Source organism: Amycolatopsis vastitatis, assembly GCF_002234595.1.
In the GTDB taxonomy this organism is placed as follows: domain Bacteria; phylum Actinomycetota; class Actinomycetes; order Mycobacteriales; family Pseudonocardiaceae; genus Amycolatopsis; species Amycolatopsis vastitatis.
Map to the genome: position 1 here is coordinate 450,566 of NZ_NMUL01000007.1, position 56,610 is coordinate 507,175.

50 protein-coding genes (1 of these 50 running past the window's edge) are annotated in these 56,610 nt (G+C 71.6%); 22 read left to right on the forward strand and 28 right to left on the reverse strand.

What is annotated here, in order from left to right:
- The 3 genes from CF165_RS09345 to CF165_RS09355 all read right to left on the reverse strand — a co-directional run.
- A protein-coding gene (locus CF165_RS09345; protein ID WP_205660800.1) for an SCO1167/SCO6262 family helicase crosses the window boundary here: on the reverse strand, positions 1-275 show its beginning. The gene continues 2,200 nt to the left of window position 1, outside the view; the window shows 275 of its 2,475 coding nt (coding positions 1-275); its start codon is at positions 273-275; its stop codon lies off the left edge, out of view.
- A 71-nt stretch (positions 276-346) separates the two neighbouring features.
- The gene (locus CF165_RS09350; protein WP_093947027.1) at positions 347-1,129 is read right to left on the reverse strand and encodes an ABC transporter permease; all 783 of its coding nucleotides are present in this window, start codon (positions 1,127-1,129) and stop codon (positions 347-349) included.
- Positions 1,126-2,055, reverse strand: a complete 930-nt coding sequence (locus tag CF165_RS09355; protein ID WP_093947028.1) for an ATP-binding cassette domain-containing protein — start codon at positions 2,053-2,055, stop codon at positions 1,126-1,128. Before CF165_RS09355 ends, CF165_RS09350 begins: the two co-directional genes overlap by 4 nt.
- Before the next feature lie 79 nt (positions 2,056-2,134).
- Between CF165_RS09355 and CF165_RS09360 the strand changes: the two genes are divergently transcribed.
- Complete coding sequence (locus CF165_RS09360) at positions 2,135-2,911, forward strand: TetR/AcrR family transcriptional regulator (protein ID WP_093947029.1); 777 nt, start codon at positions 2,135-2,137, stop codon at positions 2,909-2,911.
- Here CF165_RS09360 and CF165_RS09365 read toward each other — a convergent pair.
- Positions 2,894-4,069 carry a cytochrome P450 family protein gene (locus CF165_RS09365; RefSeq protein WP_093947030.1) on the reverse strand — a complete coding sequence of 392 codons (1,176 nt, stop codon included), beginning with the start codon at positions 4,067-4,069 and terminating at the stop codon, positions 2,894-2,896. The genes CF165_RS09360 and CF165_RS09365 overlap by 18 nt on opposite strands.
- Before the next feature lie 86 nt (positions 4,070-4,155).
- Here CF165_RS09365 and CF165_RS09370 point away from each other — a divergent pair, with 86 nt between their 5' ends.
- From CF165_RS09370 to CF165_RS09390, 5 genes are all read left to right on the forward strand, one after another.
- Positions 4,156-5,226 (forward strand): TetR/AcrR family transcriptional regulator, encoded by a 1,071-nt coding sequence (locus tag CF165_RS09370; RefSeq protein WP_093947031.1) that lies wholly within the window; start codon positions 4,156-4,158, stop codon positions 5,224-5,226.
- 20 nt (positions 5,227-5,246) lie between these two features.
- On the forward strand, positions 5,247-6,518 hold the full coding sequence (locus CF165_RS09375; protein ID WP_439098494.1) for an RNA polymerase sigma factor: 1,272 nt from the start codon (positions 5,247-5,249) through the stop codon (positions 6,516-6,518).
- Between the two features lie 2 nt (positions 6,519-6,520).
- Positions 6,521-6,856 (forward strand): YciI family protein, encoded by a 336-nt coding sequence (locus tag CF165_RS09380; RefSeq protein WP_093947033.1) that lies wholly within the window; start codon positions 6,521-6,523, stop codon positions 6,854-6,856.
- Positions 6,856-7,341, forward strand: a complete 486-nt coding sequence (locus CF165_RS09385) for a GyrI-like domain-containing protein (protein ID WP_093947034.1) — start codon at positions 6,856-6,858, stop codon at positions 7,339-7,341. Before CF165_RS09380 ends, CF165_RS09385 begins: the two co-directional genes overlap by 1 nt.
- 262 nt (positions 7,342-7,603) lie before the next feature.
- The gene (locus tag CF165_RS09390) at positions 7,604-8,818 is read left to right on the forward strand and encodes an IS110 family RNA-guided transposase (protein WP_093947035.1); all 1,215 of its coding nucleotides are present in this window, start codon (positions 7,604-7,606) and stop codon (positions 8,816-8,818) included.
- A gap of 10 nt (positions 8,819-8,828) precedes the next feature.
- Here the strand turns inward: CF165_RS09390 and CF165_RS09395 are convergent, their stop codons facing one another.
- A complete protein-coding gene (locus CF165_RS09395) occupies positions 8,829-9,281 on the reverse strand; it encodes an anthrone oxygenase family protein (RefSeq protein WP_093947036.1) in 453 nt (150 codons plus the stop codon).
- Positions 9,282-9,387: 106 nt separating this feature from the next.
- Between CF165_RS09395 and CF165_RS09400 the strand changes: the two genes are divergently transcribed.
- Positions 9,388-10,320, forward strand: coding sequence for an AraC family transcriptional regulator (locus CF165_RS09400; RefSeq protein ID WP_093947037.1), 933 nt, complete (start codon positions 9,388-9,390; stop codon positions 10,318-10,320).
- Positions 10,321-10,562: 242 nt separating this feature from the next.
- Here the strand turns inward: CF165_RS09400 and CF165_RS09410 are convergent, their stop codons facing one another.
- Entirely contained in the window at positions 10,563-11,612 is a 1,050-nt protein-coding gene (locus CF165_RS09410; RefSeq protein WP_240521513.1) for a hypothetical protein, read from the reverse strand.
- A gap of 325 nt (positions 11,613-11,937) precedes the next feature.
- Between CF165_RS09410 and CF165_RS09415 the strand changes: the two genes are divergently transcribed.
- Entirely contained in the window at positions 11,938-12,981 is a 1,044-nt protein-coding gene (locus CF165_RS09415; protein WP_093947038.1) for a tyrosine-type recombinase/integrase, read from the forward strand.
- Between the two features lies 1 nt (position 12,982).
- Here the strand turns inward: CF165_RS09415 and CF165_RS09420 are convergent, their stop codons facing one another.
- Entirely contained in the window at positions 12,983-13,207 is a 225-nt protein-coding gene (locus CF165_RS09420; RefSeq protein WP_093947039.1) for a hypothetical protein, read from the reverse strand.
- 25 nt (positions 13,208-13,232) lie between these two features.
- Between CF165_RS09420 and CF165_RS09425 the strand changes: the two genes are divergently transcribed.
- Positions 13,233-13,742, forward strand: a complete 510-nt coding sequence (locus CF165_RS09425; RefSeq protein WP_093947040.1) for a CGNR zinc finger domain-containing protein — start codon at positions 13,233-13,235, stop codon at positions 13,740-13,742.
- Between the two features lie 220 nt (positions 13,743-13,962).
- Here CF165_RS09425 and CF165_RS09430 read toward each other — a convergent pair whose 3' ends face one another.
- The gene (locus CF165_RS09430) at positions 13,963-14,667 is read right to left on the reverse strand and encodes an SRPBCC family protein (RefSeq protein ID WP_093947041.1); all 705 of its coding nucleotides are present in this window, start codon (positions 14,665-14,667) and stop codon (positions 13,963-13,965) included.
- 477 nt (positions 14,668-15,144) lie between these two features.
- Between CF165_RS09430 and vanH the strand changes: the two genes are divergently transcribed.
- From vanH to CF165_RS09450, 4 genes are all read left to right on the forward strand, one after another.
- On the forward strand, positions 15,145-16,185 hold the full coding sequence (vanH, locus tag CF165_RS09435; RefSeq protein ID WP_093947042.1) for a D-lactate dehydrogenase VanH: 1,041 nt from the start codon (positions 15,145-15,147) through the stop codon (positions 16,183-16,185).
- On the forward strand, positions 16,178-17,221 hold the full coding sequence (gene vanA, locus CF165_RS09440) for a D-alanine--(R)-lactate ligase (RefSeq protein WP_093947043.1): 1,044 nt from the start codon (positions 16,178-16,180) through the stop codon (positions 17,219-17,221). Before vanH ends, vanA begins: the two co-directional genes overlap by 8 nt.
- Entirely contained in the window at positions 17,218-17,826 is a 609-nt protein-coding gene (vanX, locus tag CF165_RS09445; RefSeq protein ID WP_093947044.1) for a D-Ala-D-Ala dipeptidase VanX, read from the forward strand. Before vanA ends, vanX begins: the two co-directional genes overlap by 4 nt.
- A gap of 100 nt (positions 17,827-17,926) precedes the next feature.
- Positions 17,927-18,706: an SGNH/GDSL hydrolase family protein gene (locus CF165_RS09450; protein WP_093947045.1), complete on the forward strand. Its 780-nt coding sequence runs from the start codon at positions 17,927-17,929 to the stop codon at positions 18,704-18,706.
- On the opposite strand, the gene CF165_RS09455 is transcribed toward CF165_RS09450, so the two are convergent.
- The 5 genes from CF165_RS09455 to CF165_RS09475 form a co-directional block, all read right to left on the reverse strand.
- On the reverse strand, positions 18,686-19,297 hold the full coding sequence (locus CF165_RS09455; RefSeq protein ID WP_093947046.1) for a TetR/AcrR family transcriptional regulator: 612 nt from the start codon (positions 19,295-19,297) through the stop codon (positions 18,686-18,688). The genes CF165_RS09450 and CF165_RS09455 overlap by 21 nt on opposite strands.
- A 201-nt stretch (positions 19,298-19,498) precedes the next feature.
- The gene (locus CF165_RS09460) at positions 19,499-21,031 is read right to left on the reverse strand and encodes an FAD-dependent monooxygenase (RefSeq protein ID WP_093947047.1); all 1,533 of its coding nucleotides are present in this window, start codon (positions 21,029-21,031) and stop codon (positions 19,499-19,501) included.
- Positions 21,032-21,114: 83 nt separating this feature from the next.
- Positions 21,115-21,738, reverse strand: coding sequence for a TetR/AcrR family transcriptional regulator (locus CF165_RS09465; RefSeq protein WP_093947048.1), 624 nt, complete (start codon positions 21,736-21,738; stop codon positions 21,115-21,117).
- A gap of 68 nt (positions 21,739-21,806) precedes the next feature.
- Complete coding sequence (locus CF165_RS09470; protein ID WP_093947049.1) at positions 21,807-22,592, reverse strand: MerR family transcriptional regulator; 786 nt, start codon at positions 22,590-22,592, stop codon at positions 21,807-21,809.
- On the reverse strand, positions 22,589-23,710 hold the full coding sequence (locus tag CF165_RS09475) for a serine hydrolase domain-containing protein (RefSeq protein WP_093947050.1): 1,122 nt from the start codon (positions 23,708-23,710) through the stop codon (positions 22,589-22,591). Before CF165_RS09475 ends, CF165_RS09470 begins: the two co-directional genes overlap by 4 nt.
- A gap of 188 nt (positions 23,711-23,898) precedes the next feature.
- Here CF165_RS09475 and CF165_RS09480 point away from each other — a divergent pair, with 188 nt between their 5' ends.
- Positions 23,899-25,257 (forward strand): MFS transporter, encoded by a 1,359-nt coding sequence (locus tag CF165_RS09480; RefSeq protein WP_093947051.1) that lies wholly within the window; start codon positions 23,899-23,901, stop codon positions 25,255-25,257.
- A 54-nt stretch (positions 25,258-25,311) separates the two neighbouring features.
- Here the strand turns inward: CF165_RS09480 and CF165_RS09485 are convergent, their stop codons facing one another.
- The 7 genes from CF165_RS09485 to CF165_RS09515 all read right to left on the reverse strand — a co-directional run bounded on the left by CF165_RS09485 (position 25,312) and on the right by CF165_RS09515 (position 30,871).
- Positions 25,312-26,733 (reverse strand): SPFH domain-containing protein, encoded by a 1,422-nt coding sequence (locus CF165_RS09485; protein WP_093947052.1) that lies wholly within the window; start codon positions 26,731-26,733, stop codon positions 25,312-25,314.
- Positions 26,734-26,749: 16 nt separating this feature from the next.
- Positions 26,750-27,238 (reverse strand): SPFH domain-containing protein, encoded by a 489-nt coding sequence (locus tag CF165_RS09490; RefSeq protein WP_093947053.1) that lies wholly within the window; start codon positions 27,236-27,238, stop codon positions 26,750-26,752.
- Entirely contained in the window at positions 27,235-27,669 is a 435-nt protein-coding gene (locus CF165_RS09495; RefSeq protein ID WP_093947054.1) for an NfeD family protein, read from the reverse strand. Before CF165_RS09495 ends, CF165_RS09490 begins: the two co-directional genes overlap by 4 nt.
- Before the next feature lie 84 nt (positions 27,670-27,753).
- Entirely contained in the window at positions 27,754-28,569 is an 816-nt protein-coding gene (locus CF165_RS09500; RefSeq protein ID WP_093947055.1) for a DUF3097 domain-containing protein, read from the reverse strand.
- A 51-nt stretch (positions 28,570-28,620) separates the two neighbouring features.
- Complete coding sequence (locus tag CF165_RS09505; protein WP_093947056.1) at positions 28,621-29,505, reverse strand: aminoglycoside phosphotransferase family protein; 885 nt, start codon at positions 29,503-29,505, stop codon at positions 28,621-28,623.
- Positions 29,490-30,293, reverse strand: a complete 804-nt coding sequence (locus tag CF165_RS09510) for an SCO1664 family protein (RefSeq protein WP_093947057.1) — start codon at positions 30,291-30,293, stop codon at positions 29,490-29,492. The genes CF165_RS09505 and CF165_RS09510 overlap by 16 nt, the downstream gene beginning before the upstream one ends.
- Before the next feature lie 2 nt (positions 30,294-30,295).
- Positions 30,296-30,871 (reverse strand): DUF3090 family protein, encoded by a 576-nt coding sequence (locus CF165_RS09515; RefSeq protein WP_093947058.1) that lies wholly within the window; start codon positions 30,869-30,871, stop codon positions 30,296-30,298.
- Positions 30,872-30,949: 78 nt separating this feature from the next.
- Between CF165_RS09515 and CF165_RS09520 the strand changes: the two genes are divergently transcribed.
- Genes CF165_RS09520 through CF165_RS09530 form a run of 3 tightly spaced genes read left to right on the forward strand, consistent with a single transcriptional unit; the run spans position 30,950 to position 34,166 of the window.
- Positions 30,950-32,869: a prolyl oligopeptidase family serine peptidase gene (locus CF165_RS09520; protein WP_093947059.1), complete on the forward strand. Its 1,920-nt coding sequence runs from the start codon at positions 30,950-30,952 to the stop codon at positions 32,867-32,869.
- Positions 32,866-33,765, forward strand: a complete 900-nt coding sequence (locus tag CF165_RS09525) for a S66 peptidase family protein (protein WP_093947060.1) — start codon at positions 32,866-32,868, stop codon at positions 33,763-33,765. Before CF165_RS09520 ends, CF165_RS09525 begins: the two co-directional genes overlap by 4 nt.
- Positions 33,762-34,166, forward strand: coding sequence for a TIGR03668 family PPOX class F420-dependent oxidoreductase (locus CF165_RS09530; RefSeq protein WP_093947061.1), 405 nt, complete (start codon positions 33,762-33,764; stop codon positions 34,164-34,166). The genes CF165_RS09525 and CF165_RS09530 overlap by 4 nt, the downstream gene beginning before the upstream one ends.
- Here the strand turns inward: CF165_RS09530 and mptB are convergent.
- From mptB to CF165_RS09555, 5 genes are all read right to left on the reverse strand, one after another.
- Complete coding sequence (gene mptB, locus CF165_RS09535; RefSeq protein WP_093947062.1) at positions 34,163-35,698, reverse strand: polyprenol phosphomannose-dependent alpha 1,6 mannosyltransferase MptB; 1,536 nt, start codon at positions 35,696-35,698, stop codon at positions 34,163-34,165. The genes CF165_RS09530 and mptB overlap by 4 nt on opposite strands.
- 176 nt (positions 35,699-35,874) lie before the next feature.
- A complete protein-coding gene (nikE, locus tag CF165_RS09540) occupies positions 35,875-37,524 on the reverse strand; it encodes a nickel ABC transporter ATP-binding protein NikE (RefSeq protein WP_093947063.1) in 1,650 nt (549 codons plus the stop codon).
- On the reverse strand, positions 37,521-38,426 hold the full coding sequence (locus tag CF165_RS09545; protein WP_093947064.1) for an ABC transporter permease: 906 nt from the start codon (positions 38,424-38,426) through the stop codon (positions 37,521-37,523). The genes nikE and CF165_RS09545 overlap by 4 nt, the downstream gene beginning before the upstream one ends.
- Positions 38,423-39,445 carry an ABC transporter permease gene (locus CF165_RS09550; RefSeq protein WP_093947065.1) on the reverse strand — a complete coding sequence of 341 codons (1,023 nt, stop codon included), beginning with the start codon at positions 39,443-39,445 and terminating at the stop codon, positions 38,423-38,425. The genes CF165_RS09545 and CF165_RS09550 overlap by 4 nt, the downstream gene beginning before the upstream one ends.
- Before the next feature lie 2 nt (positions 39,446-39,447).
- Positions 39,448-41,280, reverse strand: a complete 1,833-nt coding sequence (locus CF165_RS09555) for an ABC transporter substrate-binding protein (RefSeq protein ID WP_093947066.1) — start codon at positions 41,278-41,280, stop codon at positions 39,448-39,450.
- 169 nt (positions 41,281-41,449) lie between these two features.
- On the opposite strand from CF165_RS09555, the gene CF165_RS09560 reads away from it, so the two are divergent.
- Together CF165_RS09560 and CF165_RS09565 are read left to right on the forward strand one after the other, a co-directional pair.
- Positions 41,450-42,277 carry a M55 family metallopeptidase gene (locus tag CF165_RS09560; RefSeq protein WP_093947176.1) on the forward strand — a complete coding sequence of 276 codons (828 nt, stop codon included), beginning with the start codon at positions 41,450-41,452 and terminating at the stop codon, positions 42,275-42,277.
- Entirely contained in the window at positions 42,270-43,568 is a 1,299-nt protein-coding gene (locus tag CF165_RS09565; RefSeq protein WP_093947067.1) for a M20/M25/M40 family metallo-hydrolase, read from the forward strand. The genes CF165_RS09560 and CF165_RS09565 overlap by 8 nt, the downstream gene beginning before the upstream one ends.
- Here the strand turns inward: CF165_RS09565 and CF165_RS09570 are convergent.
- The gene (locus CF165_RS09570; protein WP_093947068.1) at positions 43,558-44,196 is read right to left on the reverse strand and encodes a class I SAM-dependent methyltransferase; all 639 of its coding nucleotides are present in this window, start codon (positions 44,194-44,196) and stop codon (positions 43,558-43,560) included. The two genes, CF165_RS09565 and CF165_RS09570, sit on opposite strands and share 11 nt — an antisense overlap.
- A 41-nt stretch (positions 44,197-44,237) precedes the next feature.
- Positions 44,238-45,866, reverse strand: a complete 1,629-nt coding sequence (locus tag CF165_RS09575; protein ID WP_093947069.1) for a tannase/feruloyl esterase family alpha/beta hydrolase — start codon at positions 45,864-45,866, stop codon at positions 44,238-44,240.
- Positions 45,867-46,012: 146 nt separating this feature from the next.
- On the opposite strand from CF165_RS09575, the gene CF165_RS09580 reads away from it, so the two are divergent.
- The 3 genes from CF165_RS09580 to CF165_RS09590 all read left to right on the forward strand — a co-directional run bounded on the left by CF165_RS09580 (position 46,013) and on the right by CF165_RS09590 (position 55,713).
- On the forward strand, positions 46,013-50,341 hold the full coding sequence (locus tag CF165_RS09580) for a GH92 family glycosyl hydrolase (RefSeq protein ID WP_093947070.1): 4,329 nt from the start codon (positions 46,013-46,015) through the stop codon (positions 50,339-50,341).
- A 165-nt stretch (positions 50,342-50,506) separates the two neighbouring features.
- A complete protein-coding gene (locus tag CF165_RS09585; RefSeq protein WP_093947177.1) occupies positions 50,507-53,629 on the forward strand; it encodes a GH92 family glycosyl hydrolase in 3,123 nt (1,040 codons plus the stop codon).
- Positions 53,626-55,713 (forward strand): FUSC family protein, encoded by a 2,088-nt coding sequence (locus CF165_RS09590; protein ID WP_093947071.1) that lies wholly within the window; start codon positions 53,626-53,628, stop codon positions 55,711-55,713. Before CF165_RS09585 ends, CF165_RS09590 begins: the two co-directional genes overlap by 4 nt.
- 50 nt (positions 55,714-55,763) lie before the next feature.
- Here the strand turns inward: CF165_RS09590 and CF165_RS09595 are convergent, their stop codons facing one another.
- On the reverse strand, positions 55,764-56,393 hold the full coding sequence (locus tag CF165_RS09595) for a DUF4360 domain-containing protein (protein ID WP_205660801.1): 630 nt from the start codon (positions 56,391-56,393) through the stop codon (positions 55,764-55,766).
- Positions 56,394-56,610: the final 217 nt, after the last annotated feature.

The following is a 56,610-nucleotide window of genomic DNA, read 5'->3' on the forward strand; positions in this document are numbered from 1 at the left end:
GCCGCGGCAGGCGTGCGCGGCAGCGTGTCGGCGACGGCGTCGAGGAACGCCCGCAGCAGCGGGCCCGGCGCACGGCCGTCCGGGGGCATCGCCGCGGCGAGGTCCCGCAGCCACGCGGCTTCGGCCGGTTCGAGGGGACCGACGCGCCAGGCGTCGTGCCCGGCCTCGGTGACCCCCGGCAGCAGCCGTCCCGCCGCCACCAGCCGCAGCGCGGCCTTCGCCGCGGTCGCCCAGAACGCGTCGGCGCCGCCCAGCAGCTCCGGCAGACCGTCCACAATGGAGAGATCGCGGCCGTCGACGCGCAGGCGTCCCGCCCGCGGTGGTTCGCCCGGTTCGAAGTGGACGTTCAGTTCCCCAGCCTCCCGTATCGGCGCACGGACAACGGCACGAACACCGCGAGCAGCACCAGCGGCCAGAGCACCGCCATGAGCACCGGGTGCGTGCTCACCCAGGAGTCCCCGGCGGCTCCGGGGTTGCCGAACAGCACCCGCGCCGCGGTCACCGTGGAGGACAACGGGTTCCACTCCGCCACGGTTCCCAGCCAGGCCGGCATCGTCGCGGTCGCCACGAACGCGCTCGAGAGGAACCCGAACGGGAACTCCAGCGTCTGCGCGAGCGTCACCATCGACGGGTCCGAGGTCAGCAGGCCCAGGGAGATCCCGGCCCACACCAGCGCCGTCCGCAGCAGGAGCAGCAACCCCAGCGCGGCGAGGGTTTCGCCGAGGCTGCCGTGCGGGCGCCAGCCGACCGCGTAGCCGCAGCCCACCAGCACCGCCAAGGCGAGCACCGCGTTCGCCAGGTCCGCGGCCACCCGCCCGGTCAGCACCGCCGACGGCGCCATCGGCAGCGACCGGAACCGGTCGGTGACGCCCTTGGCCGCGTCGTCCAGCACCGCGATCATCGTCCCCGACAACCCGAACGCCATCGTCATCGCGAACATCCCCGGCATCAGGAACTCGCGGTAGGAACCGCCGCCGGGCACGCTCATCCCGCCGCCGAGCAGGTAGGCGAAGATCAGCACCATCAGGATCGGGAACGCCACCACGGTGGCCAGCCGGGCCGGCCGCCGCGCCAGCTGCGCCAGATAACGCTGTGCCATCGTCCAGCCGTCTTCGATCGTCCACCTCATCGCGCCACCTTTCCGGTCAGCTCCAGGAAGACTTCGTCCAGCGTCGGGTGCCGCAGGGCCACGTCGGCGACCGCCAGTTCGGTCGCCGCCAGCTCGCGGACGAGGTCGGTCAGCATCGATGGCTCGGCCGGTGCGCTCACCTTCAGTTCCTCGGTGGCCGGCGCCGCTCCGGTGACCCGGGCGAGCAGTGCCGCCGCCGCGCCGAGGGTGTCCGGATCGGTCAGCACCAGCTCGATCCGGGTCGCGTTCAGGGAACCCTTCAGCTCGGCCGGGGTGCCTTCGGCGATCACCCGGCCGTGCTCCACCAGCGAGATCCGGTCGGCCAGCCGATCGGCCTCCTCCAGGTACTGCGTCGTGAGCAGCACCGTCGTCCCGTCCGCGACCAGGGACCGCACCGCCCGCCAGACCTCGGTGCGGCTGCGCGGGTCCAGCCCGGTCGTCGGCTCGTCGAGGAACAGCACCCGCGGCGCGGCCAGCAGTGAGGCGGCCAGGTCCAGCCGTCGCCGCATCCCGCCGGAGTACGCCGAAACCGGCTTCGAGCCGGTGTCCGCCAGGCCGAAGCGTTCCAGCAGGTCGTCGGCGCGGCGCACCGCCTCCCGGCGGCCCAGGTGGTGCAGCCGCCCGAAGAGGATCAGGTTCTGCCGCCCCGACAGGATTTCGTCGACGGCGGCCTGCTGGCCGACCAGCCCGATCGCCGAGCGAACCTTCGCCGGCTGGGCCGCCACGTCGAACCCGGCCACCCGCGCGACGCCGCCGTCGTGGCGCAGCAGCGTGGACAGCACGCGCACGGCCGTCGTCTTGCCCGCGCCGTTGGGTCCCAGCAGGCCGCACAGCATGCCGGCCGGGACGGAGAGATCGAACCCGTCGAGGGCGAAAGCGTCGCCGTAGCGCTTGCGAAGCCCCTCGGCGTGGATCTGCGGAGTCATCCTGCCCCCAAACTCTGTACTGTGTACGGAGAAGAGGTTAGCACAACTCTGTACGTTGTACGGAAAACAGGTGGGCAGAATGGCCGGCGTGAGCACGCAGGAGAACGGCGACGGCGACCCCCGGCGGGCGATCGAGCTGCTCTGGGGCGTCTCGGCACCCCCGCGCCGCGGCCCGAAACCCAAGCTGACCACGGCCGACGTCGTGCGGGCGGCCGTCACCGTGGCCGACGCCGACGACATCGAAGCCGTCACCATCCGCCGCGTCGCCGAGCAGCTCGGCGTCTCCCCCATGTCGCTCTACACCTACGTGCCCGGCCGCGCCGAGCTGCTCGACCTGATGATCGACCACGCTCACGGCGAGCTGCCGGAGCCCGGGGAAGGGCTCGGATGGCGCGCCGCGCTGACTGCGATCGCCGAAGCCCAGTGGGCGCTGTTCCACCGCCACCCCTGGCTGCTGCAGGTCACCACCAGCCGCTCGGCGCTGGGCCCGAACAGCTTCGCCAAGTACGAGCGTGAGCTGCGGGCGGTCGAGGGCATCGGCCTCGGCGACGTCGAGATGGACGCCGTGGTCAGTGTCGTCACCGGCCTGGTCCGGGCCACCGCGCGCAGCTCGCTCGACAACGCCCGCCTCGTCCGCTCCAGCGGCATGACCGACGCCCAGTGGTGGGAGCGCGCCGCGCCGGTCCTGGCCGGCATCCCGGCCGCCGACGCGGCGCACTACCCGATCTCCTCGCGGGTCGGCCAAGCTGCCGGTGAGGCCCACAACGCCGCCGAGAACCCGGCCTACGCCTTCCGCTTCGGCCTCGCCCGCGTCCTCGGCGGGATCGAAGTGCTCGTGTCAGAGCGTCAGCAGTAACCGCGCCGGACGCCAGGTCCCGCCGTCGGGGGCCCGGGGGACGTCCTCGGCGAGCGCCAGGTCCGGGAAGCGCGCGAAGAGCGACGACAACGCCACCTCGGTCTGCACCCGCGAAATCGAAGCACCCAGGCAGAAGTGCGGCCCGTGCGAGAACCCCAGCTGCGGCGGCCCGGAGCGGGTGACGTCGAAGCGGTCCGGGCCGGCGAACGCCCGCGGGTCGCGGTCGGCGGCCACCATCGCCGCCGTCACCCGCTCGCCCTTCCGGATGAGCTCCCCGTCGATCTCGACGTCCTCGCGCGCGAACCGCGGCGTGGTCAGCAGCTGCGGGCTGCACCAGCGCATCAGCTCCTCGACCGCACCCGGCCACAACCCGGCGTCCGCGCGCAGCAGGTCCAGCTGGTCCGGGTGCCGCAGCAGCACTTCGACGGCGTTGGCAATGAGGTTCACCGGCGTCTGCCCGCCCAGGACCAGGTGCCAGACCAGGGTGACCAGCTCGGTGTCGGTGAGCCGGTCACCGTCCTCGGCCTGGGCCCGCACCAGGTCGCCGACGAGGTCGTCACCCGGCTCGGCCCGGCTGCGCGCCACCGCCTCCTTGGCGCCCTCGATGATCGCCGGGATCGCCCCGGCGAAGTCTGGGCCCATCCCGCTCGCGACGGCAGCGCCGTACTCGCGCCAGCGCGGCCGGTCGGTCCCGGGAATGCCGACCAGCTCGCAGATGACGTCGATCGGCAGCGGCCGCGCGAAGTGCGGTACCAGGTCGACGACGCCGTCTTCGGCGTGCTGGGGCAGCTCGTCGAGCAGCTCGCCGGTGATCGCCTCCAGCCGGGGCCGCAGCTGGGCGGCCCGCTTCGGCGTGAACGCCGGGGCGACCAGCCGCCGCAGCCGCAGGTGCTCCGGCCCATCCTTCTCGGACATCGTCTCCAGGTACGCCAGGCAGTGCTCCGGGATGCCGGGCGGGCGCAGGAAGCTGCCGGAGTTCACCTCGAACCGGGGATCGGTCAGCATCGCGCGCGCTTCCGCGTAGCGGGTCACGGCCCAGAACGGGCCGAAACCGGGGATGACCAGCTTGGCCACCGCGCTGACTTCCCGCGCCTGGTCGTAGGCGGTGAACGGGTCGGTGAGCACCTTCATGTCGGTCAGGTCGATCTCGGGGGTCATCCACCACTCCAGATGTTCAAATCAGATGTTCTTATCATCTCAGTGGTCACGGTATCTTGATCCGCGACGCCGGGGCAAGGAGGACGATGGTCAGGCTCAGCAGGGCGCAGACCCAGGAACGCAACCGCGCGAAGGTGCTCGCCGCGGCCCGGGACGAGTTCGCCCGCCGCGGCTTCCGCGAGGCCAAGGTCGACGTCATCGCCGAACGCGCCGAGCTCACCCGCGGCGCGGTCTACTCCAACTTCCCCGGCAAACGGGCCCTGTACTTCGCCGTCCTGGCCGACCTCGCCGAACGCGCCCCCCGGCACGCCACCCCGCCGCCGGACCCGAGTGCCGCCGACGTCCTGGCCGCGTTCGCCCGCGCCTGGGTCGCCCGGCTCCCCCTCGCCACCGACAGCGACAGCGACGACGCCCGCCTCGCCCGCGACCTGCTCCCGGAAATCCTCGCCGACGAGCACACCCGCCTCCCCTTCTCGCAGCTCATGCGGGTCGAGGCGATCCTGCTCGGGCTCGCCCTCGAACGCCTCCGCCCGGGACGGCGCCTCGTCCGGGTCGCCGAAGCCGCCCTCACCACGCTGCACGGCGCGAGCCAGCTCGCCGCCGCCGCGCCCGGCTTCGGCGAGCCGTTCCACGTCGTCACCGCGTGCGCCGCGCTCCTGGACCTCGGCCTGAGCGACGGCTGGCCGGCCGAACCCCCGATCACCACCCAGGCCCGGCCCGCCGGCGACCCGTGGCACCCACCGGCGGCGACCGACCTGCTGACCGGCGAGACCGTGCGTCCCGGCGACGGCGTCGTCACCGTCCTCGGCCTGCACCGCGCGTCGGCGTTCGAGGAAGCCGTCCGCGCCGGCGCGGACGTCACCGCCGTGCTCGTCACCAGCGACCCCGGCGAACTCGCCCCGCTGACCCGGCTCGCCGTCGCCGACCTGCGCAGCTGCCTCGACCAGGCGATCGCCCCACCCGTACGGCCACGGCTGCGGATCATCTGCGACGCCGGGGGCGAACTCGCCGCGGCCGCCGGCGTCACCGCGGTCAGCGACGCCACCGAAACCGCCGTCCGCGTCGAAGGCGGCCGGATCGTCGCCCGCGCCGAAGGCTTCGGCGCGTGTCACGCGGCGGCTGTCGGTTCGGCCTCCGGCCGTTCGTCGGGTGGGTGAACCGGCCGGGAGGAGGAGTGGTGGCAGACGTCGAGACCGCGGTCGCCGAAGCGTTCCGCGAGGAGTGGGGCCAGGTCGTGGCCACGCTCATCCGGATCACCGGCGACTGGGACCTCGCCGAGGAGTGCGCCCAGGAAGCCTTCGCCCTCGCCCTGCGCACCTGGCCCCGCGACGGTGTCCCGCAACGGCCCGGCGCCTGGCTCACCACCACCGCCCGCAACCGCGCCACCGACCGGATCCGCCGCGAATCCCTCGGCGCCGCCAAGCTCCGGGAGGCCACCCTCGTGCCCGAACCCGACGAACCCGAACCCGATGACAGCGGCGTCACCGACGACCGGCTGCGGCTCATCTTCACCTGCTGCCACCCCGCGCTGGCCACCGAAGCCCAGGTCGCGCTCGCCCTGCGCACCCTCGCCGGGCTGTCCACCGCCGAGATCGCCCGCGCCTTCCTCGTCCCCGAAGCCACCATGTCCCAGCGGCTCGTGCGGGTGAAACGCAAGATCCGCCACGCCCGCATCCCCTACCGCGTGCCCCCCGCGCACCTGCTGCCCGAACGCACCGCCGCCGTGCTCGGCGTGCTGTACCTGACGTTCAACGAGGGCTACTCCGCCAGCACCGGACCGGACCTGCTCCGCCCCGACCTCGCCGCCGAAGCCGTCCGCCTCACCCGCGTCCTCGCCCAGCTGATGCCCGACGAACCCGAGGTTCTCGGCCTGCTCGCCCTGGTGCTGCTCCAGCACGCCCGCCGGGCCACCCGCGTCGACGCCGGCGGCGTCCTCGTCCCGCTCGAAGAACAGGACCGCACCCGCTGGGACGCGGGCGAAATCGCCGAAGGCACCCGGATCCTCGAGACCGCCCTGCGGCGCCGCCGGCCGGGGCCGTACCAGATCCAGGCCGCCATCGCCGCCTGCCACGCCACCGCCGCCCGTCCAGGCGACACCGACTGGCCCCAGATCGCCGGCCTCTACGACGAGCTGCGCAAGTTCGTCCCCAGCGCGGTCGTCGAACTCAACCGGGCCATCGCGGTCGGCATGGCCGACGGCCCCGAAGCCGGGCTCGCCCTGCTCGACGAACTGCCGCTCGAGGGCTACCACCTGCTGCCGGCCACGCGTGCCGACTTCCTCCGCCGCCTCGGCCGTCACGCCGAAGCCGCGCACTGGTACGCCCACGCCCGCGACCTCGCCGGCACCGACGCCGAGCGCACCTACCTCACGCGAAGAATCTCGGAGGTCGTGTCGGTCGCGGGCGATCCCGCTCGTCGGCAGGATGAACCCCGACCGGAAGGACGCTGACCATGCAGTACCTGCTGATGATCTGCGGCGACGAAACCGCCGCGGACCACCGCGACGACGGCTGCGGCGGCTGGAGCGAAGACCTGGAACGCCGCGGCAAGATCCGCGGCGGCGGCGGTCTCCGCCCGCCGACCGAGGCGACGACGATCCGCGTGCGCGACGGCGAAGTCCTGCTCACCGACGGGCCGTTCACCGAAGCCAAGGAACAGATCGGCGGCTTCGTCATCCTCGACTGCGCCGACCTCGACGAAGCCCTCGAACTCGCGGCCCGCCACCCCGCCGCGACCTACGGCAGCATCGAGGTCCGCCCGATGCTCGGCCCCGAGGACTTCGCCTGATGCCCGCCATCGTCGAACGCCCCGCCCAGCGCTACGTCGCCGAGCGCGCCACCCTCGGCATTCCGGACTTCCCGCGGATCGCCGACCGGCTGCCACCCCTCATCGGCACCCTCACCGCCCAGGGCATCGCCCTGGCGGGAGCACCGTTCTTCCGCTACCGCGTGCTGCACCCCGGAATGCGGTTCACCGTCGAAGCCGGCGTCCCCATCGAGGGCGAATTCGCCCCCGAGGAGCCGGTCTTCCTCGACGAGCTCCCGGCGGGGAAGTACGTCCTCGACACCTACGTCGGCGCGCCCGACGGCCTGGTCGCGGCGACCGGGACGGTCCTCGCGTGGGGCGCCGCCGAAGGCATCACGTGGGACCGCACCGACGGCCCGGACGGCGAGGAGTGGGGCTGCCGCCTGGAAGTGCTGCGCACCAACCCCCTCGAGGTGCCGGACCCCACGCAGTGGGTCACCGACCTGCTCTTCCGCGTCGCAGGCTGACCCTCACTGGTGGACGTTGGGGGTGGACAGGCGTATGCGTCTGTCTGCACCCCGGGTCTGCCGGGTCACTGCCGGGCTGACCGAGTCGCCCTGTGGGGATGACCTGGCTGAGAGTTGCGGGGCCTGGTGGCCCGGGACGTGCAGATCGGCCATAGGGCTTTGCGCCAAGGCTTGCCGGCCTGGAGCGCCTCAGTGAGCGACCGACCGTCACGTCCCGGACCGGAGTGCTTGATTTCCGTGGGCTGACGGAAAGGAGCACACCATGGAGGCTACGCCCGCGTTCGCCGGAATCGACTGGTCCTGGCACCACCACGCCGTCTGCATCGTCGATGCCACCGGGCACCGGATCGAGCAAGCCACGCTCGCCCACTCCCGAGCCGGCCTGGGCAAGATCACCGCACTGTTGTCCCGGCATGGCGTTGTCCGGGTCGGGATCGAGCGCGGGGACGGACCCGTGGTCGAGCACCTGCTCCGAGACGGCTTCGAGGTCGTGGTCATCTCGGCCCGGCAGGTCGGCTCACTGCGGGCCCGTTACGGCAGCGCCGGCAACAAGGACGACCGGTTCGACGCCTTCGTCCTGGCCGATGCCCTGCGCACCGACGCCGGCCGCTGGGCCATCGTGCACCCCGACGGCGAGGACACCGTCGCGCTGCGGATGCTGGTCCGCGCGCGCCATGACCTGATCAACCACCGGATCGCGGTGCACAACCAGCTGCTGGCCGTGCTGCAGCACCACTTTCCCGGGGCTATCGGCCTGTTCAGCCAGCTCGACCTGCCGATCAGCCTGACATTCCTGCGCCGCTTCCCCTCCGAAGCCAAGGCGGCCTGGCTGTCCCCCTCGAGAATGGCGCACTGGCTCAAAGCCAACAGCTACAGCGGCCGCCACAGCGCTGCCGAGTTGACCGCCCACCTGCGCGACGCCGTCACCGGACGCACCACCGGGCCCGCAGCCGAGGTGGGCGAGGTCATCGTGGGCACCCTGGTCGACCTGCTCAGCCGCCTCCGCAGCCGGCAAGCCGATCTTGAGACGCGCATCAAAGAAGCGCTGCTGGCCCACCCCGACGGACCGATCTTCCAGTCCTTGCCCCGGGCCGGCACCGTCCGCGCTGCGACCCTGCTCGCCGAGATCGGTGACTGCCGCGCCCGGTTCCCCGACCCGCAAGCACTGGCCGCCGCCGCCGGGGTCGCGCCCTCGACCCGCCAATCCGGCAAACACCGCACCGTCACCTACCGCCGCGGCTGCAACAAACAGCTCCGCGCCGCCCTCATCGACTGGGCACAAGACACCCCACGCGCCAACGCCTGGGCCCACTACACCTACTACCGAGCCCGCCACCGCGGCTGCCGACACCCCCACGCAGCACGGATCCTGGCCCAAGCCTGGACCAGGATCCTCTGGCGCTGCTGGCACGACCACCAGCCCTACAACCCCGACCTACACGGCCAACTCAACACCCTCCACCAACAGGCCGCTTGACATAGGGCTCTCAGCCGCGCCTGGTCAGCAGGGCGGCCACCAGGCAGCCGAAGCCCGCCGTGCTGACCAGCGCGCGCAGGACGTTCCAGCGCACCCACACCGTCTCGAACTGCGCACGCACGGCCGCGTAGTCGTCGCCGCCCTTGTCCAGCGCGTTGTTCAGCGGGATGTTCACCGCCCCGGTGATCACCACCATCGCCACCAGGAACGCGAACCCCGCGATCACCCACGGCCGCGGCCCCGGGTTCAGGAACACCGCCACGCCCGCCAGCAGCGGCGCGCCCAGGAACGTCAGCATGAACACCGGGTTGATGATCGCGACGTTGATCCCGCGCATCCCCTCGACGAACGTCTTGTCGTCGCCGCGCGCCAGTCCCGGCATCACCGAGCAGGCGTAGGCGTAGAACAACCCGGCGATCAACCCCGCCGCGACCACTGCGGCCACCAGAACCACCGTCGACATCGGTTTCCCCCTTGTCGTTGTCATGGCCCTGAGTCAAGCGCGTCCCGTCGAGACTCTCCATAGCTCAAAGCCGCGATCGCATGTTTCAGCGTCTACAGTCGGCCACATGGATCCGCTTGCCGCCCTGCTCGACGGCCCCCGCGCGCACGGTGCGTTCCTGCTCCGGTCGGTGCTGACCCCGCCGTGGTCGCTGCGCATCGAGGACCGGGCGCCCCTCACGGTCGTCTCGGTGGTGCGCGGCGAAGCGTGGATCGTGCCCGACGCCGGCGAAGGCGTCCTGATGAGCGAAGGAGACATCGCGATCGCGCGCGGCCCCGATCCGTACCTGGTCGCCGACCAGCCCTCGACCCCGCCGCAAGCACTCATCCTGCCCGGCCAGGAGTGCCGCACCCCCGACGGCGGCCACCTCACCGCGTTCGCCCACGTCGGCGTCCGCACCTGGGGCCACGGCACCGACGGCCCGGTCGTGCTGCTCACCGGCACCTACGGCATGGAAGGCGAGCTGAGCAAGCGGCTCCTCGCCGCCCTGCCTGCGTTGATCGTCCTGCCCGCGGCCGAGTGGCCCACCCCGCTCGCCGGGCTGCTCGCCACCGAGATCGGCAAGGACGTGCCGGGGCAGGAAGCCGTCCTCGACCGGCTGCTGGACCTGCTGCTGATCGCCGCCCTGCGGACCTGGTTCGACCGCCCGGACAGCGGCGCCCCCGCCTGGTACCGCGCCCACGACGACCCGGTCGTCGGCCACGCCCTGCGGCTGCTGCAGCACCAGCCCGCCGAGCCGTGGACGGTCGCCAAGCTCGCGGCCGACACCGGCGTCTCCCGCGCCGCACTGGCCCGCCGGTTCGCGGCCGCGGTCGGCGAACCCCCGATGGCCTACCTCACCGGGTGGCGCCTCGCGCTCGCCGCGGACCTGCTGCGCCAGCACCCCGACGCCACGATCGGCTCGATCGCCCACCAGGTCGGCTACGGCAGCGCCTTCGCCCTCAGCACGGCCTTCAAGCGCGAGTTCGGCGTCAGCCCCCACCACTACCGCACGGCCTGACCCTCCGCGTCCTTCGCGCGGTCACCGGGAAAGCCGGGCTGAGCGGCCCGCGCATGATCTCTTATCCAGCTTGGAACGAACCTCCCCTTCTTCGCGCACCGGGCGGGTGTGGACCGCGCACGAGCCGCTCCACCAGCGCCCTCCGTGTCCGGTCACCCAAGGCGCGGAACACCAGGTCCAGCGACTCCTCATGGTTAAGCATGTACTTAAGTCAGCCGCGAACGGCGACAACAGTCAAGTAGTTACTTAAGCATTGCGGCGACGTCGTCGGGCAGCGTGATCTCGGGAATGTCCCGCAGGACGTCGATCACCCTGGTCGCCGCCCGTTCGGCGGCGTCGGCCCGGGCCGTGCAGGCGCGAAGTTCGGCACCGAGGCCCGTGGTGGTCTCGTGCATCGACCGGACGGTCTGTTCGTGCGCCGCCTGCAACTCGGCCAGCCGCTGGTCGAAGGCGGCGCGCAGCCGCTCGGTGTCCGCCCGGGCCCGCTCGAGCGCGCCCTCGTGAGCCGCGGTCGCCTTGGCGAGTCCTTCGCGGGCCTCGTCGAGACGTCCGGTGGCCGAATCGGCCCGAGCCTCAGCCGCTTCGGCCCGGGCCACGGCAGCCAAACCGCGCCCGCGTTCTTCGTCGAGAGCGGCGCGGACGGCCGCGAGTTCGGCGGTCAGGGTGGCCACCACCGCGGCCCGCTCGCCGGCCAGCGCCGCCGCGGCCTCGGCCCGCTCGCCGACCCGGGCCAGCTCGTCGCGGACCGCGGCCAGCCGGCCTTCCGCGCGTTGCTGCTCCTGCGCGGCCGCTCGCCGGGCGGCGCGCTCGGCGTCCCGCTCCCGGATCGCCGCGGCCTTCTCCTTCTCGGCGATCCCCGCGGCTTCGGCGGCTTCGTCGGCGATCTCCCGGGCCCGGGCCGCGTCGGCTTCGGCCAGGCCACGCTGACGGCGGTGCTCGTCGGCCTCGGCCAGCGCCGCATCTCGCTCCCCGAGCGCGGCCGCGGTCGTCGCCTCGAGCTGGTGGCGCAGTGTCGTGAGTGTCTCGACGAGCCCGCGCGCCGGTTCGAGCACCCGGTCCACCTGACCGGCCAGAGCTGTGACGGCCGTGTCGTCGAGCTCGGTGTCGCTCTCCCGCAGCGATTCGGCGTCCGCCAGGACGGCCTCGGCGTCCCGGCAGCTGAGGTTCCGCCGGCCCCAGGTCTTCCCGTCCTGGCAGAACCGGGCCCGGCTGCCCCGGCCCACCGCGGGCGGCAGCGGCGCCCCGCACCTCCGGTACTCGCAAACCCGGATCTGACCAGCGTCTTCCGTCATGATCGGCACCCTATCAAAGCTTCTGATCATAACTAGATTCATCTGTTCGAAATCAGAAGATTTCCAGTGGCTGCTCTGGGTTTGGATAAGGTCACATATCCAAACCCAGGACACCCGGAAGCCGCAGATGGCGCCTCAAAAACTAGGAGGGGTCCTCGACGCCTCGCCGAAGGCCGCCGGGTGTACGCGGACGGCCGCACCGGGAGCGGCGCGAAGTTCGAGTCGTTCCCGGCGCGCCGCACATCCAGACGCCGGAGCGGCCCGGTGGCCGACGCCCTGGCCGGCTTCCGGCCCGCGGAGATCGACATCCCGTACCCTTCGGCGCGTGCCCGAGCTCGAACCGGTGACCGACGCCGCCCTGGCGGCCGCGAGCCCGCAGGAGCGGCTCGCCCTGCTCGACGAGGCCGCAGCCCGGCACGTCGACGGGCAACGGCCGCCGAACACGCTCAAGGCCTACGCCCAGGACTGGCAGGTATGGCAGGACTACACCGCCGAAACCGGGATCCCGCCGCTGTCGGCGTCGATCGGCGCGCTGACCGGGTTCGTCGTGTGGCTCGAGCGGGGGCGCACCCTGCGTCCGGACGAACGCGCCGTGCCCGAAGTGCCCGAACGGGCCGCCCCGGCCGCGCCGTCGACGATCGAACGGCGGCTGACCGGGGCGCTCGCCGGGTTGCGGCACCACAAGGTCGTCGTCGATCCCGAAGCCGGCCGCGCCGCCTGGCGGGCGTTGAAGGGGTACCGGCAGCGGCTGGCCCGGGAGGGGATCCAGCGTGGCCGCGGCAAGGCCACCATGGTCACCCTCGCCGATCTGCGGGCGATGTCCCGAGCCTGTCCGGACACGCTCGCCGGCGCGCGCGACCGGGCGATGCTGCTCATCGGGTTCCCGATCGCCGCACGCTGCTCGGATCTGGCGAACTTGCTGGTCACCGACGTCGAGCCGGTGGACGACCGGGGCCTGGCGGTGACTGTGCGGCAGGGCAAGAGCACCGGTGACATGGTCGTCCCCCGGCGCGACAGCCCCGACACCGACCCGGTGCGGGCGTGGCACGCGTGGCGCTCCGGGGCCGGGATCACCGAGGGGCCCGCGTTCCGCCGGGTCGATCGGCACGGCAACGTCGGCGTGCCCGCGCTCAGCACGACCGGCGTCAACCAGATCCTCACCCGGGCCGGCGTCCGCGCGGGCCTGCCGTACCCGGTGACCGGGCACTCCCTGCGGTCCGGGTTCGCCACCGAGGCGCGCCGGGCCGGCGCCGACGACCTCGCGATCGCCGACCAGGGCCGCTGGGTGCGCGGCAGCCGTGCCCTCTACGAGTACATCCGCCGGGTCGACCAGTGGAACGACAACGCGGCCGGCGTGCTCGATCTCTGAGTCACAAGACCGGCCGCGCGCGGGTGGCGCCGACGACTTCGCCGTCGAGGCGGGCGAGCCAGCTGCCGCAGACGCAGCGCACGTAGTCGAGCCGGCGGGAGACGGGCCGGGCCGCGGACGCCGGCAGTTCGGCGAGCGGCCAGCCGCAGCGGGGGCAGTGATTCCCGAGTGCGGCTGTGTTCTCGAGTGCGGCGGAGTTCTCGAGTGCGGCGGGGTTCCGGTCCATGCCACGATCGTGCTGTAATGGCTCAGTGCACTTCAACCCTTACGGCGGCCCGGCCGCACTCGTGGCCGCCGACCTGGTGAACGCGGGGTCGGCGAGCGAGCTTCTCCACGGGATGGTCCGCAACGGCATGGTGATCGCGGCCCTCACCGACGAGGAGGCGGCGCGGATCGGCGACTGGGCTGGCCGGCTGCGCCCGGTGTTCACCGCCGGCGTCGGCGAGCGGCCCGCGCTGGTCAACGAGCTGCTGGCGGAAGCGGCGTGCCGTCCGTACATCACCACCCACGACGGCAAGCCACCCCACCTGCACTACTCGGCCGAAGACGCCGGGCCGGTCGGCCGGGTCCGCGCCTACACCGCGGGCGGCCTCGCCCACCTCGTCTGCGAGGCCCCGGACCGCCTCGGCATCTGCGCCCGCGAAGGCTGCGAAACCGCGTACGTCGACACTTCGCGCAACGGCCGCCGGCGGTTCTGCTCGACGCGCTGCGCGTCCCGCGTCCACGTCGCCGACCACCGGGCCCGGCAGCTCAGCGCCTAGCTGGCCGCACCCACGGCGGACTCCGCGGTGTGGACCGGCTTGACCCAGGTCCTCGTCGAGGTGCCGGCGCCGCTCACGACGACGACCAGGCGGTCGCCCGCCTCGTCGCCGCCCGCTCGCCGAGCGCGCCGCGGCCTGGACAAATGTTGCGTAACTGGCCGGTGGCGCGGTTGTGCCAGATGGCGGCGGCGAGTTCAGCTGGCCCCAGAACCAGCGGGCTCTAGGCGAAGACCTCGGCCAGCCACGTCCGCCAGCCGAGCTCCTCGGCCTCGGCGTCGATCTCGGCGAAGTGGTGCCGTCCGACGCCGATGCGCCAGCCGAAGGCGTTGCGGCCGTAGAACCGGTAGAGCGCGTCCTCGGTCCGGACGCCGAGGAAGTTCGCAGTGGCGTAGTCGACGACGCCTTCGACGCCCCGGATGGTCACCCGGTCTCCGACCTGGGTGTTCTTCGGCACGCCGAGCGCTTCCTTCAGCTTGGTGAACCCGCCGGCCGACGCGGACGACTCCGGCGCTTCGGTCATCGCGTAGGCGGCGCTGCGGCCGGCGAAGTGGGTCAGGTACTCGCCGAGGGAGTGGTAGTAGAACGCGGTGTGCTGCCGGCAGGCGGCGTAGTTGGTGTCCCAGTCCTCCAGGAAGACGCCGCGGTGGGTGAACTTCAGGTGCGTGGCGTCACCGCGGCGTTCGAAGGTGTAGTCGAGCTGGTTGAACCAGTCGCCCTCTTCACAGCGGGTCGCGAAGTGCGCACCCGGCTGCCAGACGGTGACCTCGCCGCCGTGGAAGGTCAGCCCGGTCTCCTTGCCTCCGACCCGCGGTTCGTACGAGATGGGCCAGGACCAGCTCCCGGCGTCGACGGTGACCGCCCGCCAGCAGGCCTCCGGCGTGGCGGCCAGCGTACCCTCGAACCCGACCTCGAATTCCTTCGTCATGACTATCTCCCTGCGTGTGGTCCGGCTTCTGCCAGGACGTCATCCGGGAGCGGCCGGATTCGACAACCGCACGCGGTTTTTCTCGCGCGCCACGCCGCAGCCCCCGGTCGGTCCACGACGCCGTCGTCCAGCCGGGCTCGCGGTAACCGGGGCCGAGGAGCTCCCGCAGGGTGGGCCCGATGGCCAGGGGGTCGTCACGCTGCCTGGTGAGGAACGTCGTCTCGTACCAGTCGGCGATCGCGTCGTAGGCCGTCATGCATCCCGTGTACCGGCCGCGAGCCGCGGGGAGCCGGGGATTCCGCGGCGGGCGAAGCCGGGTTGTGGCCCGGCCGTCCGGCGGGCATGATGCACAGAGCTGGGGCTCTTTCCTTCACGATCACGGCTCGCGTACTCGCCGTTACCGGCCGGTAACGTGGTGTCCGGCGTATCGAAACCCGCATACGGGCCGACATCACCGCGCTGCCTATACTGCCGGGCATGACCTACAGCGAACCGGCACGACCAGCGGACAGCCGCGCCCGATCGCTGGCGTCGTCATCCTCCTCGGCCGTTCCCCCGACGGGAATTACGATCTATGGATGCGGTCAGGACGAGGCGGCTTTGTTCCGTGAGCTGGCGCCTCGCTACGACGTAATACCGACCATCGCCGAAGCACCGGTATCCGAAGCCAATGTCGAACTGGCCGCCGGAAACCTGTGCATCAGCATCGGTCATAAAACCCGGGTCACGAACCCTGCTCTTCTGGCGCTCGCCGAAACCGGCGTGAGGTACATCTCCACGCGAAGCATCGGGTACAACCACATCGATGTGAAATACGCGGAGAGCATCGGCATCACCGTGGAAAACGTCGCCTACTCACCCGACAGTGTGGCTGATTTCACGCTGATGCAGATGCTGATGCTGATGCGCAACGCGAAGACCATCATCTCGCGCGCGGGCGTTCACGACTACCGGTTGAACGACGTCCGCGGGAAAGAACTGCGCGACCTGACCGTCGGGGTCGTCGGAACGGGACGCATCGGCGCGGCGGTCATGGACCGGCTCCAGGGTTTCGGCTGCCGGATACTGGCCTACGACACGCGTCCTGTCGCCGCCGCCGAATACGTTTCCCTCGAGGAACTGGTGCGGTCGAGCGACATCGTCACACTCCACACCCCACTCACTCCCGATACGCACCACCTGCTCAACCGGGAGCGTATCGAGCAGATGAAGCAGGGCGCGTTCGTGATCAACACCGGACGCGGGCCCCTCATCGACACCGAGGCGCTCGTTCCGGCCTTGGAAAGCGGCAGGCTGGGCGGCGCGGCGCTGGACGTCCTCGAAGGCGAAGAAGGGATCTTCTACGCCGACCACCGGGACAAGCCCATCAAGAACAAATTGCTGCTGCTGCTCCAGGAACTGCCGAACGTGATCGTCAGCCCGCACACCGCCTACTACACCGACCACGCTCTGAGCGACACCGTCGAAAATTCCATCGCGAATTGCATGAAATTCGAAGGCAGGAACCAGCATGGATAGGCTGAAAATCGCAGTCCTCTTCGGCGGCACGTCCGAGGAGCACCCCATCTCCGTCAAGTCCGCTCGCGAGGTCGCGAAGAGCCTCGACGCCGAGAAGTACGAGACGTACTGGGTCGGGATCACGCAGAGCGGTGCCTGGGTGCTCTGCGACGGTCCCGAGGGGAACTGGGAAGACGGCGCCAACAGCCGTCCGGCCATCCTGTCGCCGGACCGGAGCGTCCACGGGCTGCTCGTCCTGGGCGACGGCGGGTACGAGACCATCAGCCTGGACGTGGTGATTCCCGTCCTGCACGGCAAGCTCGGCGAAGACGGCGCGATCCAGGGCCTGTTCGAGCTCTCCGGCGTCCCCTACGTGGGCTGCGACGTCCAGAGCTCCGCGGTGTGCATGGACAAGGCCCTCGCCTACGTCGTCACCCGCGGCGCGGGCATCGCCACACCGGACTTCTGGATCGTCAACACCGACGACGACGTCGACACCAGCCAGTTCAGCTACCCGGTCTTCGTGAAGCCGGCCCGTTCCGGTTCGTCTTTCGGTGTCACCAAGGTGTCCGGCGAAGAAGAGCTCGCCGCCGCGCTGGAAACCGCGCGCGAGTACGACACGAAGGTGCTCATCGAGGCGGCCGTCGTCGGCAGCGAAATCGGCTGCGCCGTCATGGGCAACGACCCCGACCTGGTGACCGGTGAGTGCGACCGGGTCGCGCTGTCCCACGGCTTCTTCCGGATTCACCAGGAAGCGACGCCGGAAACCGGTTCCGAGAACTCCTCGTTCATCGTGCCCGCCGACATTCCGGACGACAAGCGCGCGCTCGTCCAGGAGACGGCGAAGAAGATCTACCGCGCCCTCGGCTGCCGCGGGCTGGCTCGGGTGGACCTCTTCCTCAAGGAAGACGGAACGGTGGTCCTCAACGAGGTCAACACCCTCCCCGGCCTGACCTCCTACAGCCGGTACCCGCGCATGATGGCGGCGGCGGGCCTGCCGCTCGGCGAGGTGATCGACCGGCTCGTGTCCCTCACCCTGACGGGCAAGCTGCAGTGAACGAAGGCTTCGCCTTCGTGGACGAACTGGTTCCCGGAATCCGCTGGGACGCCAAGTACGCCACCTGGGACAACTTCGTCGGCAAACCGGTGGACGGTTATCTCGTCAACCGCATCGTCGGCACGAAGGCTTTGTGCACCGCGCTGGAGAAAGCACGGGACAAGGCTGAATCCCTGGGGTTCGGCCTGCTTCTCTGGGACGGTTATCGCCCCCAGCGCGCCGTGGACCACTTCATGCGGTGGTCGGCGGAACCGGAGGACGGCCGGAAAAAGGCGCGGCACTACCCGAACATCGATCGACCTCAGATGTTCGAAATGGGCTATGTCGCCAGCAAGTCGGGCCACAGCCGGGGCAGCACCGTCGATCTGACGATCTACCACCTGGACACCGGGGAACTCGCCCTGATGGGCGGTGACCACGATGTGATGGACCCGATCTCCCACCACGGGGCCGAGGGAATCACGGCGGAAGAAACGCGCAACCGTGCCCACCTCTGCTCCATCATGGAGGATTCCGGGTTCAGCCGGTACGACAGCGAGTGGTGGCATTACACGCTGAAAGACGAGCCGCACCCCGACACTTATTTCGATTTCCCGATCGAATAGCCGAGGCTGACGACCGCCGCGATGGGCTCGCCGGTGAACCACTCCGGTTCGCCGACGAGCCCATCGGCTCGTTCGGCGGCGCGGTGGCTATGATCGGGCCATGCAAAGCAAGCGCTTAGTCAGCCTGGGTGATTCGTTCACCGAAGGTGTCGGGGACGACGACCCGGCCGCCCCGAACGGCGTGCGCGGCTGGGCCGACCGCGTCGCCGAGCAGCTCGCGGCCCGCGAGCCGGACTTCCGCTACGCCAACCTCGCCATCCGCGGCAAGCTGCTGGGCCAGGTGCTGGCCGAGCAGCTCGAGCCGGCCCTGGCCATGGCGCCCGACCTCGTCACGCTCTACGCCGGCGGCAACGACCTGATGCGGCCCAAGGTCGACATCGACGGGCTGATGGCCGGCTACGAAGCCGCGGTCGAGCGGATCCGCGCGACCGGCGCCCGGCTGGTGCTGTTCACCGGGGTCGACGGCGTCGAGGACGCCCTGTTCCGCAAGATCCGGGGCCGGGTGGCGATCTACAACGAGCACGTCCGCGGCATCGCCGCCCGGCACGGCGCGCTGCTGGTGGACATGTGGGCGATGCGGCAGCTGCGTGACCGGCGGCTCTGGGCACCGGACCGCCTGCACCTCAACCCGCTCGGGCACGCGGAGGTCGCCATCGCGGCACTGGCCGTCCTCGGCGTCGACCATCCGCCGGCGGCGACCGAGCTGGGTCCGCGCGACGTCCTGAGCCCGACGCAGCGCCGCGCCCAGAACCTCCGGTGGGCGCAGGAGCACGCGCTGCCGTGGGTCCGGCGCCGGCTGCGCGGCGAGTCGTCCGGTGACACCCTCACCCCGAAGCGGCCGGCCCTCGAGCCGGTGGGCTCAGCTCCGCTCCCCCGCTGACGCGCCGGGGCGGAGGCCGTCGAACAGGATTTCCACGGCCCGGTCGCGCAGGCGCGCGTCCGGGCCGGCGTACTCGGCGGCCCTCGCGACGCCGATGATCACGGTGATCAGCTCGCCGACGACGAGGTCCTCCCGGACGGCGCCGGCCTCCTGCGCCCGCGACAGGAGCACGCCGAGCGACTGGACGAGCCGGGCGCCGATGTCCGACTTCGTCGTCGGCACGGTGACGCCGGCCGCGGTGAGCGCCTCGAAGTAGGCGTTCTTCGCCCCCGACATTTCGATCCAGCTGGTGAGGAACGTGAAGAACGCGCGGCCAGGGTCGGCGGAGTCCGCGGCGACGGCGGCCTCGGCCTCGTCGACGAACCGGCGCAGCCGGGCGAAGAGCACCGCTTCGAGCAGCGCCTCCTTCGTCGGGAAGTGCCGGAACACGGTGCCGATGCCCACCCCGGCGGCGCGGGCGACCTCCTCGGTGGGTGCCCCGGTGCCCTTCGCGGCGAACACGCTTTCGGCCGCCTCCAGCACGCGCGCCCGGTTGCGCCGGGCGTCGGCGCGCAGGGGCTTCGACTCGGTGGGATCAGCGGCCTGTGTCACCACCTGATCCTAGTCCGGCAGCGAGTCCGGCAACCGGGCCAGCGCCCACGGCGCGGCCCCACGGCCGTTCCTCCCGGCTCGGCGACTTCGACCCGAGTTTGCCGACGTAGAAGTCCCGCGCGCGGGCGTGGTCGGCGACGGGCAGGGTCAGGAGCTGCACGTGGGTGATGGCCATGCCGCCGACAATAGGTAGGAGATAGCCTACGCGTCGACCGAGGTGCCGAACCACCGTTCGAGAGCGGCGCGCAGAGCCTTGCGCTCGGTGTCGTCCGGCTCCGCCGAGCTGGACGCCCACGCGACGTAGCAGTCCGGCCGCAGCAGCATCGCTGTCGCGGGGCCTTCGCCGGCCGGCCGGGCGGTGACGACGTCGACGCGGTCGGTCCAGCCGCGCAGTTCGGCACCGAGCGAGCCGCCGTCGGTGAGGTCCAGCAGCAGCGGCCGGGCCGTCCTGGTCAGCTCGGCCAGCCGGACGCCGTCGGCCAGCTCGACGTCGGGAGCCCACCGGCCGTCGAGCGGGTGGTCGGTGGCCGGCTCGTACCGGATGTCGGCGCCGGACATCAGGTCCGCGATGTGCCGCACGGTGCCCGGCAGCCGCAGCAGCTCGCCGAAGAGCTCGCGCAGCGCGGTGACCGGGCTGCCCGGTCCGATGAGCGCGGACTGGGCCTGGGTGTGCATGACGACCCGCTCGGCGGCCGGGCGGCGTTCGGCTTCGTAGGTGTCGAGCAGCCCCGGCGGGGCCCAGCCGTGGATCTGTCCCGCGAGCTTCCAGCCGAGGCCGATCGCGTCCTGCATGCCGAGGTTGAGCCCGGGTCCGCCGATCGCGGAGTGGACGTGCGCGGCGTCGCCGACCAGCAGCACGCGGCCGTCGCGGAAGCGGTCGGCCAGGCGCGTGTTGCGCCCGTGCAGCCGCCGCGCCAGGTGCGGACCGTCGCCTTCGGGCGGCCCGAAGGCGACGTCGGTGCCCAGGACGCGGCGGACACTGGCCCGCAGCTCGTCCAGGGTCATGGCGGTGTCGTCGCCGGTGTCGTCCCGGACCCATTCCATGGTGGTCACCATCGTGCCGGTCTCCAGCGACGCGTAGACGAACAGGCCCGTTTCGGTGCGGTAGTGGGAAAACGCCGGGATGACGCCGTGGCCCGGCACCCGCAGGCCGCCGGTGGCGGGGTCGAGGATCTCCGGCGGGACGGTCACGTTCGCCGACCGGGAGACGCTGTGGTCTTCGGTGACGCCCGGGAAGCCGATGCCGGCCAGTTTCCGGGTGACGCTGCGGCCGCCGTCCGCGCCGACGAGGTACCGGGTTTCGAGGGGGTACGTGCCGTCCGGGCCGGTCACCTGGACGGTGACGCTCTCGCCGTCCTGCGCCAGGCCGGTGAGCTCGTGGCCGCGGCGGATCTCGACGCCGAGCTCGGTGGCGCGCTCGGTGAGCATCGCCGTGATCCGCCGTTGCGGGACGGTCAGGATGTGGAACGGGGTGTCCGGCGCGAGCGTGAGGTCGAGCGGCATCGCGCCGAAGACGAACCGGGGTGTCGGCGGGCCGAGCGGCCCGGCGAGCCGGTCGTGCAGGCCGCGGCGGTCGAGCATCCGGACGACCTGGCCGACCATGCCGTTGGCGCGCTGCTCGGTGGTCGGTTCGGGCAGCCGTTCGAGGACCAGCGGCCGGACGCCGGCCAGGCTGAGCTCGCAGGCGAGCATGAGGCCGTTCGGGCCGGCTCCGGCGATGACGACGTCGTACATGGCGGAACTCCTTGGTGGGTGGCGAAAAAGGGCAGGACGAATCCGCCCGGCGGGTGCCGGGCGCCCTCAGTGATCGGCGAAGGTCAGTGCGGTGCGGGCAGGCCCGCGGCGAGCCGGCCGAAGACGTCGCGCAGGAGGTCGGCCATCGAGCCCGACGGCTCGGTGTCGAGCCACTGCCCGATGACCACGTTGAACGCGGCGACCACGGTGGCCGCCATCAGCCGCGGGTAGAGGTCCTTCGTGGCGTCGGTGCCGGTGCGTTCGGCGATCGCGTCGGCGAACTCGGCTTCGGCCGCGGCGGCGGCCTTCGCGAACTCGCTCTGCAGCGCGGGTTCGGCGACCATCAGCCGGATCCCGCTGAGCCACTGGTCGTCGGGGACGAGCTTTTCGGGCGTGCCCTCACCGAGGGCGAACCCGGCCAGGGCCGCCTCGGTGACGGCGGTCCAGATCGGCTCGTCGGCCGGGCGCCGCCGCAGCTGCTCGGCGATCGAGCGGGCCCGCTCGAAGTGCCGGGCCGCGATGGCCTCGCCCTTGGTGGCGAAGTAGTTGCTGAAGGTGCGGGTGGACACGCCGGCCTCGGCGGCGATGTCTTCGATCCGGACGTTGTCCAGCCCGCGTTCCACCACGAGCCGGATGGTGGCCCAGCTCAGCGCGATGCGCGTTTCCCGCTTCTTGCGCTCTCGCAGCCCGCCACCGTCGATGTCCATGACTCCACCGTACAGAAGTTTGCCGACTCTGCAAAGTTGCAGAGTCGGCAAAGTTTGGCGAGGCGCGGTCAGCGAGCGTCCGGCCGCGGGAGGGCGACCCCGGCGGCGCGGAGCTTGGTCTCGACGAGCGAGAGCAACCGGGAGGCGGCGGAGCCCGGCTCCTCCCCGTGGTGGGCGATCAGCTCGTACCGGGTCGCCGCCTCGGTGCGAGCTTGCAGGCCGGTGACGATCTTCATCCGGCCGGGGTTGGCGAGGTAGTGGTCGACCACGGCGGTGGTGAGCTCGTCGATCCGGGGGTCGTCCGGTGCCCAGGTCGCGGCTTCGGCGCCGCGCTGGATCAAGGTGACGTACTCGGGATCGTCGAGGGCCTGCTCGACGTCGGCGAGGTAGGCGTCGAAGCCCTCGGGAACCAGGGCCTTGGCCAGCACCCAGCCCTCCCTGGTGGCCGCCACCTCGCCGGCGGGGAAACCGAGGCCCGGCATCCGCTCCAGCAGCGCCACCGCGCGGTCGGGCAGCAGGGCCCGGTCGCCGTCGGCGAGGCGGCGCAGCGTGTCGCGCCGCGTGATCAGCTCGTCGATCCGTTCGGTGAGCTGCTGTTCGACGCCGGCGAGTGCGGCTGGGAACTCCGCGGCGTCGCCTTCGAGCAGGGGGCCGACCTCGGCCAGCGGCACCCCGGCGGCGGCCAGCGTCCGGACCTGTACCAGCCGCAGCAGTTCGGCCGAGCCGTAGCGGCGGTAGCCGGAGCTGTCGCGCTCCGGCTCCTCGACCAGACCGAGCTTGTGGTAGTGCCGCACCGTCTTCACCGTGACGCCGACGAACGCCGCCGCCTGCCCGATCGTGACCCCGTTCCTCATTCGCCCAGTTTGCCGCAGAACACCGCGTCGACGAGCTTCCGCTGGGCGTCCTGGAAAGCCGCCGCGACGGACAGGACGGCGTCGTCCACACAGGTCAGTGCCGCGGTCAGCGTCGTGCCGCCGTCGGGGGTGCTGTACATGAGCGCGGCGAAGCCCGCCATGGCGCCGTTGTGCGTGATCACGGTGCCGCCGTCGGTCTCCTGCACGAACACCCCGAGGCCGTAGCCCATCTCCGGGATGCCCGTCGGGCGCGGGGTGCGCATCTCGGCCAGCAGTTCGGGCGGCAGGAGCTTGCCGCTGTTCAGCGCGGAGATGAAGGTGTGCAGGTCCCGGGTGGTCGAGATCATGTCGCCGCCGGTGGAGATCCAGGAGGGGTTCTGGCGGGTGATGTCGATCGTGGTGTCGCCGGCGCGGTAGTAGGCGTGGGCGTGCGGCTCGGGGATCTCCGGCGAGGCGTCCGGCACCAGGGTGCCCGACAGCCCGAGCGGCCCCAGGATCCGGCGGCGCAGCTCTTCGGCGAACGAGTGCCCGGTGACCGCTTCGATCAGCAGCCGGGCCAGGACGTAGTTGGTGTTGGAGTAGCTCCAGCCCGTTCCCGGCTCGAACCGGGCCGGCTTGGCCAGCGCCAGGCGCACGAGCTCCTCCGGCCGATGGGTGCGGAACCGGTCCTCGGCCCACTCCGGGCCTCCGGGGCCGTAGGGCATGGGGGTGCCCGGCTCGAGCGTCCCGTCGCCGGAGACCTCACCGGTGAAGTTGAAAACGCCGCTGGAGTGCTGAAGCAGCATCCGCACCGTGACGCGCTCGTCCAGCCCGAGCTCCGGCAGGTGGCGGGCGGCCGGGGTGTCCAGCCCGATCCTGCCTTCGGCCACGAGCTGGAGCACGAGGGCCGCGGTGAAGGTCTTGGTGTTGCTGCCGATGCGGACGTGTCCGTCGATCGGCGGCTCGGCGGTCCCGCCGAGTTCGGCCACTCCGGCACTGCCGGTCCACTCGCCCCGCTCGTCGTGGATGCGCACGGTGATCCCGGTGAACCCGGAACCGACGATCTCGGCGAGCAGTTCACGCAGCTCGGGCCGGTCCTGCGCGGCGGTGGTCTTGGCCTGGTCGAAAAGGGTGGACATGGGGTTCGCTCCTCGGATCCGGGGTGTCTTCGCGGTCTGAGCCGAGCGTTCACCCTGACCCGAGGTCAACCTCAACCGTGACCCGGCTCACAGCGTCACCGACCGGACGAGCTTCCGGCCATCGATCGCCGAAATCGTCGGCGGGCGTCACACTGTTGTGTGACATCGGTCACCGGAGGTGTTGCGAGATGGTTTTGGGAGACGGCGGCGTCACTCACAAGGTGGCACCGGAGAGCAAGTCAAGACGGGTCCAGGTACGGCGTGCGGCGCTGGCGAGCGCCATCGGCACGACCATCGAGTGGTACGACTTCTTCCTCTACAACACCGCGGCGGCTTTGGTCTTCCCGCACCTGTTCTTCCCCGCGTCGAGTGCGTACGCCGGCGCCATGCAGTCGTTCGCGACCTACGCGGTCGGGTTCGCCGCCCGGCCGGTCGGTGCCGCCATCTTCGGGCACTGGGGTGACCGGATCGGCCGGAAGGCGACGCTGATCGTCACCCTGCTGCTGATGGGCATCTCCTCCGGCGTCGTCGGGATGCTGCCCGGGACCTCGGCGATCGGCGTCGCCGCCCCGCTCATCCTGGTCCTGCTGCGGCTGGTCCAGGGCATCGCGATCGGCGGCGAGTGGAGCGGCTCGGTCCTGCTCGCGATGGAGTGGGGCGACCAGCGCAAACGCGGCCTGCTGGGCAGTTTCGCGCAGATCGGCGTCCCGGTCGGGCTGGTGCTCGGCACCGGCGGCATGACGCTGCTGTCGGCGACCCTCTCCCCCGACGCGTTCAACTCCTGGGGCTGGCGGATCCCGTTCCTGGCCAGCCTGGTGCTCGTCGCGGTCGGCCTGGTGATCCGGCTGAAGATCCTCGAGACGCCGATGTTCGCGAAACTCGTCGAGAACCGGCAGACCGCGCGCACGCCGGTGCTGGACGCCATCCGGCACCACTGGCGGGAGATCCTGCTCTCGGCGGGCGTCCGGTTCAGCGAGCAGATGCCGTTCTACCTGTTCACCAGCTACGTGCTGGTCTACGTCGTCGCCCGGCACGAGTTCAGCAAGACGTTCGTGCTCAACGCGGTCCTCGTGGGGGCCGCGTGCGAGCTGGCGATGATCCCGTTGTTCTCGGCGCTGTCGGACCGCTTCGGCCGCAAGCGCATCTACCTGTGCGGGGCGGTCCTGACCGGCGTGATCGCGTTCCCGTACTTCACGGTGCTGAGCCACGGCGGGCACGCGCTGGTGTTCGTCGCCGTCGTGGTGTCGTTCATCCCGCACGCGCTGCAGTACGGCCCGCAGGCCGCGCTCATCGGCGAAAGCTTCCCGACCCACCTGCGGTACGGCGGTGCCGGGCTCGGTTACCAGCTGGCGTCGGTGTTCGCCGGCGGGCCGGCGCCGCTGCTGGCGACGTGGCTGCTGCACACGACCGGGACGCCGTACTCGATCTCGACCTACATCGTCATCGCGGCGGTGGTGACGGTGCTGTGCGTGATCTTGCTGAAGGACCGCTCGAAGGCCGACATCGACGACGCGAGCGTCTACCACCGGGCGGCACGCACGGGCTGAAACGCCGTGAAGGCCACCTTCCGGACCGAAGGTGGCCTTCACGAACCAACGGGGTCAGCGGCGGGGGCCGCCGAACGGGGGCTGCTGCGGGAACGGCCCGCTGCCCGGGTTCTGCTGCGGCCCGCCGCCGAACTGGCCCGGCGGCGGGGCCTGCGGGGGCGGGCCCTGGTACTGGCCGCCCGGGGGCGGACCGGCGGGGGCCTGCGGCTGCTGGGGCTGCGGCAGTGCGGGCTGGCCGCTCTTCGGCGTCGACGGCTGCTGCGGGGCCGGGGTGACCTCCGTGCCGCGGTCCTCGTCGGCATCGGGTTCCGGCAGCTGCTGCGCCGGCCGCGGGATGGACGGCCGCGCGGGCGGCGACGACGGTGCGCCGATGGCCGGGACCTCCTTGCGCGCCACGGCTTCCGCGGCCGCGACGGCCTCGGCGACCTTCGGGTCGCTCTTGGTTTCGAACCAGCTGGCGACCTCTTCGTCCTCGAGTTCGGGCTTGTCCGGGACGTCGTCCTCCTTCGGCGGCTCGTACCGGAACACGCCGTCGTCGCCCGGGGCGCCGAGCGCGCGGGCGAAGCCTTCGAGGGCCTTGCCGTAGTCGCTGGGGATCATCCAGACCTTGTTCGCGTCGCCCTGCGCCATCTGCGGCAGCGTCTGCAGGTACTGGTAGGCCAGCACCTCCGGGGTCGGCCGGCCGGCCTTGATCGCGGCGAACACCTTCTCGATCGCCTTCGCCTGGCCCTGCGCCTGCAGGTAGCGTGCGGCCCGCTCACCCTGGGCCCGCAGGATCCGGGACTGCCGCTCGGCCTCGGCGGCGAGGATGGTGGCTTGCCGGGCGCCTTCGGCGGAGAGGATCTGGCTCTGCTTCTGGCCTTCCGCGGTCTTGATAGCGGACTCCCGCTGACCTTCCGCGGTGAGGATCATGGCGCGCTTCTCGCGGTCGGCGCGCATCTGCTTCTCCATCGAGTCCTGGATGGAGGGCGGCGGGTCGATCGCCTTCAGCTCGACCCGGCTCACGCGGATGCCCCACCGGCCGGTCGCCTCGTCCAGCACGCCGCGCAGCTGGGTGTTGATGGAGTCGCGGGAGGTCAGGGTCTGCTCGAGGCTCATACCGCCGACCACGTTGCGGAGCGTGGTGGTGGTCAGCTGCTCGACACCGACGATGTAGTTGGAGATTTCGTACACCGCGGCGCGCGAGTCGGTGACCTGGAAGTACACGACCGTGTCGATCGACACGGTCAGGTTGTCCTCGGTGATCACCGGCTGCGGCGGGAACGAGACGACCTGCTCGCGCAGGTCGATCCGGGCGCGCACCTTGTCCAGGAACGGCACGAGGATGTTGAGGCCGGGCGAGGCGACCGTGCGGAACCGGCCGAGCCGTTCGATCACGGCCGACTGCGCCTGCGGCACCACCATGACCGCCTTGGCTATCGTGATGACCACGAGCAAGGCCAAGGCTATGACCAGGCCGATCACAAATCCGGTCAAGAGAATTTCCCCTTACCTAGTACCATTCTTGCGCGGTTGACGGCGTTCCGGGTGCCGCGGGCGGGTGCACCGCGATCTCGAGTTCCTTCGTGGTGATGCCCCAGCGGCCGGTGGTGTCGTGCAGGACCGTCCACACTGTACGGTGCAGGTCCCCCGGCGCGGTGACGGCGCGCTCGGCGGTGGTCAGGCCGGCCTCCTGCCGCAGCGCGGTGCGGGCGAGCTGCTCGATCGCGATGGCCGGATTGCTGATTTCGTAGGTCGCCAGGCGCGGGTCGGTCACGGCGAAGACGACCTCGAAGCCGATGAGGATCTCCTGCCCGTCGCCGGCCTCGACCGGGCGCGGTGGGGCGGACAGGATCTGCTCGCCGAGGTCGAAGCGAGCGCGGACCCGGTCGGCGAACGGGACCACGAAGTGGCGGCCCGGGCCGAGCACGGTGCGGAACTCGCCGCCGCGTTCGATCACCGCGGCGTGGCCCTCGCCGACGACGACCAGTCCGAGGCTCACGGTTCGGCCGACACGACAGCGGTGGCGCCGGAGATCTCGACGACCGTGACGGGGGTGCCGGGGGCGATGGGCGGCTGGTGCTCTCCCAGGGTGCGGGCCGACCAGACGTCGCCGGCCAGTTTCACCCGCCCGGCCTCGTGGTCCACTGTGGACACGACGACAGCGCGGGCGCCGATCAGCGCGTCGATGCCGGTGTGGTGCGTCGGCCCGGACAGCAGGCGCCGCTTGAGCGCCGGGCGGACCAGCAGGAGCATGCCGACCGACGCCACGGCGAACACGGCGACGTCGATGACCAGGTTCCCGGTGAGGACGTCGGCGCCGGCCCCGAACAGCGCGGCGACGCCCAGCATGATCAGCACGAAGTCGCCGGAGACGACTTCGGCGATCATCAGGGCGATGCCGACGATCAACCAGACCAGTGCCCAAGACATGGCTTCATGCTCTCAGATCACGCCGGTTCGCACCGGCACAGTGACGGGACGTAACCTTCGCGTGACCTTGGACAATTCGGACATTCAGCCCTCTTCCGCCGGTTCGGTGACGAAGTCGATGAGCCGTTCCACGGCCCCGATGAGCGGGGTCTCGAGGTCGCGGAAACTGCTCACCCCGCTCAGGACACGTTGCCAGCCTTCGAAAGGTTGCCCCCAGCCGAGCGCGTCGCAGATTCCCTGCTTCCACTCGGTTCCGCGCGGGATCTTCGGCCACGCCTCGATGCCGACGGCCTCCGGCCGGACGGCTTCCCAGACGTCGATGTAGGGGTGCCCGGTGACCAGCACGTTCTCGTCGCGGACGGCCTCGACGAGCCGCGACTCCTTGCTGCCGGGGACGAGGTGGTCGACCAGCACACCCAGTCGACGCGCGGGTCCGGTGCCGAACTCGGCGATCCGGTCGGCGAGGACGTCGACGCCGTCGAGGGCTTCGACGACGACACCTTCGACGCGCAGGTCGTGGCCCCAGACGCGTTCGACCAGCTCGGCGTCGTGCTTGCCTTCGACCCAGATCCGCGAGTCGCGGGCGACGCGGGCCTGCAGGCCCTGGACGCGCACGGACCCGGACGCCGAGATCTGCCGGGCCGGCGCCTTCGCCGGGGGTCGGTACGGCACCAGCGTGACCAGCTTGCCTTCCAGCAGGAACCCGGCGGGGGCGAGCGGGAAGACGCGGTGGCGGCCCTTGGCGTCTTCGAGCACGACGTTCCCGTACTCGATCTTCACCACCGCGCCGCAGTAGCCGCTGGCCGGGTCCTCGACGACCAGGCCGGGTTCGGCGGGGACCTCCGGCACCTTCTTGCGGCGTCGGCCGGCGAGCACGTCGTCATAGGAGTGGGAGCGCACGACCAGGCAACCTAGTGCTCCCCGCCGCTCCGGAGGGTCATGCCACGCCGGTCAGCGCGCCAACTCCAGGACCGCGTCGGTGAACGGCGTCCGCTCGCCGCGGCGCAGTGCCGGGAGCGCGACGAGCGGGGCCATCGCGACGCACCAGGCGCGGACGCGTTCGGCGTCGAAGCCGCGCACGTGCGGAGCGAGAGCGGCGATGCCGTCGTCGATGGTGCCGCCTTCGCGCATCGGGACGAACACGAAGTCGATGGCGTCGTGAGACGGGTCACCGAGGCTGGGCCGCGGGTCGATGGCGACCGCGCCGCGCTCGGGTCCGGCGTCGAGGACGTTCGCGGGGTGGAGGTCGCCGTGGATGAGCGTGACCGGTCCGCTGGTCGCCAGGGCCATGGCCCGCTCACGGCCCTTGGCCAGGACCTCGGCGCTCAGGTGCCCGGCGGCCGGTGACTCGCGACGGCGGCGTTCGGAGAGGGCGAAGATGAACTCGAGGCCGTCGGCCAGCCGCCGGAACTCCCCGGGCGGTTCGACGGAGTGCAGCTGGTCGAGCAGCTCGCCGATCTGGGCCCACGGGACGTCGCCGTCCAGCTCGGTGCCCGGGACCAGGCCTTCCAGGAGAATCGCGTGGTCGTCGAGGTCGGCGTCGAGCACCTGGACGACGCGGGAGCACCCGGCCCAGGCGCTCAGCCCGGTGAACTCGAGCCGGGCGACCTCGGGATCGGGGGTCAGCTTGAGGACCCGCAGGTCGCCACCGGGGCCGGTGCACAGCAGCGTCCGGCCGGTGTTGCCGGGCCGGGCCTCACGGACTTCGAGTCCCCACCTCGCGGTGAGCCGGGCGACCAGGTCCGGGAGCGCGTCGCACCACGGCCCGGCCAGCTCCGCGCCGAACCGGTCGGTCAGTCGCGCGCGAGCGGGGTCGTCGATCAGAACAGGGGCCACGGGATCGCGCGCCAGTCGTCGCCGGGTGCGGGGAAGATGCCTTCGGCGAGCAGGACGTCGGTGCGTTCGGCCAGTGCCCGGATCTCGAACCGGGTGATGTGCCCGGAAAGCGTTTCGCCGAGCTCGCCGTCGAGCTCCGAGCGCAGTTTGCGGAGCTTCTCGACGGTGTCCGGGGGTACCGGCTCGCCGATCCAGCCCCACAGGACGGTCCGCAGCTTCGGGTCGGTGTGCAGGCAGATGCCGTGGTCGACGCCGTAGACGCGGCCGTCGACGCCGGGCAGGAGGTGCCCGCCCTTGCGGTCGGTGTTGTTGACGACGATGTCGAGCACGGCGAGGTCGCGCAGCCCGGGGTGGTTCGCGTGGGCCAGCACCGCGGGTTCGCCGAGCCGGTCGTGGGCGTGCAGCACCGGGCGCCAGCCTTCGGGGACGTCGTCGGGCGGCAGGACTTCGACCAGGTCGTCTTCGGTGGTCTCGATCCACAGCTGGACCATGCCGGGGCCGAACGGGCCGTCGCGGAGCACGGTGGGCGGGATCGCGCCGATGCCGGTGGCGTCGGCGACGATCGCGGTGGCGACCTCGCGGCCGGCCAGGGTGCCGTCGGGGAAGTCCCACAGCGGCCGCTCCCCCGACACCGGCTTGTACACGACCCGGCCCGTGACGCCGTCGAGCTCGATGGCGCAGAAGAGCGTGACGTTGGAGGCGTCGACCAGCCGTCCTTCGACGTCGATGCGGCCGTGGGTGACCAGCTCGCGGGACGCCGGGTCGGCCGGGTCGGGGGTCGCGGCCATGGTCAGTCTTCGCCCGCTTCGGTGTCGCGCCGGTAGCCGTTCTGCCGCGGGCAGATGTGCCCGGTCGGGTCGAGCGGCTCGCCGCACAGCGGGCACGGTTTGCGGCCGGCGTTGACGACGCGGTCGGCGCGCTCGGCGAAGGCGCGGGCGGCGGCCGGGCTGAGGAAGACGCGGACGGCGTCCGGGCCTTCCTCGGTGTCGTCGAGCACGACCGTTTCGTCGACCTCGCCCTCGGTGATGGCGAGCAGCTCGATGACGACCGCGCTGCTGTCGGCGTCCCAGCCCAGCCCCATGGTGCCGACGCGGAACTCCTCCTCGACCGGCACGGTGAGGGGGTCGACGTCGACGAGGTCGTCGGGGACGTCGTCGGGCACGTCGGCGCCGAAACGGCTGGCGACTTCCTCGAGCAGGGAGCTGAGGCGCTCAGCGAGGACGACGACCTGCTGTTTTTCGATGGTGACGCTGATCGTGCGCACGTCCTCGGACGCCTGGAGGTAGAACGTGCGATCGCCGGGCTCGCCGACGGTGCCGGCGACGAACCGATCCGGCTGGCGGAAGACGTGGATTACGCGAGACATAGCACTGTCGACCCTAGGCCACCGGCGCATGATCGGCATCCGCCGCCCCATGGTTCGCCGGGCCGCTAGCCTCGGGGTGTGTCTCGGATCTCGCCGTACGGAACCTGGTCTTCGCCCATCACCGCCGCCGAGGTGGCCGCCGCCGGCGGTGGCCCGCAGTGGCTCGACGTGGTCGGCGAAGAGGTGTGGTGGGCCGAGGCGCGGCCCGGTGAGCAGGGCCGGGTCGCGCTGGTGCGGTCGGTGCCCGGCGGGACCGAGGACGTGCTGGGCGCGCCGTGGAACGTCCGCAACCGGCTGCACGAGTACGGCGGGCGGCCGTGGGCGGTGGCCGAGGGGGTGGTGGTGTTCACGCACTGGGCCGATCAGCGCGTGTACGCGCAGAGCGAAACCGGAGTCGTGCCGCTCACACCGGACCCGCCGGAAGCCCAGGGCGTCCGCTACGGCGATCTGCGGGCGGGGCGGCCCGGCGAGGTGTGGGCGGTGCGGGAGCGCAGTGTCGGCCCGCGTCCTTCCGACGTCGAGCGGGAGCTGGTGGCGATCGCGCTGTCCGGCGGGGCGGAACGGGTGCTGGCCGCGAGCCACCGGTTCTTGACGGTGCCGAAGCTGGCGCCGGACGGCCGGCACGCGGCCTGGTTCGGCTGGGACCACCCGGCGATGCCGTGGGACGGCACCGAGCTGTGTGTCGCCCCCGTCGCCGAGGACGGGTCGTTCGGGCCGCACCGGGTGCTGGCCGGCGGTGCGGACGTCGCGGTGTGCCAGGTCGAGTGGGAGACGCCGGCGGCGCTGCTGGCGCTGCTCGACCCGGACGGCTGGTGGAACCTGCACCGGGTCGGCCTGGACGGCTCGGTGGTGAACGTCGCGCCGGTGGAGCGGGAGCTGGGCGGGCCGCTGTGGAAGGCCGGGTCGCGGTGGTTCGCGCCGCTCGGCGGCGGACGGCACGCGGTGCTGGTGTCGGGGCGGCTGGCCGTGCTCGACGAGGCGGCCGGGTCGGTGACACCGCTGGCCGAGAACCTGACTGCGTGGTCTTCGACAGGGTTCGCGGCGCTCGGCGAGGCGGTCGTGGGCGTGGCGGGCGGTCCGGCACGGGAGGCCGCTGTCGTGCGCGTTTCCCCCGACGGCGCGGTGACGGATCTGACGCCGCAGCCGGAGCTGCCCGCGGCGTACCTGCCGGTGCCGCAGGAGCGGGTGTTCAGCACGGCGGACGGCGAGATCGTGCCGGTGGTCCTGTACCCGCCGGGGAACCCGGATTTCGCGGCGCCCGCCGGTGAGCGGCCGCCGTTGCTCGTGCACGTCCACGGCGGCCCGACCGGGCAGCACCTGCCGATGCTGGATCTGGAGATCGCGTACTTCACCAGCCGCGGCATCGGGGTGGCGGCGGTGAACTACGGCGGGTCGACGGGGTTCGGGCGGGCCTACCGGGAACGGTTGCGCGAGCAGTGGGGCGTGGTGGACGTCGCCGACTGCGTCGCGGTCGCCGAAGCGCTGGTGGCGGCCGGGCTCGCCGACGGCGACCGGCTGGGGATCCGCGGCGGCAGCGCGGGCGGGTTCACCGCGGCGGCGTCGCTGACCACGACGAAGACCTACCGGGCGGGCACGGTGATGTACCCGGTGCTGGACCTGGCCGGGTGGACCGGCACCGAAGGCGAAACGCACGACTTCGAGTCGCGCTACCTGGACGGGCTGGTGGGCCCGTTGCCGGAGACCCGGCAGCGGTACCTCGAGCGGTCGCCGCTCGCCAACGCCGCGTCGCTGGCCGGGCCGGTGCTGTTCCAGCAGGGGCTGGAGGACCGGATCTGCCCGCCGGAGCAGGCGGACCGGTTCGTCGCGAAGCTGGCGGGGCGCGGCGTTCCGTACGCCTACCAGCGGTTTGCCGGGGAGCAGCACGGGTTCCGGCGGGCGGAGACGATCGTGGCGGCATTGGAGGCGGAGCTGTCGTTCTACGGCCAGGTGTTCGGGTTCGAGACGCCGGGTGTGGCGCGGCTGGAGCTGTCGCGGTGAGGCCGCCGCGGTTGCGGGCCGGCGACACGCTGGCGCTGGTGGCGCCGGCCGGGCCGGTGCCGGCGGAGCTGCTGGAGAAGGCGCTGCCGGTGCTGCACGGCTGGGGCGTCGAGGTGCGGGTGGGGCCGTGCGTGCGGGCGGAACCGGGGACGCCGCGGTACCTGTCGGCTCCGGACGCGGCGCGGGCCGCGGAGTTCACCGAGGCGTGGCTGGACCCCGGCGTGCGGTGCGTCATGGCGGCGCGGGGCGGCTACGGCGTCCAGCGGATGCTGGACCTGGTGGACTGGGCGGCGTTGCGCGCGGCGGGCCCGAAGGTGCTGGCCGGGTCTTCGGACGCGACGGCGTTGCACCGGGCGGTGGATGTCCACTTGGGACTGTCCACTTTGTTCGCGCCGCTGCCGGCGACCACGTTGTTCGACGACTTCGCGCATGCGCACCTGCGGCAGGCGTTGTTCGAGCCGGAGCGGAACGTGGTGCTCCGCGGCGGGTCGGCGCTGGTGCCGGGCCGCGCGTCCGGCCGGCTGACCGGCGGGAACCTCTCGCTGCTGGCGGCGGGGCTCGGGACGCCGGAGCAGGGTTCGGCGCGGGACGCGGTGGTGCTGCTGGAGGACGTGACCGAGCACGTCTACCGGCTGGACCGGATGCTGACGCAGCTGCTGCGCGCCGGCTGGTTCGCCGGGGTCCGCGGGATCGTGCTGGGTTCGTGGACGTCGTGCGGCGACCCGGCTCAGGTGCGTGCCCTCATGCTGGACCGGCTGGGGCCGCTGGGCGTGCCGATCGTGGAGGAGTTCGGGTTCGGGCACGTGCCGTCGTCGCCGACGTTGCCGCTGGGCGTGCCGGTGACCCTGGACGCGGACCTGGGGACGCTCACGTTCGACTCCCCGGCCCTGACATGACCCCGGAAGAGGCCCGGGCACGGTTCGCCGCGGCACGGGTCGCCCGGCTGGCGACGGCGTCGGCGTCCGGGGTCCCGCACCTGGTGCCGGTGACGTTCGCGGTGCGGGGGGACACGGTGGTGTTCGCGGTGGACCACAAGCCGAAGTCTTCGGTGGCGCTGCGCCGGTTGCGGAACATCGCGGAGAACCCGGCGGTGTGCTTCCTGGCCGACGGCTACTCCGAGGACTGGTCGGAGTTGTGGTGGGCCCGCGCGGACGGCGTCGCGCGGGTCCTGCCCGATGCCGTCCGCGCCGAGCCGGTTTCGTGGCTGGTCGCGAAGTACGAGCAGTACGCACAGCGGCCGCCGGAGCACGCCGTGGTCGCGACGGAGATCCACACCTGGCGTGGCTGGACCGGCTAGTCGCGGAGGAACTTCTCCGGGCGGCGCCAGGCGTCGATGAGACCGAGGGGGTCCGGGCGCAGCAGGGACGCCGCGGAGTAGAGGCTCGCGACCACGACCAGGGCGATGAACCACCAGTCGTAGAGGGCCTGCTCGCCCGTCGGGTAGTACACCAGCGTCACGAACACCGACACCGCCACCACCAGCGCCAGGTGGCGGGGCTGCCACTTGAACGCCGACAGCAGGACGAAACCCCAGGTCAGGTACCACGGCAGGGTCGGCGGCATGAGGATCGCCACCGCGAGCAGCGAGATGCCGGCCCGGTAGACGGCCTCCGTGCCGCCGCCGCGGCCGAGCCACCACTGGCGGGCGCCGAAGCCGATCAGGACCAGCATGCCGATCGCGCGGGCGACCGTGACGAACGGGGAGACCTGGACGTCGACGATCAGGTGGACGAGGTTGTAGAACACCTCGCCGATGCCGGTGGGGATGTTGAGCCAGTTCGCGATGAGCTGCGGCGCCTTGAGCCCGGACCACCAGCCGAGGTTGAGCGAGCCGAGCGAGATCCACGTGCCCGCGACGAACACCGGGAGGAACAGCCCGACCGACGCCGCGCCCGCGCGCAGGAAGTTGCGGACCTTCGACTCGCCGGTGAGGTGGTTGGCCCAGATCCACACGATGAACGGCAGCGCGATCGCCGCGGTCGGCTTGATGAGCATGCCGATGGTGACCAGGACGACCGCGACGACGTGCTTGCGTTCCAGGGCGGCGAGGACGCCGGTGGTGAGGAACGCGAGCATCATCAGGTCGTTGTGCGGGCCGCCGAACAGGTGGATCACCATCATCGGGCTGGCCACCGCGAGCCACAGGGCGACCGGGAGCTTGCCGCCGAGGTGCTTGACCAGCCGCGGCAGGGCCCACAGCGTCCCGGCCAGTCCGGCGAGCAGCACGACGCGCATGAGGATGACGCCGAGGATCATGTTGTCGCCGCTGGTGGCGACGACGCCCTTGGAGATCAGCAGGAACAGCGGCCCGTACGGCGCCGGCGTGGTCTGCCACAGCGGGTGGACGTTCTGCACGACGTTCGGCAGCACGTCGAGCTCGGCGGGGCCGTTGGCGTACGGGTCGAGCCCGTAGAGCAGCTGGGCGCCCTGGCCGAGGTAGGAGAAGACGTCGCGGGTGAACAGCGGCGGCGAGACCAGCAGCGGCGCCATCCAGCAGCCGGCGGCGACGAGGACCGGGCGGCTGCCGACGCGGCCGGCGAGCACGTAGCGGCCGAGGCGGACCCAGGCCCAGACGATCATGCCGAAGCCGGTGTAGAGCACGGCGTTGGCGAGCATGCGGCCGTGGCCGTAGCGAACCCACGACAGCGGGCCGTGGCCGAGCACGGGGTCGGAGATCAGGATGCCGCCCGCGCCGAGGGCGGCGATCATGAGCAGGGTGCTCCCGACCGTGCCCATCGCGATCGTGCGGTACGGGAATCGCGAGGGCACACGGAGCCGCCCGGCCAGGCCGGCCGAGGGGTTCTGCGCGGGGTCGGTGGTGGTCGCCATTTCCGTTCGGAGATTACACACTGCGCCTGAGCGGGTTTCCCGCAGTGTCGGGTTTCGGGTGGCGGGTATCGCGACGCGGCGGCGCGCGGGCGGCCCCGGCGCAAAGGTCTTGAACGACTCGTTCAAGACCTCCGGTGTCCTGAACGAGTCGTTCAAGACACCGGAGGCGCCGCGGATCAGGTCCCGACGGTGCGGCGCTGGGCGGTGCCGCCGGGCAGCGCGGCGAGCAGGGACTTGGTGTACTCGTGGTGCGGGTCGAGCAGGACCTGTTCCACCGTCCCGGTTTCGACGAGCTCGCCCCGGTACATCACGGCGACGCGGTCGGCGATGTTCCAGGCCAGGCCGAGGTCGTGGGTGATCACCAGCCCGGCGAGGCCGAGTTCGCGGCGCAGCCGCAGCAGCAGCGCGAGGATCTCGCCGCGGACGGACGCGTCGAGGGACGCCACCGGCTCGTCGGCCACCACCACCGACGGTTCGAGGGCCAGTGCCCCGGCGATGACGACGCGCTGGCGCTGGCCGCCGGAGAGCTCGTGCGGGAGGCGGTCGGCGTACTTCTCGGCGGGCCGCAGTTCGGCGGCCTCCAGGGCCCGGTGGACGACGGCCCGCTCGTCGGCGAGCCCGTGGATCCGCGGGCCTTCGGCGACGGCCTCGTACACGGTGTGGGCCGGGTTCAGCGCGCTGGTCGGGTCCTGCAGGACCAGCTGCACCTGGCGGCGGTAGGCCTTGAGGCCGGCGCCGCCCGCCGGCACGGGTTTCCCGGCGTAGCGGACCACGCCGGAGTCGGGTTTCTGCAGGCCGAGCAGGGTGCGGGCGAGGGTGGTCTTGCCGGAGCCGGACTGGCCGACCAGGGCGACGATCTCGTCGCGGGACACCGTGAGGTCGACGCCGGCGACGGCGTCGATGCGCTTGCCGGTGCGGTCGCGGAAGGACACGCGCAGGTTCTCCGCGGCCAGCAGCGGCTCGCCGCCGGGGACGCGGTCCGCGGGTTCGGGGGGCAGCGGCGTGCTGGTCGCCGGGGCGAAGCGCGACACCGGGTCGCCGACGGTCGGGAACGCCGCCGCCAGTGCCCGGGTGTGCTCGTGCCGGGGCGCGCCCATCACCTCGGCACTGGGGCCTTCTTCGACGATCTTCCCGTCGTACATCACGGCGATGCGTTCGCAGGTGGCGGCGAGCACGGACAGGTCGTGGCTGATCATGATCAGCCCGATGTGCTGCTCGGCGACCAGCCGCGAGAGCAGGGCGAGGACCTGGGCCTGGACGATGACGTCGAGGGCGGTGGTCGGTTCGTCGGCGATGATGAGCCGGGGTGAGCAGGCCAGGGCCATGGCGATCATGACGCGCTGCTTCTGCCCGCCGGACAGCTCGTGGGGGTAGGCGCCGGCGCGGCTCGGCGGCAGGTCGACCTGGGTGAGCAGTTCGGCGACGCGGGCGCCGACCTCGGCGTCGGTGAGCGCCTCGCCCGCGGCCGGGTGCAGCCGGATCGGTTCGGCGATCTGCTCGCCGATCCGGCGGACCGGGTTGAGCGCGTGCATGGCGCCCTGGAAGACCACGGACGCCTCGGCCCAGCGGACCGTGCGCAGGCGTCCCCACTTCATGGCGGTGACGTCTTCGCCGTCGAGGAGGATCTCGCCGTCGATCTTCGCGGTGCGCGGCAGCAGGCGCAGCACGCTCATCGCGACGGTGGACTTGCCCGACCCGGACTCGCCGGCGACGCCGAGGGTGCCACCGGGGTCGAGGACGAGGTCGACGCCGCGCACGGCCGGGACGTCACCGCCCGCCGTGGTGTAGGTGACGGTGAGGTCTTTCAGCTGCAGGAGCGCGGTCACTTCTTCAACCTCGGGTTGAGCACGGTCTCCAGTCCCCGGCCGACCAGGGTGAAGCAGAGCACGACGAGCACGATGGCGATGCCCGGCGGGAGCAGGTTCCACCAGGCGCCGCGGGTGACGGCGCCGTTGTTGAGGGCGGTCTCCAGCATCGTGCCCCAGGACACGGCGTTCGGGTTGCCGACGCCGAGGAAGGCCAGGGTGGCGTCGGCGATGACGGCGTTGCCGACGACGAGGGTGGTGTTGGCCAGCACGAGCGGCAGCACCCCGGGCAGGACGTGCTTGCCGACGACGTGCAGGTGCCCGCCGCCCAGTGCGCGGGCCCGTTCGATGTACGGGCGGCTTTCGATGGTGAGCGTCTGGGCGCGCACCAGCCGGGCGGTGCCGGGCCACGCGGTGAGGCCGATCGCGATGATGACGGTGAAGACGCCGTGCGGCAGCACCGCCGAGAGCGCGATCGCGAGCACCAGCGAGGGCAGCACCAGGAAGAAGTCGGTGAACCGCATCAGGCTCGCCGACGTCCAGCCGCCGAAGTGGGCGGCGGTGATCCCGATGAGGGTGCCGATGAGGACCGACAGCACGGTGGCGGAGAACCCGACGAGCAGGGAGATCCGCGCGCCCCACAGCGTCATGAGCAGCACGGACCGCCCGTCGATGTCGGTGCCGAGCCAGAAGCGGCCGCTGGGCGGGTTGAGCGCGCCGCCGTCGGCCTTGGTGACGTCCAGCCCGCCTTCGTCGCTGATCAGCGGCAGCAGCAGGGCCGTGACGACGGTGACGGCGAGCAGGATCACGCCGGTGAGGGCGCCCTTCTGGGCGGCGAACTCGCGCCAGGTCCTGGCCACGGCCCGGCCGCGGCGGCGCCAGGCGATCGCGCGCGGCGATTCGAGGGTTCCGGTGGTGGTCATGAGGTGCGCACCCTCGGGTCGAGCACGCGGTAGAGCAGTTCCGCGAGCAGGTTCATCAGCACGACGGCGCCGGCGAGGACGACGAAGACGCCTTGCAGCACCGGCAGGTCCGGGCCGTGCAGGGCGTCGTAGGTCAGCTGGCCGAGACCGGGCCAGCTGAACACCGCTTCGACCGACACCGCGCCGGAGACGACCATGCCGAACTGCATGAACACCAGCGTGGTGGTGGGCAGCAGGGCGTTCGGCACGGCGTGGCGGCGGCGGACGAGGTCGTCGCGCAGGCCCTTGGCGCGGGCGGTGGTGAGGTAGTCGGCGTTCATCTCGCCCAGCAGCGACGAGCGCATGATCAGCATGTACTGGGCGTAGAACACCGCCAGCAGCGTCACGCACGGCAGCACCAGGTGGTGCAGCACGTCGAGGGTCTGGGAGAAGAAGTCGGGCGCGGCGTCCGGGGAGTGCATGCCGCGGCTGGGGAACAGGCCGTTGGTCGCGACGAGCAGGATCAGGCCGAGCCAGAACTGCGGCACCGACCACAGGGTGAGGGCGATGCCGGTCTGGGTGCGGTCGAACGCGCTGTCGCGGCGCCAGGCCGCGCGGGTGCCGAGCCAGAGCCCGAGGACGACGGCGAGCACGGTCGCGCTGCCGACGAGCAGGATGGTCGGCCAGAGGCGTTCGGCGATCATGTCGGCGACCGGGCGGCCGCGCACCAGGTAGGAGGTGCCGAGGTCGCCGTGCAGCAGGCCCCACAGGTACTGGCCGAACTGCACCAGCACGGGCTTGTCGACGCCCATCTGCTCGCGCAGCTCGGCGAGCTGTTTCGGGCCGGTGGGCCGCTCGCGGACCATGGTCGCGACGGGATCGCCGGGCAGCAGCCGGAAGAGGAAGAAGAACAGCACGATCACCAGCAGGATGCTGACGGCGGCTTCGACGACCTTCTTGAGGACGAACCGGGCCGTGCCGGTGCCGCCGCGGTGCTCGCTCGCGTCGACGAGCACCGCGGCTTGTTCGGGGGCGGTCATGGTTACTCGCGGTCTTCCGAGGTCTTGTTCCGGCGGCTGAGCATGATGCCGCCGCCGACGAGCACGATCACGACGACGGCGCCGACGATGATCCACACGACGGTGCCGCCGCTGCCGGAGTCCGCGGCGGCCTGGCTGCCGGCGGGGGTGGCGCCGTAGACGCCCCAGTAGCCGGACTGCTCGAGGATCGCGCCGTTGGGCTGCGGCTGCTTGGTGAAGCCGGAGAACTTGTCGGAGCGGTAGGCCTCGAGCGCGTTCGGGTAGTCCAGCACGACGTTGACGGCCTGGCTCGCCAGGCGGGCCTGGGCCTGCTTGACGATCTCGGCGCGCTTGGCGTCGTCGGTCTCGGCGAGCTGCCGGGCACGCAGGCTGTCGAACTCGGGGTCGCAGAAGAAGGTGTCGGTGGTGGCGCCCTTGCCCTGGGCGTTCGGCCGGGCCGCGCAGACGTGCAGCTGCAGCGCGGAGTCCGGGTCCGGGTTGGTGGCGTAGCCGGAGATGGCGAGGTCGTACTTGCCGGCGTTGGTGCGGTCGTTGAGCTCGTCGTCGGAGACGAGCTCCTGCTTGACGGTGATGCCGATGTCCTTGAGCCAGCCGGAAACGTACTGCGCGACGCGCTGGTCGTAGGGCCGGTTCGCGTGCCCGGTCAGCCGCAGCTCGAGCTTCGCGCCGCCGGGGGCGACGCGGACGCCGTCGGGTCCCTTGGCGTAGCCGGCCTGGTCGAGGGCGGTGCCGGCCGCCGCGAGGTCGAACTTGACCTGCTCGTTCGCGGCGGGCTCCCAGTGGTAGCTCCGGAAGACCGGCGGGACGATGCCGGCGCCGGGCTGCGCGAAGCCGCTGGCCACGCGGTCGACGATGGCCTGCCTGTCGATGGCCTGGATGATCGCCTTGCGCAGCCGGATGTCCTTCAGCACCGGGTTGCCGTCGCCGATCGGCTGGTTTTCGCTGTTCTGCACGCCGAAGTTGAGGTTGATCTCGTCGTAGCGGCGGCTGGGGGCGGCGTTGGTGGCGATGTTCGGCTGGCCCTTGAGCGCGTTGAACTGGGTGGCGGTGAGCCGGTTGACGGCGTCGACCTCGCCCTGGCGCAGGGCGTTGACGGCGGCTTCGGCGTCCTTGAACACCAGCAGCTGCAGCTCGTCGACCTGCGGCGCGCCGCGCCAGTAGTTCTTGTTGGCCTTGAACTTGACGTACTCGTTCTGCTTGTACTCGGTCAGCTGGTACGGGCCGTCGTTCACGCCTACGACCGAGATGTCGTCGGTCTTCGGGTCGTTGAGGTCCTTGATCGGCGCCCAGACGTGCTCGGGCACGATCGGCACGTCGAGCAGGTTCATGTCCGACTGCACGGTCTTGGTCTTGATGACCAGTGTCGTGTCGTCGGGTGCGGTGACGGTGTCGAAGTTGGTGACGTAGTTGCCGTTGGCCGTGCGGGCGTTCTCGTCGGTCATCATCCGGTTGAACGTGAACGCGGGGTCCTTGGCGGTGACCGGCTGCCCGTCGCTCCACTTGGCGCCCGAGCGGATCTTGTAGGTCCAGGTGAGCTTGTCGGCCGACGGGGTCCACGACTCGGCGAGCGCGGGCGAGGCCTGCGCGGTCTCGGCCGAGGGGATGGTGAGGAACTCGTAGACGAACCGGCCGACCTGCGTCGAAGCGGCCAGGCCCGCGGTGAACGGGTTGAGGTGGTCGATGCCGGTGGTCAGCGCGACGCGCAGCACCTTGCCCTGCTGGGCGTGGGCGGGCGCGGCGAGCGGGATCGCGCTCAGCGCCGCGGCGGCGAACACCGCGCCCACGCGGCCGAGCCGCCCGACCCTGCGTTGGAAATGCACCGAAAACCACCCCATCGTCTCGCTGTGAGCCTCCCCAAGGACGAGAAGTAACCACATACCGGGACAACCGCGCAATATGTTGCCGCCTCGGCAGGTGTCCGATCGTTATCGATCGGATTTTGTCACGCACCGTGATCGGCGATTCCGCGCCCGGGGCGGGGGCGGGCTGGCTAGAGTGCCCGGCATGCGCATCCTGATCTCGGCGGACATGGAGGGCGCCACCGGCGTCACCTGGACCGACGACGTCGTGCCCGGTTCGCCGCAGTGGGACCGCTTCCGGCGGCTATTCACCGGCGACGTCAACGCGGTGCTGGCGGGGCTGTTCGGGGCGGGAGCCGGTGATGTCCTGGTCAACGAGGCGCATTCGTCGCAGCGGAACCTGCTGCTGGAGGACCTCGACCCGCGGGCGCGGATGCTGACCGGGCGGCACAAGCCGCTGTCGATGATGCAGGGCATCGATTCCGGTGTGGACGGTGTGGTGTTCCTCGGCTACCACGCCGGCGCCGGGTTCGACGGGGTGCTTTCGCACACCTACCTGGAGAACCAGATCACCGGGGTGTGGCTGGACGACGTCCCGGCTAGCGAGGGCCGCCTGAACGCGGCCGTCGCGGCGGAGTACGGAGTCCCTGTCCTGCTCGTTTCGGGTGACGACAAAACGTGCGACGACGCCCGTGACTACGCTCCGGAGTCGGAGCTGGTCCAGGTGAAGGAGTGCGTGAGCCGGTATGCGGCGATCTGCCTGCCGCCGTCGCGCACGGCGGAGCTGCTGACCGGGGCGGCGGCCGACGCGATGGCGCGGGCCGGGCGCGAGGAGCGCCGCGTTGGGGCCCACCGGATGGAAGTCGAGTTCGACGCGAGCCACCTGGCGCAGGCCACGGCGGTGATCCCGACGGTGGAGCAGATCGGGACGCGCCGCATCGGGTTCGACGCGGTGAACATGACCGAGGCGATGAAGGCGTTCAAGGTCGTCACGGCGGTCGCGGCGGGGGCGGTGCAGGGCATCTATGGCTGACGTCGTGCAGCTTTGCGCGGACCTGATCCGGTTCGACACCACCAACCGCGGCGGCGGGGACGCCGAGCCCGAACGGCCCGCCGCGGAGTACGTGGCGGCGTTCCTCGACGGCCTGGGCATCCCGTCGAAGATCCTTGAGGCCGCTCCTGGCCGGGCCAGTGTGATCGCGCGCGTTCCGGGGAGCGATCCGTCGCTGCCCGCGCTGCTGGTGCAGGGGCACCTCGACGTCGTCCCGGCGGACGCCGCGGACTGGTCGGTGCCGCCGTTCGCCGGCGAGGTGCGCGACGGGTACCTGTGGGGCCGCGGCGCGACCGACATGAAGGACTTCGTGGCGATGGTGCTGGCCGCCCTGGCCGGCGGGGTGCGGCCGCGGCGTGAGCTGGTGCTGGCGTTCGTCGCCGACGAGGAGGACCGCGGCGACTGGGGCGCGCACTGGCTGGTGGCCGAGCATCCTTCGCTCTTCGAGGGCTGTGTCGCGGCGATCAGCGAGTCGGGCGGCTACACCTACCACGTGCCGGCCGCCGACGGCCGTGACGTGCACCTGTACCCGGTCGGGACGGCCGAGCGCGGGACGGCGCACCTGCGCCTGACCGCCCGCGGCCGCGCCGGGCACGGCTCGCGCCCGAACGACGAGAACGCCGTCACCCGGCTGGTGGGTGCGGTGCACCGGATCGCCGCGCACCGCTGGCCGGTGTCGCTGACGCCGGCGGTGCGCGCGTTCCTGGAACGCGCCGGCGCGGCGCTGGGCGTTCCCGTTGATCTGTCCTCTTCGGACGGTGTGGACGCGACGGTGGCCGCGCTGGGGCCGGCGGGCGCGCTGGTGGTGCCGACGGTCCGCAACAGCACGACGCCGACGATGCTGGACGCGGGGTACAAGGTGAACGTGATCCCGTCGACGGCTTCGGCGCAGGTCGACGTGCGCGTGCTGCCGGGGACCGAGGACGCGTTGTTCGCGGTGGTGGACGAGTTGCTCGGCGAGGGTGTTACACGGGAGTTCGTGGCGAACCAGCCGCCGGTGCAGGCGCCGGTGGATTCGCCGTGGTTCTCCGCGATGGCGGCCGCTTTGCGTTCCGAGGACCCCGAAGCGGTCGTCGTGCCCTATTGCCTGGGCGGGGGCACCGACGCGAAGGCGTTCGCGAAGCTGGGCATCGAAAACTACGGGTTCGCGCCGCTGTGGCTGCCGAAGGGCTTCCCGTACCGGGCGATGGCGCACGGGGTGGACGAGCGGGTGCCGGTGGAGGGCCTGCACTTCGGCACCCGTGTGCTGTCCCGGTTTCTCGCTAGCGTGTGAACTCGGCCCAGTAGCGGTCGCCGTCGCGGATCGTGTCCAGGCTCACCAGCCGGACGCCGGCCTGGGCGACGGACTCGATTTCGGCGCGGTTGAACGGCCACGGCGGTCCCGGCTCGGGCTCGTTGTTCTCCTCCGCCACCTCCGAGACCAGCGCCGTGCCGCCGGGCGCCAGGAATCCGGCCAGAGAGGCGATCGCCGCCGGGCGGAAGGCGCGGGGCATCGCCTGGATGTTGATGATCTCCACGACCAGGTCGAACGCGTGGTGCCACTCCCCCGGCGGGTTCAGCAGGTCGGCGACCACGTAGTCGACCGCGGACTCCGGGAAGCGGGCGCGGGCGCTCTCGACGGCGGTCGGGGCGACGTCGAACGCCGTCACAGCCCAACCGGCCGCGGCCAGCTGTTCGGCGTCGTCGCCGAGGGCGCTGCCGACGAGCAGGGCGCGGCGGCCTTCGCCGGGGTGGCGCTGCGCCCACGCGGCCAGCTCGGGGTTCGGCTTGCCTCGCGTCCACGGCACCTCGGCCTCACCGCGGGCGGCGGCGGTGTAGAGCTGCTCGAACCACCCGGTCGGGTCGCCTTCGGCGAGGGAGGCGCGGGCGAGTACTCGGTCGGCGGGGTCCGGCGTCGTCATGATCGCGACTTTAGCGGCGACGCCGGACCCGCGTGAGGTGTTTACGGCGCCACCGGGCCCGGGATCGCGTACAGCCCATCGCCCGCCCAGTGGACGACGTCCCGGACCGGCGCCATCGGCGGCGCGGGGCGGAAGTTGGCCGCGTCGTCGACGCTGCCGGTGCCGTCGTAGACCGCGCGCTGCGGGTACGGGAACACCGGCCGGGTGCGGGTGACGTGGCCGGTGGCGTCCCGGCCGGTCGCGGTGACCACCGTGGGCGCGGTGCCGCGTTCCACCCAGGCGACCAGTTCCTTCAGCGGGTCGAACTCGGTGAGCGTGGTGCCGCCGCCGCAGTGGTAGAGCGACGGGACCATGAACAGCCGCGCCCAGTCCTGGCCGTGGCCGTGGGTGAGCCGCTGGTAGTAGTCGAGCGTGCCGGCCGGCGGGATGGCCTCGTCGGCCCAGCCGTGCCAGAGCACGAGCTTGCCGCCGCGCCGCTGGAAGGCCGACAGGTCGAGGCTCATCGCGTTGTACCGGACGCCTTCGGGGGTGAGCCGGTCGAACTCGCGCTTGGTGAAGGCGAAGGTGTCGACGGTCGAGGCCGGCGCGCCGATCGGGTAGCCGAGGTAGCGCAGGTAGCTGTCGGCGAGGCTGCGGGCGAAGCTGACGCCGCCGGTTTCGGGGGTCGGGATGATCCAGCCGGCCCAGGACAGCTCGGAGCCGGGCAGTTCGCCGCCGGGGTAGAGCAGCGTGCCGTGGCCGTCGGTGGGCGGCGAGTAGATCCTGCGGGTCGCCGCGACCTGGACCGGGGTGAGGCACGACGGGGTGTCGGCGCCGGCGCAGGCCAGGCTCGCGGGGTCGAAGTGGCAGGCGCGCGGGTCGTCGAGCTGGCCGTCGGTGAGCCCGTCGAGGCGGTCGCAGGCGGCGAGGACGGCGTTGTGCAGGGCGGGCAGCTTCGCCGCGGTGAGGATCGGGCTGCCGTCGGCGGCGGTGTCGACCCGCGCGAGCCAGGCCTGGAACTCCAGCAGCGGTGACCAGTAGTTCGCGGGGGCGCCGGCGACGACGCCGTCGAAGTCGTCCGGGTAGCGCTGGGCCAGCTGGAGGCCTTCGCGGCCGCCGTCGGAGCAGCCGGTGAAGTAGGACTTCTTCGGCGGGGCACCGTAGAACGCCCGGATGATCGCCTTCGAGGCGCGCGAGACGACGTGGGGCGCGCGGAACTCCAGGTCGTCGCGGGCGGCTTGGTCGTGCGCGCCCCAGCTGCCGTCGTCGACGACGGCGGGGGTCTTGCCGACGTGCCCGTCGTCGGTGGCGGCGACCGCGACGTCGCCGCCGTGGGGCAGGCCGCAGTCGGCGAACTGGGGTGGGTTGACCAGGCCGCAGAAGCCGCCGCAGCCGTACTGGAGGTAGCGGCCGGCGTAGGTCTTGGTGGGCAGCCGCAGCTCGAACCGCACGGCGGGCTCGACGTAGCCCTTCACCCCGCAGTACTCGGGGTCGGTGCCGGTGGCCTCGACGACCGCCGCCGAGGTGACGTGCGTGGCCGCGCCCGGCAGGGCGAACCCGCGGGCCAGGTCGCCGCAGGCGATGGCGGGCCGGACGGCCGAACCCGTCGCGGCGGTGGCCGTGACCGGGGCGAATCCGGTGGTGGCGAGCAGGAGTGCGGTCAGTGCGGTGAAGATCCGGACTGGTCTCATCGGTTTCGAGTTCCCCTCGGTTGTCCAGTTCTGGCCAGGTTTGCCGACCGGCCTTGACATCGATGTCACCCGCGCGTTTCGCTCTCTGGGCGCCGCCGGTCCCCGTCCGTCGGTCCCCAGTTCACCCTCCAGAGCTTGGAGCAACGATGCCCCGAAGCGCCAGACCGCCGGTCGCTTTCCTGGTGACCGCCGCCGTGGTCGCCGCCGGCCTGGTCGCCCTTCCCGCGGCCTCGGCGGCCGCCGCCGAAGACGCTCTTCCCCCCGACTTCTCCTCCTCCTTCGAGGCGGGTGACGTCCAGCCGACGTGGACCGACGCGGTCGACACCGACGCGGCGGGCAAGCCGCGCGCGTCCGGCGTGAACGGCGCGAACGGCACCTCGATCCCGGGCGACATCCGCGGCAAGGTCACCGAGACCAGCGCGAGCAGCGAGAACACCTCGGGTGGCGAGGTCGTGTCGAACCTCGTCGACGGCACGACGGACACGAAGTGGCTGTCGTGGGACCCGACGGCGTGGGCGCAGATCACGTTGTCGGAAGCCACCTCGATCACGCACTACGCGATCTCCTCGGCCAACGACTTCGCCGAGCGCGACCCGAAGGACTGGACGCTGCAGGGCTCGAACGACGCGAGTTCCTGGACCGACCTGGACACGCAGACCGGCCAGTCGTTCGCCGAGCGGTTCCAGACGAACAACTACAAGCTGGCCGCGCCGACCGCGGCGTACAAGTACTTCCGGCTGAACGTCACGCGCAACAACGGCGGCCCGATCCTGCAGCTGTCGGAGCTGCTCCTGGCCAACGACGAGCCCGCGCCGCCGCCGCTGCCGAACATGCGCAGCTTCGTCGACTCCGGCCCGACCAGCGGGTACACGAACAAGAACCGCGCCGGCTTCACCGGGCTCAAGGCGTTCCGCTACTCGGGCAGCCAGACCGCGGCGGGGCACGGCTGGTCGTACAACAAGATCTTCGACGTGAACGTCCCGGTCGTGGCCTCGACCGAGCTGTCGTACAAGGTGCAGCCGCAGTTCATCACCGGCGACCTGAAGTACCCGAGCACGAACGTCGCGGTCGACCTGGCCTTCACCGACGGCACCTACCTGCGTGACCTCGGCGCGACCGACCAGTACGGCTTCCCCCTGACGCCGGAGGGCCAGGGCGCGTCGAAGGTGCTCTACGCCAACCAGTGGAACCTGGTGCGCTCGGCGATCGGGCAGGTCGCGAAGGGCAAGACGATCGACCGGATCCTCGTCGGCTACGACAACCCGAACGGCCCCGGCACGCTGCAGGGCTGGCTCGACGACGTCAAGGTTTCGGCCACGCCGACGCCGCCGGCGAGCCTCCGCCCGAGTGACAACGTGATCACCACGCGGGGCACGATGGCCAACGGCACCTTCTCGCGCGGCAACAACTTCCCGGCCACGGCGGTGCCGCACGGGTTCAACTTCTGGACCCCGGTCACCGACGCGGGTGCCGACCAGGGTGGTTCGCCGCGCTGGCTGTACAACTACAGCACCCAGAACAACGCGCAGAACCTCCCGCAGCTGCAGGCGTTCAGCGTCAGCCACGAGCCGAGCCCGTGGATGGGCGACCGGCAGGTGTTCCAGGTGATGCCGTCCGCGGCCGCCGGTGTGCCGGACGCGAACCGCGACGCGCGGGCGCTGCCGTTCAAGCACAGCGACGAGACCGCGCGGGCGCACTACTACGGCGTGCAGTTCCAGAACGGGATCAAGACCGAGATCGCTCCGACCGACCACGCGGCGATGTTCCGGTTCTCCTTCCCGGGCAGCGACTCCAGCCTGATCTTCGACAACGCCACCAACGCGGGCGGGCTGACCCTCGACACCGCGACCGGCACGCTGTCCGGCTACACCGACACCGGCGTGTACGCCGGGGCGGGCCGGATGTTCGTCTACGCGACGTTCGACAAGCCGGTGACCGCGGGCGGCAAGCTCACCGGGCAGGGCCGTGACAACGTCACCGGTTACCTGCGCTTCGACGCGGGCGCGGGCAAGACGGTGAACATGCGGATCGCGACGTCGCTGATCAGCGTGGACCAGGCGAAGAAGAACCTGGCGCAGGAGATCGCCCCGGCGGCGACGTTCGACTCGGTGCGCGACGCCGCGCAGCGGGCGTGGGACGACCAGCTGAAGGTGATCGAGGTCGAGGGCGCGTCGAAGGACCAGCTCACGACGCTCTACTCGAACCTGTACCGGCTGTTCCTGTACCCGAATTCGCAGTTCGAGAACACCGGCACCCCCGAGAAGCCCGCGTACAAGTACGCGAGCCCGGTCTCGCCGAAGGCGGGCGCCGACACCGCGACCCAGACCGGGTCGAAGATCGTCGATGGCCGGATGTACGTCAACAACGGGTTCTGGGACACCTACCGCACGACGTGGCCGGCGTACTCGCTGCTCACGCCGGACATGGCCGGGAAGATGGTCGACGGGTTCGTGCAGCAGTACCGCGACGGCGGCTGGATCGCGCGCTGGTCCTCCCCCGGCTACGCGGACCTGATGACCGGCACCAGCTCGGACGTCGCGTTCGCCGACGCCTACCTCAAGGGTGTGCGCAACTTCGACGTGAAGTCGGCCTACGACGCGGCGATCAAGAACGCCACGGTGACGCCGCCGAACTCGGCGGTCGGCCGCAAGGGCCTGGACCAGGGCATCTTCCTCGGCTACACGCCCAACACCGCCAGCGAGGGCTTCTCGTGGGCGATCGAGGGCTACGTCAACGACTTCGGCATCGCGAACCTGTCGAAGAAGCTGGCCGACGAAGCGGCGCCGAACGACCCGCGGAAGGCGGAGTACCAGGAGAACTACGAGTACTTCACCAGCCGTGCCCAGCAGTACGTGAACCTGTTCGACCCGAGCGTCGGGTTCTTCCAGGGCAAGGACGCCAACGGGAAGTTCACCAAGACGAAGGACCAGTACGACCCGCGCGTGTGGGGCGGGGACTACACCGAGACCGACGGCTGGGGCATGGCGTTCACCGTGCCGCAGGACGGTCAGGGCCTGGCGAACCTCTACGGCGGCAAGGCCGGGCTGGCGGACAAGCTGGACCAGTTCTTCGCCGACCAGGAGACCGCCGGCTTCCCCGGCTCCTACGGGGGCGTGATCCACGAGATGCGGGAGGCGCGGGACGTGCGGATGGGCCAGTACGGCCACTCCAACCAGCCGGCGCACCACCTGCTCTACATGTACGACTACGCCGGCCAGCCCTCGAAGACGCAGGCGAAGGTCCGTGAGGCGCTGTCGCGGCTGTACAACGGCAGCGAGATCGGCCAGGGCTACGCGGGCGACGAGGACAACGGCGAGATGTCCGCGTGGTACATCTTCAGCGCGCTGGGCTTCTACCCGCTGCAGATGGGCAGCCCGAACTACGCGATCGGGTCGCCGCTGTTCAAGAAGGCCACCATCCACCTGGCCGGCGGCAAGGACCTGGTGATCAACGCGCCGAAGAACAGCGCGAAGAACGTCTACGTCCAGGGTGTGAAGGTCAACGGCAAGGCGTACTCCTCGACGTCGCTGCCGCAGGACCTGATCGCGCGCGGCGGGACGATCGACTTCGCCATGGGCCCGAACCCGTCGTCGTGGGGCACCGGCCCGAACGACGCGCCGAAGTCGATCACCACGGGTGACGCGGCACCGGCACCGCTGCACGACGAGACCGGCCCCGGCAAGGGCACGCTGTCCACTTCGGACGGTTCGAACGCCGCGGCGCTGATCGACAACACCTCGCGCACCCAGGCCGCCGTCACCGGCGCTCTGCAGTACCAGCTGAACTCGACCGACGAGGCCGTCACGCACTACACGCTGACGTCCCAGACCGGTGCGGGCGACCCGAAGAGCTGGACGCTGAAGGGCTCCTACGACGGCAAGACCTGGGCGGTGGCCGACCAGCAGGCGAACCAGGCGTTCAGCTGGCGGCAGCAGACCCGCGCGTTCAAGGTGGCCAACCCGGCGCACTACGCCTACTACCGGCTCGAGGTCACCTCGACCAGCACCGGCGCACCGGCGCAGCTGGCCGAGTTCGAGCTGCTGGGCAAGCCGGACGCGGCCTGCACGAAGACGATCACGGGCGCGTCTTCCGGGCCGCTGTCGGTGACGTCCGGCACGGTGTGCCTGCAGGACGCGACGGTGTCGGGCCCGGTGACGGTGTCCGGCGGCGCGTCGCTGGTGGTCCGCGGCGGTGAGATCAAGGGCCCGCTGGCGGCCACGGGCGCCGGCCAGGTGGTGCTCAACCGCACGAAGGTGGACGGCCCGGTGGCGATCACCGGGGCGACCGGGCCGGTGTCGATCGAGCTGACCCAGGTGGGCGGCCCGGTCGCGCTGACCGGCAACCACGGGCCGGTGCTCACCTCGAGCACGGTGGGCGGCCCGCTGGCGTGCGCGCTGAACTCGCCGGCACCGACGGACTACGACCTGCCGAACACTGTCCGCGGCCCCGCCGCCGGGCAGTGCGCGAAGATCTAGTCCGGCTTTCGAACGGGGCTCCTCAAGCGCCCCAATGTGGCGTTCGGTGCGTCCAACGCACCGAACGCCACATTGGGTGCGTTGAATCGGCACTGCGGCGCGAAGCGCCTCCGTGGGGCCGCTCGTGATCGGCGGGCTGCGCCGTTCGGCGGATACGGTGTGGGCATGCCCGACGCCGTGTTCTTCTCCTCCTTCGAAACCGGTGACCCGCAGCCCGCGGACCCCGCCCTGTCCGTCGGCAGCGGACCGGACCGTTCCCCCACGGCCAAGACCGGCGTCGGCTTCACCGGGACCAAGGCGCTGCGCTACGACGCGCGGCCCGAAGCCGTCCTGTTCGAACTCGACGCACCCGTCACCCCGCGCACCGAGCTGTCCTATGTGGTCTTCCCGCAATCGGACGGGGAGATCCCGGCCTACCACGCCACCCGGGTCAGCCTCGACGTCGAGTTCGCCGACGGCACCTCCGCCGGGTTCGACCCGGTCGACGACAAGACGCTCTGGGTGGACCAGTGGAACCTCGTCCGCCGCCCGCTGGGGGCGTTCGCCGGGCGCCGGATCAGCCGGATCGTGCTGCGCACGGCGTCACCCGGGGAGATCACCGGGTGGATCGACGACGTCCGCGTCGCCGAACGCACCGAGCTGCCGCGGGACCCCGTCGACGTCGTCCGGACCACCCGGGGCACGCACTCCAGCAGCGAGTTTTCCCGGGGCAACAACTTCCCGGCCACGGCGGTGCCGCACGGGTTCAACTTCTGGACCCCGGTCACCGACGCCGGCGTCACCAACTGGATCTACTCCTACCACCGCCACAACGACGCCGGGAACCGGCCGGCCCTGCAGGCACTCGCGCTCAGCCACCAGCCGAGCCCGTGGATGGGCGACCGGCACACCTTCCACATCATGCCCGGCACCGGCCCGGTCGAACCCGACCGCCGCAAGCGCGCCCTGGCCTTCTCCCACGACGACGAGACCGACTCGCCCTACCACTACGGCGTCCGGTTCGCCAACGGCATGACCGCCGACCTCGCGCCCACGTCCCACGCCGCGATCATGCGCTTCACCTTCCCCGACAAGCACGGCTGGCTGCTGTTCGACAACGTCGGCAACCGTGGCGGCCTCCGGCTGAACCCCGACACCGGCGTGATCACCGGGTACACGGGGGTCCGCAGCCGCCTGTCCGCGGGGGCGCGCCGCATGTTCGTCTACGCCGAGACCGACGCCCCGGCCACGCGCGGCACGAAGGTCCGCCGCCGGCCCTGGCGGCGCGTCGCGGGCTACTTCGAATTCGACGGGCCCGAGGTGACGCTGCGGATCGCGACGTCGCTGATCAGCCTCGCGCAGGCCAAGCGCAACCTCGAGCTGGAGATCCCGGCCGGGACGACGTTCGAAGACGTGAAAACGCGGGCCCGCGAACTCTGGCAGGACGTGCTCGGCCGCGTCGAGGTCGAAGGCGCCACCGACGACCAGCGGACCACGCTGTACTCCAACCTCTACCGGCTGTTCCTGTACCCGAACGTCGCGCACGAGAACACGCCGAAAGGCATCCGGCACGCGAGCCCGGTCCGGCGCCGGCGGTGGCCGAGCACCCGGACGCGCACCGGCGCCAAGGTCGTCGACGGCGAGCTGTACGTCAACAACGGCTTCTGGGACACCTACCGCACGACCTGGCCCGCGTACGCGCTGCTCACCCCCGACCGCTGCGGCCGGATGATCGACGGGTTCGTCCAGCAGTACCGCGAAGGCGGCTGGATCTCCCGCTGGTCCTCGCCCGGCTACGCCGACCTGATGACCGGCACCAGCTCCGACGTCGCCTTCGCCGACGCCTACCTCAAGGGCGTCCGCGACTTCGACGTCGAGGCGGCCTACGACGCCGGGCTGAAGAACGCCACCGTCACGCCGCCGCACCGCTCGGTCGGCCGCAAGGGCCTCGACCGCTCGATCTTCCTCGGCTTCACGCCGGTGTCCGTCCACGAAGGACTCTCCTGGGCGCTGGAAGGCTGCATCAACGACTTCGGCCTCGCCAACCTCTCCGAGGCACTGTCGCGGGAGAGCGACGGGCCGCGAGCCCGGAGGTACGCCGACTACGCCGCCTACTTCCGGGAGCGCGCGAAGCACTACGTCCACCACTTCGACCCGGAGATCGGGTTCTTCCAGGGCCGCCACCGCGACGGCCGCCGCCGGTTCGCCCCCGAGGGCTACGACCCGGCCGCGTGGGGCGGCGACTTCGTCGAGACCAACGCCTGGAACACCGCCTTCACCGCGCCCCACGACGGCCCCGGCCTCGCGGCCCTGCACGGCGGCACCGCCGGCCTCGAAGCCAAGCTCGACACCTTCTTCGCCACCCCGGAGACCGGACGCCGTCCCGGCGCGTACGGCGGCCTGATCCACGAGATGACCGAAGCCCGCGACGTCCGCATGGGCCAGTACGGCCACTCCAACCAGCCCTCGCACCACATCCCGTACGTCTTCAACCTCGCCGGCGCGCCCGCGAAGGCGCAAGCCGTCGTCCGGGAGGTCCTGCGGCGGCTCTACCTGGGCAGTGAGATCGGCCAGGGCTACCCCGGCGACGAGGACAACGGCGAGATGTCCGCCTGGTACGTCTTCAGCGCCCTCGGCTTCTACCCCCTGGCCGTCGGCAGCCCGCGCTACGCCATCGGCTCACCGCTGTTCGAAAAGGCGACCGTGCACCTCGGCGGCGGCAAGAAGCTCGTCGTCCACGCGCCGGGCAACACCACCGAAACCGTCTACGTCCGCGGGCTCACCGTCGACGGCGAGCCGCACGACGCCACGACCATCGCCCACGCCACCCTGGCCGGCGGCGCCTCGCTCGTCTTCGACCTCGCCACCGAACCGGCCGGCTGGGGCAGCCCGCCACCGCCCGCCGAGCACCCGGACCCGGTCACCGACCTCACCGGCACCGCGACCAGCTCGGACGGCACCAGCACCGGGGCGCTCTTCGACGACACCACCCGCACCGAAGTCACCTTCCGCACCGCCACGCCGTCGATCGAGTTCACGGTCACCGGCGAACCCCGCGAAGTCACGATGTACACGCTCACCTCCGGCGCCCGCCGCGGCGACCCGGCCGCGTGGGTCCTCGAAGGCTCCGACGACGGCGCCGCCTGGACCACGCTGGACGAACGCTCCGGCGAGCTGTTCCGCTGGCGCCGCCAGACCCGCCCGTTCGTCCTCGACACCCCGGCCGCGCACGCCCGCTACCGGCTGCGCGTCACCGCCACCCGCGGCCGGCGCGCCACCCTCGCCCAGTGGGAGCTGCTCGCCCGATGAACGACTTCCGCACCGCCGCCCTCGACCGGCTCACGGCGGCCGACCCCGGCCTGGTCCGGCTGCGCCTGGCCGGCTCCGCCGTGCTCGGCATCGTCGTCGCCGTGGCCGCCCTGCTGCCCGCGCACCTGCCGCTGACCGTCATCCTCGTCGGGGCCATCGCCGCGATGATGACGGCTTTCACCGTCAACGACCCCACCCCGGGCGCCCAGGCCGTCACCCTCGGCCTGGCCTTCCTCACCGGAGCCGCGTCGATCACCGTCGCCAGCCTCGGCTCCGGCCTGCCGCCGCTCGACAGCGTCGTGTTCGTCCTGCTGATCTTCGTCGCCGTCTACGCCCAGCGCTTCGGCACCCGCGGCACCGCGCTCGGCTCGATCGCCTTCTTCCTGTTCTTCTTCCCGATGTTCCTGCAGGCCCACGTCAAGCAGGTCCCGCAGCTGCTGCTGGCCCTCGCCGTCGGCGTCCTCGCCAACGCCGTCGTCCGGTTCCTCCTGCTCCGGCGCAACGCCGCAGCGGAGTTCCTGCGGGTCCGCCGGGCCTTCCGCGCCCGCCTCGGCGCGGTCGTGCGCGCCACCGAGGCCTACCTGGCGGTCAACGGCAGCGAACGCACCCGCAAGCAGCTGCGCAGCGCGATCAACCGGCTCCACGAGTGCGTCCTGCTCATCGAGGACGCCGCCCCCGACGTCGTCGACGCCCGCGCCGCCGACCGCCTGCGGCGCCGCGCGATCGAGGTCGAGCTGGCCGTGCAGTGGCTCGCCATCACCGTCCAGCGCACCTGCTCCGACGAGCTCGCCACCGAGGTCCGCGACGACCTCATCGCCCGGCTCGCCCGCTTCCGCGCCCTCATGGAACGCGACCCGCGCGAGCTGCCGCTGATCAGCCAGACCGGCGAATACAGCCGGATGCTCGTCGAAGGCAGCCGCATCGACTCCCACGCCGCACCCGGCGACGGCGTCCGCAAGGCACTGGCCGAGCTCGCGCTGGCCGACGACCGCGCCCAGCGCGCCGCCGCCCCGGAGTCCACAGCGGACCCGCTCGACACCGATGACGACGACGAGCCGGCGCCCAGGTTCGCCTACGACAACCGGACCCGCAGCGCCATCCAGGCCGTCGTCGGCGGTGGGCTCGCCGTGCTCGGCGGCGAACTCGTCTCCCACCAGCGCTGGTACTGGGCCGTTCTGACGGTGTTCGTCGTGTTCATCGGCGCCTCCAGCGCCGGAGCCACCTTCGTCAAGGGCGTCCGCCGCCTCGGCGGCACCCTGATCGGCATCGTCGGCGGCGTCCTGCTCGCGCTGCTGGTCGGCGGCGACACCGCGGCGACGCTCGCGCTCATCCTGGTGTGCGTCTTCGGCATGGTCTACACCGCCCGCGTCTCCCAGGTGGCGATGGCCTTCTTCGTCACCAGCATGCTCGGCCTGCTCTACAGCCTGCTCGGCACGTTCAGCCTCGAAGTGCTCTGGATCCGCGTCGCGGAAACCGCGGTCGGCGCGGCCGCGGGCATCCTCGCCGCCGTCGTCATCGTCCCGGTCCGCACCCGCGCGGTCATGCTCGACGACATCGGCGAAGTGCTCGACGACCTGGAAGAGTTCCTCGAACACACCCGCGGCCTCCTCGCCGGCGAGGAGAACGTCAACATCATCGAGCTCTCCCGCGACCTCGACCGCGGCGTTGAACAGGTCCGCACCACGGTCGAACCGCTGACCCACCCGGTCAACCTCCGCAGTGCCCGCCGCGACTACGGCTGGCACGTGCTCACCACCCTGGAAACCATCGCCTTCCGGGCCCGCCACGTCGCCGCCCGCGCCCAGCCCGGCCAGCTCGCCGGAGCCGACGCCGACCGCCTGCGCCTGTTCACCGGACGGCTGCTGCGCAACATCGACGTCCTGCGCAAAGCCCTCGACGCCCCCGGCGGCGCGGACCCCGGCACGCTCGTGCGCGACGACGGCACCCCGGTTTCCGACCGCGTCGAGGCGGCCGAAACCCGGGCCGTCCTCTCCAGCCTCAGCCACCTGGACGAAGCCCTCGTCTCCCTCGGCCGCGTCTTCGGGGTCCAGGCCACCGATCCCCGGGCACCGGCCCGGCCATGACCACAGGGCGGCGCGGTGGAAGACCGCGCCGCCCCGGTTGCCTCACCCGATCACGGGCAGGTCAGCCACGCGAAGTGGTACGTGGTGGTGATGCTGCCGTCGGTCGAGTCCATCGTGACGTAGCTCGTCGTCTTCTTCGGATCCGACGTCCCGGCCGCCGCACGCAATTCCGTGTTGATGTTCAGGTTGCGTTCCTCACCACACGGCTTGAACGCGATTGCCCCGACCTCCGTGGAATCGGTGAAATGCCAGTCATCGTCCAGCGGCCCGGCCAGCGGGTGCTGGACGTAAGCCGTCGGGGAATTACCCTGGAAATAGTAGTTCGCTCTTTCCAGGCCGGTCGCGCCGCGTTCAAGGTGCGCGAATCCGCGGTAGTCGGCCTGCGCGATTCCGTAGGTGAACCCCTGCGGCACGTGCACCCGCAGGCCGATCTGGCAGTTCTTCCTGGCGTCCAGCGGCCCGGCCCCGACGCCGATCAGAGCCGTGTACGTGCTGTAAGTTACAGTGAATGCCGTGTTGTCCTGCGAGACCGACACAGCGGCCGAGTTCGGCGGGCAGCCGGTGCCGTTGACGGTCGCGACGTCGATCACGATTTTGTCGGGCGGCGGAGGAGTGTTCCACGAATGCGGGGTGACCACAGAGGACAGCGCCATTACGGCAGCAACGACCGCAGACAGCATCGGAATCCTTCCCAATACATCCGAATTGGGGACCGGGGCCGGACCATGGTAGCGGAAGGATCATGGAAGCAAACCCCGCTGAACGGAGCAACGCCGCGCATCCGGACTGTCACACAGCATTGCTCACGTTTCGACAAATCTGCGCAACTGATTCCCGATGAACGTGAATGAATACTCGGGGAAAACGATTTCGCGCCCCCGGTCCACCCGGTGATCG

Coding starts and splice junctions, on each gene's coding strand:
- CF165_RS09350 (WP_093947027.1), bottom strand. CDS start 1,129: ATGAGGTGGACGATCGAAGACGGCTGGACGATGGCACAGCGTTATCTG.
- CF165_RS09355 (WP_093947028.1), bottom strand. CDS start 2,055: ATGACTCCGCAGATCCACGCCGAGGGGCTTCGCAAGCGCTACGGCGAC.
- CF165_RS09360 (WP_093947029.1), top strand. CDS start 2,135: ATGGCCGGCGTGAGCACGCAGGAGAACGGCGACGGCGACCCCCGGCGG.
- CF165_RS09365 (WP_093947030.1), bottom strand. CDS start 4,069: ATGACCCCCGAGATCGACCTGACCGACATGAAGGTGCTCACCGACCCG.
- CF165_RS09370 (WP_093947031.1), top strand. CDS start 4,156: ATGGTCAGGCTCAGCAGGGCGCAGACCCAGGAACGCAACCGCGCGAAG.
- CF165_RS09380 (WP_093947033.1), top strand. CDS start 6,521: ATGCAGTACCTGCTGATGATCTGCGGCGACGAAACCGCCGCGGACCAC.
- CF165_RS09385 (WP_093947034.1), top strand. CDS start 6,856: ATGCCCGCCATCGTCGAACGCCCCGCCCAGCGCTACGTCGCCGAGCGC.
- CF165_RS09390 (WP_093947035.1), top strand. CDS start 7,604: ATGGAGGCTACGCCCGCGTTCGCCGGAATCGACTGGTCCTGGCACCAC.
- CF165_RS09395 (WP_093947036.1), bottom strand. CDS start 9,281: ATGTCGACGGTGGTTCTGGTGGCCGCAGTGGTCGCGGCGGGGTTGATC.
- CF165_RS09400 (WP_093947037.1), top strand. CDS start 9,388: ATGGATCCGCTTGCCGCCCTGCTCGACGGCCCCCGCGCGCACGGTGCG.
- CF165_RS09410 (WP_240521513.1), bottom strand. CDS start 11,612: ATGACGGAAGACGCTGGTCAGATCCGGGTTTGCGAGTACCGGAGGTGC.
- CF165_RS09420 (WP_093947039.1), bottom strand. CDS start 13,207: ATGGACCGGAACCCCGCCGCACTCGAGAACTCCGCCGCACTCGAGAAC.
- CF165_RS09430 (WP_093947041.1), bottom strand. CDS start 14,667: ATGACGAAGGAATTCGAGGTCGGGTTCGAGGGTACGCTGGCCGCCACG.
- vanH (WP_093947042.1), top strand. CDS start 15,145: ATGACCTACAGCGAACCGGCACGACCAGCGGACAGCCGCGCCCGATCG.
- vanA (WP_093947043.1), top strand. CDS start 16,178: ATGGATAGGCTGAAAATCGCAGTCCTCTTCGGCGGCACGTCCGAGGAG.
- CF165_RS09450 (WP_093947045.1), top strand. CDS start 17,927: ATGCAAAGCAAGCGCTTAGTCAGCCTGGGTGATTCGTTCACCGAAGGT.
- CF165_RS09460 (WP_093947047.1), bottom strand. CDS start 21,031: ATGTACGACGTCGTCATCGCCGGAGCCGGCCCGAACGGCCTCATGCTC.
- CF165_RS09465 (WP_093947048.1), bottom strand. CDS start 21,738: ATGGACATCGACGGTGGCGGGCTGCGAGAGCGCAAGAAGCGGGAAACG.
- CF165_RS09470 (WP_093947049.1), bottom strand. CDS start 22,592: ATGAGGAACGGGGTCACGATCGGGCAGGCGGCGGCGTTCGTCGGCGTC.
- CF165_RS09475 (WP_093947050.1), bottom strand. CDS start 23,710: ATGTCCACCCTTTTCGACCAGGCCAAGACCACCGCCGCGCAGGACCGG.
- CF165_RS09480 (WP_093947051.1), top strand. CDS start 23,899: ATGGTTTTGGGAGACGGCGGCGTCACTCACAAGGTGGCACCGGAGAGC.
- CF165_RS09495 (WP_093947054.1), bottom strand. CDS start 27,669: ATGTCTTGGGCACTGGTCTGGTTGATCGTCGGCATCGCCCTGATGATC.
- CF165_RS09510 (WP_093947057.1), bottom strand. CDS start 30,293: ATGGCCGCGACCCCCGACCCGGCCGACCCGGCGTCCCGCGAGCTGGTC.
- CF165_RS09515 (WP_093947058.1), bottom strand. CDS start 30,871: ATGTCTCGCGTAATCCACGTCTTCCGCCAGCCGGATCGGTTCGTCGCC.
- CF165_RS09530 (WP_093947061.1), top strand. CDS start 33,762: ATGACCCCGGAAGAGGCCCGGGCACGGTTCGCCGCGGCACGGGTCGCC.
- mptB (WP_093947062.1), bottom strand. CDS start 35,698: ATGGCGACCACCACCGACCCCGCGCAGAACCCCTCGGCCGGCCTGGCC.
- CF165_RS09545 (WP_093947064.1), bottom strand. CDS start 38,426: ATGACCACCACCGGAACCCTCGAATCGCCGCGCGCGATCGCCTGGCGC.
- CF165_RS09550 (WP_093947065.1), bottom strand. CDS start 39,445: ATGACCGCCCCCGAACAAGCCGCGGTGCTCGTCGACGCGAGCGAGCAC.
- CF165_RS09555 (WP_093947066.1), bottom strand. CDS start 41,280: ATGGGGTGGTTTTCGGTGCATTTCCAACGCAGGGTCGGGCGGCTCGGC.
- CF165_RS09560 (WP_093947176.1), top strand. CDS start 41,450: ATGCGCATCCTGATCTCGGCGGACATGGAGGGCGCCACCGGCGTCACC.
- CF165_RS09565 (WP_093947067.1), top strand. CDS start 42,270: ATGGCTGACGTCGTGCAGCTTTGCGCGGACCTGATCCGGTTCGACACC.
- CF165_RS09570 (WP_093947068.1), bottom strand. CDS start 44,196: ATGACGACGCCGGACCCCGCCGACCGAGTACTCGCCCGCGCCTCCCTC.
- CF165_RS09575 (WP_093947069.1), bottom strand. CDS start 45,866: ATGAGACCAGTCCGGATCTTCACCGCACTGACCGCACTCCTGCTCGCC.
- CF165_RS09580 (WP_093947070.1), top strand. CDS start 46,013: ATGCCCCGAAGCGCCAGACCGCCGGTCGCTTTCCTGGTGACCGCCGCC.
- CF165_RS09585 (WP_093947177.1), top strand. CDS start 50,507: ATGCCCGACGCCGTGTTCTTCTCCTCCTTCGAAACCGGTGACCCGCAG.
- CF165_RS09590 (WP_093947071.1), top strand. CDS start 53,626: ATGAACGACTTCCGCACCGCCGCCCTCGACCGGCTCACGGCGGCCGAC.
- CF165_RS09595 (WP_205660801.1), bottom strand. CDS start 56,393: ATGCTGTCTGCGGTCGTTGCTGCCGTAATGGCGCTGTCCTCTGTGGTC.